This window comes from Nostoc foliaceum FACHB-393 (assembly GCF_014698505.1).
GTDB classification, from domain to species: domain Bacteria; phylum Cyanobacteriota; class Cyanobacteriia; order Cyanobacteriales; family Nostocaceae; genus Nostoc; species Nostoc foliaceum_A.
Genome location: NZ_JACJTD010000008.1, coordinates 1 through 57,671, shown reverse-complemented (window position 1 = coordinate 57,671; position 57,671 = coordinate 1). Strand labels below are relative to the sequence as shown.

Annotated in this window: 55 protein-coding genes, 1 tRNA gene and 2 pseudogenes (1 of these 58 running past the window's edge); 25 read left to right on the top strand and 33 right to left on the bottom strand. The window is 41.5% G+C overall.

Annotated features, from left to right (window positions below):
- The 6 genes from hpsO to glmM all read right to left on the bottom strand — a co-directional run.
- A protein-coding gene (gene hpsO, locus H6G92_RS09505) for a hormogonium polysaccharide biosynthesis glycosyltransferase HpsO (protein WP_190893126.1) crosses the window boundary here: on the bottom strand, positions 1-537 show its 5' end (the start). 639 nt of this gene lie to the left of the window's left edge; only the first 537 of its 1,176 coding nucleotides appear in the window; the start codon lies at positions 535-537; the stop codon falls past the left edge of the window.
- Positions 538-582: 45 nt separating this feature from the next.
- Positions 583-1,563 carry a hormogonium polysaccharide biosynthesis glycosyltransferase HpsN gene (gene hpsN / locus H6G92_RS09500; RefSeq protein WP_190893125.1) on the bottom strand — a complete coding sequence of 327 codons (981 nt, stop codon included), beginning with the start codon at positions 1,561-1,563 and terminating at the stop codon, positions 583-585.
- A gap of 185 nt (positions 1,564-1,748) precedes the next feature.
- Positions 1,749-2,897: a glycosyltransferase family 4 protein gene (locus H6G92_RS09495; RefSeq protein ID WP_190893124.1), complete on the bottom strand. Its 1,149-nt coding sequence runs from the start codon at positions 2,895-2,897 to the stop codon at positions 1,749-1,751.
- An 11-nt stretch (positions 2,898-2,908) separates the two neighbouring features.
- On the bottom strand, positions 2,909-4,564 hold the full coding sequence (gene hpsL / locus H6G92_RS09490) for a hormogonium polysaccharide biosynthesis protein HpsL (RefSeq protein ID WP_190893123.1): 1,656 nt from the start codon (positions 4,562-4,564) through the stop codon (positions 2,909-2,911).
- A gap of 36 nt (positions 4,565-4,600) precedes the next feature.
- Entirely contained in the window at positions 4,601-5,368 is a 768-nt protein-coding gene (locus H6G92_RS09485) for a glycosyltransferase family A protein (protein ID WP_190893122.1), read from the bottom strand.
- Between the two features lie 234 nt (positions 5,369-5,602).
- Positions 5,603-7,075, bottom strand: coding sequence for a phosphoglucosamine mutase (gene glmM / locus H6G92_RS09480; RefSeq protein ID WP_190893121.1), 1,473 nt, complete (start codon positions 7,073-7,075; stop codon positions 5,603-5,605).
- A gap of 567 nt (positions 7,076-7,642) precedes the next feature.
- Here glmM and H6G92_RS09475 point away from each other — a divergent pair.
- From H6G92_RS09475 to H6G92_RS09460, 4 genes are all read left to right on the top strand, one after another.
- A complete protein-coding gene (locus H6G92_RS09475) occupies positions 7,643-8,359 on the top strand; it encodes a biliverdin-producing heme oxygenase (protein WP_190893119.1) in 717 nt (238 codons plus the stop codon).
- Between the two features lie 344 nt (positions 8,360-8,703).
- Positions 8,704-8,913 (top strand): hypothetical protein, encoded by a 210-nt coding sequence (locus H6G92_RS09470; RefSeq protein ID WP_190893117.1) that lies wholly within the window; start codon positions 8,704-8,706, stop codon positions 8,911-8,913.
- A gap of 118 nt (positions 8,914-9,031) precedes the next feature.
- Complete coding sequence (gene cobW, locus H6G92_RS09465; protein WP_190893115.1) at positions 9,032-10,072, top strand: cobalamin biosynthesis protein CobW; 1,041 nt, start codon at positions 9,032-9,034, stop codon at positions 10,070-10,072.
- A gap of 126 nt (positions 10,073-10,198) precedes the next feature.
- The gene (locus H6G92_RS09460) at positions 10,199-10,681 is read left to right on the top strand and encodes an ABA4-like family protein (RefSeq protein WP_190893113.1); all 483 of its coding nucleotides are present in this window, start codon (positions 10,199-10,201) and stop codon (positions 10,679-10,681) included.
- A 109-nt stretch (positions 10,682-10,790) separates the two neighbouring features.
- Here the strand turns inward: H6G92_RS09460 and H6G92_RS09455 are convergent, their stop codons facing one another.
- The 3 genes from H6G92_RS09455 to H6G92_RS09445 form a co-directional block, all read right to left on the bottom strand.
- Positions 10,791-11,006 carry an acetyltransferase gene (locus tag H6G92_RS09455; protein ID WP_190893112.1) on the bottom strand — a complete coding sequence of 72 codons (216 nt, stop codon included), beginning with the start codon at positions 11,004-11,006 and terminating at the stop codon, positions 10,791-10,793.
- Positions 11,007-11,286: 280 nt separating this feature from the next.
- On the bottom strand, positions 11,287-11,595 hold the full coding sequence (locus tag H6G92_RS09450) for a DUF3181 family protein (protein WP_190893111.1): 309 nt from the start codon (positions 11,593-11,595) through the stop codon (positions 11,287-11,289).
- A gap of 119 nt (positions 11,596-11,714) precedes the next feature.
- Positions 11,715-11,972 carry a hypothetical protein gene (locus H6G92_RS09445; RefSeq protein ID WP_190893110.1) on the bottom strand — a complete coding sequence of 86 codons (258 nt, stop codon included), beginning with the start codon at positions 11,970-11,972 and terminating at the stop codon, positions 11,715-11,717.
- A 227-nt stretch (positions 11,973-12,199) separates the two neighbouring features.
- On the opposite strand from H6G92_RS09445, the gene H6G92_RS09440 reads away from it, so the two are divergent.
- On the top strand, positions 12,200-12,397 hold the full coding sequence (locus H6G92_RS09440) for a DUF2795 domain-containing protein (protein ID WP_190893109.1): 198 nt from the start codon (positions 12,200-12,202) through the stop codon (positions 12,395-12,397).
- Positions 12,398-12,402: 5 nt separating this feature from the next.
- Here the strand turns inward: H6G92_RS09440 and moaC are convergent, their stop codons facing one another.
- On the bottom strand, positions 12,403-12,912 hold the full coding sequence (gene moaC / locus H6G92_RS09435; RefSeq protein ID WP_190893108.1) for a cyclic pyranopterin monophosphate synthase MoaC: 510 nt from the start codon (positions 12,910-12,912) through the stop codon (positions 12,403-12,405).
- A gap of 33 nt (positions 12,913-12,945) precedes the next feature.
- Between moaC and H6G92_RS09430 the strand changes: the two genes are divergently transcribed.
- Positions 12,946-13,019 (top strand) — tRNA-Arg (locus H6G92_RS09430).
- Between the two features lie 38 nt (positions 13,020-13,057).
- Here H6G92_RS09430 and H6G92_RS09425 read toward each other — a convergent pair.
- The 3 genes from H6G92_RS09425 to H6G92_RS09415 form a co-directional block, all read right to left on the bottom strand.
- Positions 13,058-14,311 carry an MFS transporter gene (locus tag H6G92_RS09425; RefSeq protein WP_190893107.1) on the bottom strand — a complete coding sequence of 418 codons (1,254 nt, stop codon included), beginning with the start codon at positions 14,309-14,311 and terminating at the stop codon, positions 13,058-13,060.
- A 119-nt stretch (positions 14,312-14,430) separates the two neighbouring features.
- Complete coding sequence (locus tag H6G92_RS09420; RefSeq protein ID WP_190893106.1) at positions 14,431-15,444, bottom strand: glycosyltransferase family 2 protein; 1,014 nt, start codon at positions 15,442-15,444, stop codon at positions 14,431-14,433.
- A gap of 14 nt (positions 15,445-15,458) precedes the next feature.
- Positions 15,459-16,163 carry a C40 family peptidase gene (locus H6G92_RS09415; protein ID WP_190893105.1) on the bottom strand — a complete coding sequence of 235 codons (705 nt, stop codon included), beginning with the start codon at positions 16,161-16,163 and terminating at the stop codon, positions 15,459-15,461.
- A 10-nt stretch (positions 16,164-16,173) separates the two neighbouring features.
- Here H6G92_RS09415 and H6G92_RS09410 point away from each other — a divergent pair, with 10 nt between their 5' ends.
- Entirely contained in the window at positions 16,174-17,106 is a 933-nt protein-coding gene (locus tag H6G92_RS09410; protein WP_190893104.1) for a serine hydrolase, read from the top strand.
- A gap of 15 nt (positions 17,107-17,121) precedes the next feature.
- The gene (locus H6G92_RS09405; RefSeq protein ID WP_190893102.1) at positions 17,122-17,487 is read left to right on the top strand and encodes a hypothetical protein; all 366 of its coding nucleotides are present in this window, start codon (positions 17,122-17,124) and stop codon (positions 17,485-17,487) included.
- A 262-nt stretch (positions 17,488-17,749) separates the two neighbouring features.
- Here H6G92_RS09405 and H6G92_RS09400 read toward each other — a convergent pair whose 3' ends face one another.
- Entirely contained in the window at positions 17,750-18,139 is a 390-nt protein-coding gene (locus H6G92_RS09400; RefSeq protein WP_190893100.1) for a hypothetical protein, read from the bottom strand.
- A gap of 1,115 nt (positions 18,140-19,254) precedes the next feature.
- Between H6G92_RS09400 and H6G92_RS09395 the strand changes: the two genes are divergently transcribed.
- Positions 19,255-20,061: a superoxide dismutase gene (locus H6G92_RS09395; RefSeq protein ID WP_277926731.1), complete on the top strand. Its 807-nt coding sequence runs from the start codon at positions 19,255-19,257 to the stop codon at positions 20,059-20,061.
- 217 nt (positions 20,062-20,278) lie between these two features.
- Here the strand turns inward: H6G92_RS09395 and H6G92_RS09390 are convergent, their stop codons facing one another.
- On the bottom strand, positions 20,279-21,613 hold the full coding sequence (locus H6G92_RS09390; protein WP_242059076.1) for a hypothetical protein: 1,335 nt from the start codon (positions 21,611-21,613) through the stop codon (positions 20,279-20,281).
- A 202-nt stretch (positions 21,614-21,815) separates the two neighbouring features.
- Positions 21,816-22,457, bottom strand: a complete 642-nt coding sequence (locus H6G92_RS09385) for a hypothetical protein (protein WP_190893098.1) — start codon at positions 22,455-22,457, stop codon at positions 21,816-21,818.
- Positions 22,458-23,558: 1,101 nt separating this feature from the next.
- Between H6G92_RS09385 and H6G92_RS09380 the strand changes: the two genes are divergently transcribed.
- Complete coding sequence (locus H6G92_RS09380; protein WP_190893096.1) at positions 23,559-23,987, top strand: hypothetical protein; 429 nt, start codon at positions 23,559-23,561, stop codon at positions 23,985-23,987.
- Positions 23,988-24,459: 472 nt separating this feature from the next.
- Here H6G92_RS09380 and H6G92_RS09375 read toward each other — a convergent pair whose 3' ends face one another.
- Entirely contained in the window at positions 24,460-24,597 is a 138-nt protein-coding gene (locus H6G92_RS09375; RefSeq protein ID WP_190893094.1) for a hypothetical protein, read from the bottom strand.
- Between the two features lie 105 nt (positions 24,598-24,702).
- On the opposite strand from H6G92_RS09375, the gene H6G92_RS09370 reads away from it, so the two are divergent.
- The 6 genes from H6G92_RS09370 to H6G92_RS09345 all read left to right on the top strand — a co-directional run bounded on the left by H6G92_RS09370 (position 24,703) and on the right by H6G92_RS09345 (position 30,566).
- Positions 24,703-26,067 carry an APC family permease gene (locus tag H6G92_RS09370; protein ID WP_190893092.1) on the top strand — a complete coding sequence of 455 codons (1,365 nt, stop codon included), beginning with the start codon at positions 24,703-24,705 and terminating at the stop codon, positions 26,065-26,067.
- 108 nt (positions 26,068-26,175) lie between these two features.
- On the top strand, positions 26,176-26,835 hold the full coding sequence (locus tag H6G92_RS09365; protein WP_190893090.1) for a class I SAM-dependent methyltransferase: 660 nt from the start codon (positions 26,176-26,178) through the stop codon (positions 26,833-26,835).
- A 328-nt stretch (positions 26,836-27,163) separates the two neighbouring features.
- On the top strand, positions 27,164-27,973 hold the full coding sequence (locus H6G92_RS09360; protein ID WP_190893087.1) for an SDR family oxidoreductase: 810 nt from the start codon (positions 27,164-27,166) through the stop codon (positions 27,971-27,973).
- A 62-nt stretch (positions 27,974-28,035) separates the two neighbouring features.
- The gene (locus H6G92_RS09355; RefSeq protein WP_190893085.1) at positions 28,036-29,439 is read left to right on the top strand and encodes a glycoside hydrolase 100 family protein; all 1,404 of its coding nucleotides are present in this window, start codon (positions 28,036-28,038) and stop codon (positions 29,437-29,439) included.
- A 245-nt stretch (positions 29,440-29,684) separates the two neighbouring features.
- The gene (locus H6G92_RS09350; RefSeq protein ID WP_190893083.1) at positions 29,685-29,987 is read left to right on the top strand and encodes a hypothetical protein; all 303 of its coding nucleotides are present in this window, start codon (positions 29,685-29,687) and stop codon (positions 29,985-29,987) included.
- Positions 29,988-30,092: 105 nt separating this feature from the next.
- Complete coding sequence (locus H6G92_RS09345; protein ID WP_190893082.1) at positions 30,093-30,566, top strand: hypothetical protein; 474 nt, start codon at positions 30,093-30,095, stop codon at positions 30,564-30,566.
- Positions 30,567-30,623: 57 nt separating this feature from the next.
- Here the strand turns inward: H6G92_RS09345 and H6G92_RS09340 are convergent, their stop codons facing one another.
- From H6G92_RS09340 to H6G92_RS09310, 8 genes and pseudogenes are all read right to left on the bottom strand, one after another.
- Positions 30,624-30,806, bottom strand: coding sequence for a hypothetical protein (locus H6G92_RS09340; RefSeq protein ID WP_190893081.1), 183 nt, complete (start codon positions 30,804-30,806; stop codon positions 30,624-30,626).
- A gap of 132 nt (positions 30,807-30,938) precedes the next feature.
- The gene (locus tag H6G92_RS09335; protein WP_190893298.1) at positions 30,939-33,947 is read right to left on the bottom strand and encodes a UPF0182 family protein; all 3,009 of its coding nucleotides are present in this window, start codon (positions 33,945-33,947) and stop codon (positions 30,939-30,941) included.
- Between the two features lie 136 nt (positions 33,948-34,083).
- Positions 34,084-34,281, bottom strand: a complete 198-nt coding sequence (locus tag H6G92_RS09330; RefSeq protein ID WP_190893080.1) for a type II toxin-antitoxin system HicA family toxin — start codon at positions 34,279-34,281, stop codon at positions 34,084-34,086.
- Entirely contained in the window at positions 34,282-34,527 is a 246-nt protein-coding gene (locus H6G92_RS09325; protein WP_190893296.1) for a DUF1902 domain-containing protein, read from the bottom strand.
- Between the two features lie 131 nt (positions 34,528-34,658).
- Positions 34,659-35,117: a transposase gene (locus H6G92_RS09320; RefSeq protein WP_242059075.1), complete on the bottom strand. Its 459-nt coding sequence runs from the start codon at positions 35,115-35,117 to the stop codon at positions 34,659-34,661.
- Between the two features lie 762 nt (positions 35,118-35,879).
- Entirely contained in the window at positions 35,880-36,023 is a 144-nt protein-coding gene (locus H6G92_RS09315; protein ID WP_313889951.1) for a hypothetical protein, read from the bottom strand.
- Positions 36,024-36,080: pseudogene (locus tag H6G92_RS40805) on the bottom strand (hypothetical protein); the annotation flags it as partial.
- A gap of 14 nt (positions 36,081-36,094) precedes the next feature.
- The gene (locus H6G92_RS09310) at positions 36,095-38,956 is read right to left on the bottom strand and encodes an nSTAND1 domain-containing NTPase (RefSeq protein ID WP_190893079.1); all 2,862 of its coding nucleotides are present in this window, start codon (positions 38,954-38,956) and stop codon (positions 36,095-36,097) included.
- Between the two features lie 69 nt (positions 38,957-39,025).
- Between H6G92_RS09310 and H6G92_RS09305 the strand changes: the two genes are divergently transcribed.
- Complete coding sequence (locus H6G92_RS09305; RefSeq protein ID WP_190893078.1) at positions 39,026-39,361, top strand: CU044_2847 family protein; 336 nt, start codon at positions 39,026-39,028, stop codon at positions 39,359-39,361.
- Positions 39,362-39,469: 108 nt separating this feature from the next.
- Here the strand turns inward: H6G92_RS09305 and H6G92_RS09300 are convergent, their stop codons facing one another.
- The 3 genes from H6G92_RS09300 to H6G92_RS09290 all read right to left on the bottom strand — a co-directional run bounded on the left by H6G92_RS09300 (position 39,470) and on the right by H6G92_RS09290 (position 41,076).
- On the bottom strand, positions 39,470-40,066 hold the full coding sequence (locus H6G92_RS09300; protein WP_190893077.1) for a transposase: 597 nt from the start codon (positions 40,064-40,066) through the stop codon (positions 39,470-39,472).
- 363 nt (positions 40,067-40,429) lie between these two features.
- Complete coding sequence (locus H6G92_RS09295; RefSeq protein WP_190893074.1) at positions 40,430-40,594, bottom strand: hypothetical protein; 165 nt, start codon at positions 40,592-40,594, stop codon at positions 40,430-40,432.
- Positions 40,595-40,602: 8 nt separating this feature from the next.
- Entirely contained in the window at positions 40,603-41,076 is a 474-nt protein-coding gene (locus tag H6G92_RS09290; RefSeq protein WP_190893072.1) for a hypothetical protein, read from the bottom strand.
- A 173-nt stretch (positions 41,077-41,249) separates the two neighbouring features.
- Here H6G92_RS09290 and H6G92_RS09285 point away from each other — a divergent pair, with 173 nt between their 5' ends.
- From H6G92_RS09285 to H6G92_RS09270, 4 genes are all read left to right on the top strand, one after another.
- Entirely contained in the window at positions 41,250-43,655 is a 2,406-nt protein-coding gene (locus H6G92_RS09285) for a GH116 family glycosyl hydrolase (RefSeq protein WP_190893069.1), read from the top strand.
- A 455-nt stretch (positions 43,656-44,110) separates the two neighbouring features.
- Entirely contained in the window at positions 44,111-44,803 is a 693-nt protein-coding gene (locus H6G92_RS40800; protein ID WP_190893066.1) for a hypothetical protein, read from the top strand.
- 1,151 nt (positions 44,804-45,954) lie between these two features.
- Positions 45,955-46,425, top strand: a complete 471-nt coding sequence (locus H6G92_RS09275) for a HetP family heterocyst commitment protein (protein WP_190893291.1) — start codon at positions 45,955-45,957, stop codon at positions 46,423-46,425.
- Between the two features lie 326 nt (positions 46,426-46,751).
- On the top strand, positions 46,752-46,937 hold the full coding sequence (locus H6G92_RS09270) for a hypothetical protein (protein WP_190893064.1): 186 nt from the start codon (positions 46,752-46,754) through the stop codon (positions 46,935-46,937).
- Positions 46,938-47,204: 267 nt separating this feature from the next.
- Here H6G92_RS09270 and rpe read toward each other — a convergent pair whose 3' ends face one another.
- Entirely contained in the window at positions 47,205-47,912 is a 708-nt protein-coding gene (rpe, locus tag H6G92_RS09265) for a ribulose-phosphate 3-epimerase (RefSeq protein ID WP_012408248.1), read from the bottom strand.
- Positions 47,913-48,086: 174 nt separating this feature from the next.
- Between rpe and H6G92_RS09260 the strand changes: the two genes are divergently transcribed.
- Together H6G92_RS09260 and H6G92_RS09255 are read left to right on the top strand one after the other, a co-directional pair.
- Positions 48,087-49,682, top strand: coding sequence for a S8 family serine peptidase (locus H6G92_RS09260; protein WP_190893062.1), 1,596 nt, complete (start codon positions 48,087-48,089; stop codon positions 49,680-49,682).
- Between the two features lie 415 nt (positions 49,683-50,097).
- Positions 50,098-51,426: a serpin family protein gene (locus tag H6G92_RS09255; protein ID WP_190893059.1), complete on the top strand. Its 1,329-nt coding sequence runs from the start codon at positions 50,098-50,100 to the stop codon at positions 51,424-51,426.
- Between the two features lie 24 nt (positions 51,427-51,450).
- On the opposite strand, the gene H6G92_RS09250 is transcribed toward H6G92_RS09255, so the two are convergent.
- Complete coding sequence (locus tag H6G92_RS09250; protein WP_190893057.1) at positions 51,451-52,626, bottom strand: AI-2E family transporter; 1,176 nt, start codon at positions 52,624-52,626, stop codon at positions 51,451-51,453.
- A gap of 259 nt (positions 52,627-52,885) precedes the next feature.
- Here H6G92_RS09250 and H6G92_RS09245 point away from each other — a divergent pair, with 259 nt between their 5' ends.
- Positions 52,886-53,227 carry a hypothetical protein gene (locus H6G92_RS09245; protein WP_190893289.1) on the top strand — a complete coding sequence of 114 codons (342 nt, stop codon included), beginning with the start codon at positions 52,886-52,888 and terminating at the stop codon, positions 53,225-53,227.
- A gap of 286 nt (positions 53,228-53,513) precedes the next feature.
- Positions 53,514-54,938, top strand: a complete 1,425-nt coding sequence (locus tag H6G92_RS09240; protein WP_190893055.1) for an LCP family protein — start codon at positions 53,514-53,516, stop codon at positions 54,936-54,938.
- A gap of 106 nt (positions 54,939-55,044) precedes the next feature.
- Here H6G92_RS09240 and H6G92_RS09235 read toward each other — a convergent pair whose 3' ends face one another.
- The 3 genes and pseudogenes from H6G92_RS09235 to H6G92_RS39285 form a co-directional block, all read right to left on the bottom strand.
- On the bottom strand, positions 55,045-56,118 hold the full coding sequence (locus tag H6G92_RS09235; protein ID WP_190893053.1) for an anthranilate phosphoribosyltransferase family protein: 1,074 nt from the start codon (positions 56,116-56,118) through the stop codon (positions 55,045-55,047).
- Positions 56,119-56,203: 85 nt separating this feature from the next.
- On the bottom strand, positions 56,204-57,151 hold the full coding sequence (locus H6G92_RS09230) for a LysR family transcriptional regulator (protein WP_190893051.1): 948 nt from the start codon (positions 57,149-57,151) through the stop codon (positions 56,204-56,206).
- Between the two features lie 388 nt (positions 57,152-57,539).
- Positions 57,540-57,671: pseudogene (locus H6G92_RS39285) on the bottom strand (anthranilate phosphoribosyltransferase); the annotation flags it as partial.

The following is a 57,671-nucleotide window of genomic DNA, read 5'->3' as shown; positions in this document are numbered from 1 at the left end:
ATCTACACCCAGCTGCGGCATGACTTTAATTGCTCCTTTGTATCCCCGTTGTCGCAAAATTTCTGCCCCATCTTGATTTCCAGAAATGATGCCGTGGCTGTGATTGAGGTTATATTTTTCTAATAAAGAAATTGGTAATTTCAGTTCATAGGGTAAATTCCACCAAGTAAAAAATACATTTTTTGCCTTGAGTCCTAATAGCTGATTTAAGGCAATCATCTGAGTATAAGCTAGCCCCCTAGACCCTTGTTCTACTTGAATTATTTGGGGACGAAATTGTTTTAATAAAGATATCAAATCAGCACTAAAGGTAAGAAGTCCCTGATGATTTTGACTAAAATTAGAAACTGGAACTATTCTAAATGTGCCTTCATCACGGTATTCAGTTTCAATAATTCTATTTTGCACGCCACCTGGTTTCCAGCGCTTTGGTACTACAACTGTCACTTCAACTCCCGGTTCTAGTTGAGATAAAGCGCGTAATTTTTCACAGTTGAGGTCTACGATATAAGTGTGACTAGCAACTAAAATTCTCATTTTTCATTTATTCTTTGTTATTCACTAATGACCAATGACAAATGCCTAAACTTGTTCATCCAATCGGCTGTAAATTTGGCCATCGTTCCATAGTGATTGGATGACAGTACCCAAGGCTTTGAAAAAACCCAAAGTGTAGAAAATAGCGCGAGTGGCGATTTTGATGGGGGAACCGCTTTTGTTACAAGGTGCGTGTCCGAGAACGTGACAGTCAAATAAACGGGCGTATAGGCGTAAAGCTTGAGTAGCAGTGAGGTTTTTCAGCCCTAGTAGGAAATGGTTGTGGTAAAAGGTGAGTTGATATTTTAGCGATCGCATACTAATATCATGACAACCCCCTGTTTCTTCGCCTAAATGCACCAAATGGGCCTCTGGGTCGTACCAAATCTTATATCCGGTCTGTCGCACCCGCAAACAAAAATCTGACTCTTCGCGCACTGCACTACCGCGAAACCTCTCATCAAACCTCAGCCCGTACTTAGTAAAAATTTCGCGACGAAATGACATGTTACAACCCCTCGCTGTTAGCACTTGCTGGGGTTTGATGGTATGCACTAAATCAATATGATACCAAGCAATTCCTGGATCCATAGCTTGGGGAGGCAGATATTCAATCTCTAAATCTCCTCCAGAATCACCCAATTTCATTCTGTCAAATACCCGTCCGGCGACAGCCCCTACTTCTGGGTTTTGCAAATAATTTTTCGCATGGGCTGTTAACAATTCTGGGGTTAGCTGAACATCATCATCAATAAATAATATTATTTCACCAGATGACCGCCGCACAGCATAATTTCGCGCCCCTGGCAAACTTGCCCAATCTAAGCGCAACCACTTGATTTTACCTGCTACCGCCATTTCTTCTAGGTAGGCTTGAATTTCTGGTTGGTGTTTTGGGGTTTGGTCTACTACTAAAACTTCAAAATTTGGATATTCCTGTTTTAGGACATCTACAATGCTATCCCGTAGCGCTTCTTCTCGACCATAAGTCGGAATAACTACAGTAATTAATGGCCAATTATTCATGATTTTTATTAAGCAATTTTTCTACTTTGATAATAACCTTATAAAACTTAATTTTACGGAAATTCAGTAAGCTTCTATTACTTGAATTTACTCCCTTACCTACTAGGGAAGCTTGCTTGTTGGTTAGGACTTTGTTGGGTTTCCTGCATGACCTAAAAAGTCAGAATTCACATTCAATCAATTTTTTACACTGCTGCATAGAGATTATCAAAGAACTCATTTTGCTTTTCGGAGTTATGCACAATTTGCGCTTGAGCTAATGCTCCTGCGCTTAAAAATTCGTAATGTTCTCGTTTATCACTTCTATCAAGAAATTGAATTATTTGCTGTAATGCTTTATCTGCCAAATAGTCATAGGTAGTATTTACAATTTCCCAATATTCATCAGTTTTAGTTTTCTCTCCATGTAGCCAATTACTCCAATGCCTATTTTCATTAATTGGTAACTCTAAAATATATCCATTTTCGCCATGACGAATAAACTCTGGTAAAGCGCATACATTTGTTGTAATCGCAGGAGTTGCAACTGAAAAACCTTCTATGATACTAAAGCCATAAGTATCATGTAAAGTTGCCATTAATTGAAAATGATTTTGTGATAATAACTCAATAACTTTGTCATTAGGAAGATTTTTATGAAATACAACGTTATTTAGATTCAGTAACTTTAAATCCTCTACATATTTACTGCGATCGGGAAAATCAGTTGGTACTCCTGAACCATGCCCCAGTTCTGAAATTATATGTACAGTAATAGGTAAACCTAATTTTTCAGCTTTTTTAGCGAGTCTTAAAGCAACAACTCCGCCTTTGCGGGCAATGTGATTTCCTATAAATATAAGCTGGAGATTTTGCTGTTCATAATAAAGTTTTGATTGGTTAACTTTGAGTGGAAAATTGGGATGGATAACATCTAATTTTTTGCTTATTTTCCCTTCTATCTTCCAACCTTCTATCCGCTTAATTAATCTCAACTTTGCATAATCAGAGATAGCGATAATTTTTTGGCAATTTTCTAACGCTAATCGATTATTTAATAATTCATAAATTGCAGCTTCACCTTGATTTTTAGGGTTTCTATATAAAACCCGATGATCCTCAAATGTGAGAAACCAAGGTTTATTTGTATATAAAATCTTGTTGAAAGCATGAATAGCTTGGTATCTTTCCCATACAGGCTGCCACGCCATAAAGCTGCCTAAAGGATACCAAATTTTTTCTATAGGATATCTGCCTGCGGGAAAAGGCTTAGGGCGGATGAGTGTATGCCGAGAATTTCGAGGTAGGTTTGGAATGCTGAGGTGTTTTTGACCTCCTATGATAACTTTTGCCATTTTTATTTCATTTAAATTGTTTTTAGACGTTTTTTCTTGTTTTTTTGCTGCGGGTTAGCATCTTCTTTATCTTGTTTCTCCAGTTCTGGCAATTTAAAAAGAACTCCCGCAAAAAACCAGTAATAGACAGCAACTGGATCAACATCCAGAGGATAGTAGTAGGTGTTGTAGCTAATAAACAATATAAACACCCACAAAGCTGCTCCGTAACTGCGGAAATTACGGTTCTTTATGGAGCGGTAGGTTTTAAAGCCAATAATTGTTAAACTAGTGACCAAACCCAGAAAAGCTAGTACTCCAAGAATTCCAACTTCATAAAGTACTTTGGGATAGTAGGTTTCCACTAGTTTAGTTTTACCCATTACGCGGGCAGAGTTAGTTGCTCGACCTAAGCCACTTCCCAAGGGCCCGTCTACGTTTTTCCAATTCTCTTCAAATTGCTGGACGATAAAATCTTGAGGTGGTGAAGCCTCCCACCGACTGGTAAAACTTGCGGTTCTCTCTTGCACGACAGCAGGGTTAGTCACCATTGCAATTCCCAGAACTAGGGCAAGTCCTATCCCTATGGGAATAAACCGTTTGAGGTTACCAATTTGACCAGTAAGCAATAGTAAAATGCCAAAGCAGGTTGGTACTAAAGCTAAGGCGATTCTCTGTCCAGAAATTACAGCATTGATAAAGACTGTCACTAAAGAACCTAAACCAACCAGCCGCCATATTGGGGAGGGATCGGTGAAGCCAGTGGCAAAGGTAAAAAAGGTACTGGCAATTAAGAACCATGCCCACTGCCAAGGGGCTACAAATGTCCCTGGTAGGCGAATAACCCCTTCATCGGGACTATATACTAGCGCTCCACCAAAATAACATCTAGCTTCGAGTGTTGCTCTAAATAAGGCATCTCCTTCAAGACCTCTGGTGCCTTCACATGCCCCAGTTAGTAATAACATGTATTGGATGAATCCCAGCACACAACAAATCAGTGTGAGGACAATTTGGAGGCGTGATAAAATTAGAAAATCCCGCTTATCACGAATTAAATAGTAAGCACAACCAAGCAGTGGGACATAGCCTAAAAATACTTTCAGTCCCAGAATTCCCATACCTAAGGGTATTTCTTTCTCTACTTTTTCTAATAATCCGACGCTAGGCGGGTTAAACTGCTGGCCACCATTGACAAACAACAGTGTTAGTACACTGCAACCCAAGACAATATAAAGTGGGATTTTAATGCCTTGAGGAATAATTAGAGGTAACCCCTGTTTACGGCAAGTCTGCCAAAGTCCAATTAGCGCTGGAACATAAAAGGCATCTTTAGCTAATTGGAGTATGGGACTATTACCCAAGTAGTAGGTGATAGTACCTCCAATAGGTACGTAAATGATGAAGGCATATAGTGCTTGTCGGGGGTATTTGTAAGAAAGGGACATGATTATTATCCCCAAGACACCAGGGACTGCTGCTTTAATTCCAGCTACAAAAAAAAGCACAATGCCAAAGAAGACACCGCCAAAGGTGGCGGTGGTGAGTATGCTGATGAGTTCTTTACGTGCTTGGGCTGCTTTGCGTTTTTGGGCTAACTGTTCTTTGAGGCTAAGGGTAGAAGTTTCCTTTTTAGCCTGCTTTTTCGATTTTTTAGATGGTCGAGATTTTGATTTTATTTTCGGCATAATTGTGATGTAGCCTATCAGCTTCAGGGAAATATATTACAGTTGACAAATTTCTCTGGATTGCTGTAAGTCGTACAATCCGAATTCATCTATAACTGATTGATTTAATAATTTGCGATTAAAAATGCTAAATTTTAATCTTTTTGAATTATCAAAAAGATTTTCTCCTGTATCCAAAATATAAACCGCACCTGCAAATGGTAATGATTTAATGCTTTTTAGTTTGTTCTTTAAAATATCTCTGACTTTGGCATGATCTATATAATATCTATAGTATCCATAGCCACGATCATATTCTGCGATTTCGGGCAAATCATTCAAATCATATCGAATAATATTACAACTGCCGCACATCTTATAAAAATTGCTTCTTTTAATATATATATATTTACTGCCTTCCTGATATTTATAACCTTTATTGATAACCCAGCCATCAGAATCAGGATGTTGTTGAATAAACTTGGCTAAATTTTTACTCACACAATCGTCGGCATCAACTGTCATAGTGTGAGTGGGATAAAATTGACGAGCATAAACCAATCCTTTTAATATTTTACGCCCTTTATCTGTGTCTCCTTTAGCTACAGGGTTAGTCTCATTTGGAGGAGAAAAATCGACTGTAATGTATGTTATATGAGAATTAGTAAATTCTATTTTTGGTTTTTCGTGACAAACAACAATAACGTGAAAGTTAGGTGAGGTTTGATTGCAAACTGATTTAATGCATCTTTCAAATAATTGTGTAACACGTTCCCAAGAATTGGAAACTTTTGCACTTTTGAGTGGGATAACAAAAACAAGCATTATATTATCTTAGAATAAATAGCTAAGAGAATCTTGAAGTAAATAATAACACGTTAAGCTGATACCAGTACTAATCATACTGACGTGGTGAGTTTTGTTAACAAGGAATTAGTCGAAAACGATTTAACAATACAAAGATAAATGTCACAGCTTCTACAGATAACTAAGGCTAGTTAATTTGTAGAAGCTGTGACGTAAAATTGGCACTTGTAAAAAGCTGAGATAATAGCTAATTTAATCCATCAAATGCTGTTGGACTTTTGAAACTAATTCATTTGTCCAGTAGTTGGTAAGTTCGGCGTTGGCGGCTTCTACCATTACTCTGATTACTGGTTCTGTACCAGAGGCGCGAACTAAAATTCTGCCAGAATCACCCATTGCAGCTTCAGCAAGAGCGATCGCTTGTTGCACAGGTTGGCAATCTTGCCATCCCAAACGGCGATCGCGATCTACAACTCGCACGTTCCGCAAGAGTTGCGGGTAGGTCTGGAAGCTTTGATCTACTAATTCACCCAGGGAAACACCCGCCTCTTTCACCAAAGCTGCTATATGTAATGCTGTTAACAAGCCATCTCCAGTCACAGCATAATGACGGCAAAGAATATGACCGGATTGTTCGCCGCCTAGCATTCCCCCAGTCCGCTGCATTTCGGCTTGGACATATTGGTCACCGACTGCGGTGCGAATTAAGTTACCACCAATTTGCTGCCAAGCTTTTTCAAAGCCTAAGTTGGCCATGACTGTAGATACAATCAGGTTGTCTGGCAGTTGTTGGTTTTGTTGTAAATGCCGTCCCCACAGGTAGAGAATGTAATCGCCGTTAACTTGTCTGCCAGTATTGTCTACTGCTAAGACGCGATCGGCATCGCCATCGAAGGCAAAGCCGATGTCGGCGTTGTGTTCTTGTACTGTGGCTGCAAGAATATCTAGGTGGGTGGAACCGCAGTTGACATTAATGCGATCGCCATCTGCTTCGTTATGCAAACAGATTACCTCTGCCCCCATTTCTGTAAATACTGATGGTGCTAACCCAACTGCTGCACCCCACGCCAAGTCTAAAACAATCTTCATTCCTTGAAGATTTAGGGTACCGTTCAAGGGTTTTTTCAACGCCTCGCCATAATGCCCCACTAACTCAAAACGTGAGTAATGCCGTCCGCAATTACTGACTCTAGCAATAGGTGATATCTTGCCACGCAGTCCGGCTTCAATTTCTGCCTGCAATATTTGCGGTAACTTCCCACCATTCGCACCAAAAACCTTAATTCCATTGTCTTCTGGGGGATTGTGGCTGGCAGAAATCATCACTCCGCCGATGGCATCACTGATGCTGGTGAGATAGGCAACGCAAGGAGTGGGACATAATCCCAAATACCAAACCTCTAATCCTGCTGCTGTTAAACCTGCACTCAAAGCCATTGCCAGCATATCACTGGAGTTTCTGGAGTCCTGTCCAAGAATGACTGGCCCTATTTGAGTAGCATGGTTACGTAAAATAATCCCCGTCCAAAAACCAACTTGCAATGCTAGGGGCGCACTCAGTAATTCTCCGACTCGTCCGCGAATCCCATCTGTGCCAAATAAGGCATTTGCTGGTAGTGGGATTAAATTCAGCCCAAAACTGCTTTCAATCCCTTTACCCAATGCATCAACTTCAGAAGCAGAACCCCCAGGAATTCCCGGTGTCCGAGTTATAGATGAAACCATATGTTTAAACACTCCACACAATCACACCGAAAAATAACACTTAAGACTTTATTCAGCAATTTCGACATGCTTTTTCTCTTGAGAAATTCATTTTAGATCAAGCCATGCTTACGTAATAATACTGAACTCATGCCTCTTTGATTGTAAATATTTCATGAAGTCAATATTGGTTTTTACGTTATCAGTAAAGTGTCCACATTTTAGCTAATTATTCCTTCTATGCCCTCAACCTTAGTCTTGATTATCTGTATTAGTTCACACTTTGCAATGTTACTCACTCAGAATAAGTCGTAATAAATATTACCTTTGTTTTATAAAAAATGTTTTCAGTAAAGCTGAGAAGGAAGGCGAAATTTAGCTAATAACAACGAAAAATTAAAATACCGGAATGTAAAGTTATATTCCATGAGCCTAGTTACTGTGTAAAAAACTACAAAATCCTCGCGACTTAAAAAATTTTAATATAAATTCTCATCAAATAGTTTTAAGGTAACGTTTTAATGGCTTTTTTAGCCGTTAGTGAATTAAAACTCCGGCAGTTAACTTTTTAAAGTTGAGAAATTTAGCATGAGCAGCAATTTAGCAACCAAATTACGTGTAGGCACTAAGAAAGCCCACACAATGGCAGAAAATGTAGGTTTTGTCAAGTGCTTTTTAAGAGGAGTAGTCGAGAAAAACTCTTACCGGAAACTAGTTGCTAACTTCTACTTCGTCTACTCAGCGATGGAAGAGGAAATGGAAAAGCATAGCCAGCATCCAATTCTTTCTAAAATTAACTTTCCCCAGCTAAATCGCAAGTATACCTTAGAGCAAGACCTAAGTTATTACTTTGGTGCTAACTGGAGAGAGCAAATCAAACTATCTCCCGCAGGCGAAGCTTACGTAAAGCGCATCCGAGAAATATCTGCCACAGAACCGGAACTGTTAATCGCTCATTCATATACTCGTTACTTGGGTGACTTATCTGGGGGACAAATTCTCAAAAATATTGCTGTAACGGCGATGAATTTGTCTGATGGGCAAGGAACAGCCTTTTATGAGTTTCCAGAAATTCCTGATGAGAAGGCATTCAAAGCGAAATATCGGCAAAATTTGGATGAATTACCCCTTGATGATGCTACAACCGATCGCATCGTTGAGGAAGCTAACGCCGCCTTTGGCACGAACATGAAGATGTTCCAGGAATTGGAAGGTAATTTGATCAAGGCGATTGGTGTAATGCTTTACAATAGCCTCACACGGCGTCGTACACGCGGTAGTACTGAACTAGTCACAGCTGAGTAACTGTGTTGAGATTGCGGAGTATGGTGTATAGAATCATAAGTCCAGATAGCTTGATGAACGATAATTCATAAGTGTTTCTGGGGAAAGAGGGATCGCTAAAAACGCTTAAAATATTTAGGGGCAATAGCCCTGTGACTGCTTTTCCTACGTGAAAGCAAGCATGGGGAGATTGCCCCTCAATTATTTTTGAGATATAGGAATCTGATTTGATATAACTTACGAGTCAAAACGGAGCTATTACAACTTGTTTAATGCGGCAGCAATAGGAAGGAAAAAAACCACTTCTCATAACCTAAATTCTCGCAGTTACCATCACCTAATAGTTAAATGAAGATAAGGGATCTATGAACGATCAAGAATTGGTCAAAGCTGTAAATCAATTGACGAATGCAATCAGAGGTGGGACTTTAGTTATAGTAGGCGCAATTTTAAGCCATGCAGCACTAATAACTCATCGCCCGGAAAATGGAATCCTTGGTTTGATACCTACTTATATAGGAGTAGCAGGTGGGGTTTTTTGTCTATGGATGGGTGCAAAAATAATGTATCCATAACAAGGAACGAGAGACTTTCAGCTTAAAATAACTAAGTCAATCTTCACACCAAGCTTAATCTCAGTATTTAAGTTTGTAACTTGTAAAACTTCTCATACTGAGTAAATCAGGCAAAAATATGGCTACGAAAATTCCTGTCACAGTAATTACAGGCTTCTTAGGTAGTGGAAAAACCAGCCTAATTCGCCACTTGCTACAAAACAACCAAGGACGCCGCATTGCCGTTTTAGTCAATGAATTTGGCGAACTCGGTATTGATGGCGAATTGTTAAAATCCTGTCAAATTTGCCCAGAAGATGGTGAGGGCGACACTAATATATTTGAATTAACCAACGGCTGCTTATGCTGCACCGTGCAGGAAGAGTTTTACCCAACAATGCAAGAGTTAATCAAGCGGCGAGATAGCATCGACTGCATTTTGATTGAAACCTCTGGTTTAGCCTTACCAAAACCACTGATAAAGGCTTTTCGCTGGCAAGAAATTCGCAACGCCGCCACTGTGGATGCTGTAATTACCGTGGTAGATTGTGCGGCGGTAGCAGCAGGGACATTTGCTAGTGATCCAGAAGCGATCGCAGCCCAGCGACAAGCAGATGATAATCTAGAACACGAAACACCTTTGCAAGAACTGTTTGAAGACCAACTTGCTTGTGCAGACTTAGTGGTGTTGAATAAAATTGACTTGGTAGATGCCGAGACAAAAGCCAGAGTTGAGGAATTGATTAAGCAAGAATTGCCCAGAGTAGTGAAGATTGTCGAGAGCGATCTTTCTCAACTAGACGCATCTATATTATTAGGATTTAAAGCCGCAGTCGAAGACAATTTAGATTCTCGTCCCAGTCATCACGATACTGAAGAAGACCACAATCACGATGAAGAGATTACCTCAACTCATGTAATTTTGGATCGTACCTTTGACCCAGAAAAGCTGCAACAGCAATTAGAAAAATTAGCACAACAACAAGAAATTTACCGGATTAAAGGCTTTGTGGCAGTGCCAAATAAATCCATGCGCCTAGTGATGCAGGGCGTGGGAACCCGATTTGATAAATTTTACGATCGCCCCTGGAAACCAGAAGAGACCAGGCAAACCCGCTTAGTTTTCATCGGTCGTGATTTGAAGTCTTCAGAAATCGAATCACAACTTGTAGCTTTATAAGTATACCCAGATCCCCGACTTTTTTAAGAAGTTGGGGATCTATATTTTGAAGTTACGAGTTATGAATAACTAGTTAATTCAAAGCAGAAAACAACAATAACTGAAAATCTTTCAATTGACAAAATTATGACGATATCTCAACTATTTAACGTCGCAAATCTTTTCGTTTTACCTTTTTGGGCATTGATGATTTTATTGCCAAATTGGAAAGTTACACGGCAGATAATGTCATCATATTTGCCTTTTGTGGTGTTAGCTGGAGCGTATTTGTATTTATTTGTCAATAGCATTACGCCAGAAAATGCCCAAGCTTTATCGAATCCACAATTAGCTGATATTGCGCGATTTTTTGCAGATGAAACGGCTGCTGCAACGGGTTGGATTCATTTTTTAGTGATGGATTTATTTGTCGGCCGCTGGATTTATTGGGAAGGGCAAAAAACAGGTATTTGGACAATTCATTCCCTGTCTTTGTGTTTGTTTGCTGGGCCTTTAGGATTACTATCTCACATCTTGACTGACTGGATTGCTAAGGCATTTTTCCCGAAGTCTCAGCAGAATGAAACGGCGACGGTAGGAGAAAACGCTGCATCATCATCTGGAACATAATAGTAGGGGCGCATGGCTGTGCCCCCCTACCACTTATTCCTCTTGCTAGGTAAATTGATAATGGATAATCAGTTTATTTCCATTACCAATTACCTGATTCTAAAATCAATTAAGCGTTGTCGTGTCTATAGTCAGCATCTAACCAACAGCGTGGTAGAACTTCACCTGAAGGAAAAACGAGATTTTCTTTTTTAAAAGTATCCGATTGCTGTTCTTCTTGACCTTCTTGGTCTTTTGCATGAACAACATCAGTATTCGGGTCAAGTAATTCCTGAATTTCAACAATTTTTACCAATTCGCCACTATCTTTGACTTGTAAAAGCATGTAAATTGCTCCAATAAGTTTGCATGAAAGTTCTGAGAGAGTCTTAATATCAACTCACTCATATCTCAACCGATTTATAAGGCTGAGATTCCTTAATTGTTAAAGGAAATTTTTACCGCTGATGCACACATAAATTTAAAAAGATTCATCTGTGTGTATCTGTGGTTTTTATTTTTATAAAATTGAAACAGCGAACAAACCCTCAATTCAGCATCTCAAATCGAATTAGGCAATGCTGACCGAGAAAATTGTTTAATTCAAATAATCTTGCTTTTAGCGATTAGATTTCGCGTTGATATTTCTCCAAAATATCTACTAAGGTGACTTGGCATTGCAGGGGTAGTAAATCGATTAAAGGAACTTCGCGTCTACCGCCGCCAATTTTTACTGGAATCGATCCCAATACTTCTAAAACTCGGTCTTCATTTACAGCATTGGAAGTAATTAAGGGATACAGTTGCTCGGCAACAACTGTATGGAGTTTGGCATTAGATAAATAAAGATGCCATTTCGCAACGTCTATGTAGACGCTTTCGCCAATTTCAGCTGCTAGGGCTTCTAGTAGTTCTGTGGTGTTAGTCTTAGCCATAAAAATAACCCTATATTAAGAAAGAGCGTAAAATCTCAGGCTTTTTTACATTATCGCTCACTTAACAAGCTGATTCTACTACCACAGGTTACAATCGCCCCAGCATCAGCAGTCCGTCTTCAGGTGGATTTTGGTGGAGTTTCGGTGTAGTTGGCGATCGCACTAATATAAATTAGATGCACCAACACTATTCCTGTCCAACTTGCAGTTACCCACGGCAGCCACTCCCAGGTAGTGCCTTTCAAAATGTGGAAAAACCACAAGCCAGAATTAATAGTAGCAGCGATCGCCACATGCACAGCAAAATTCATCCGGTCATCGATCTTGCGGTAATCAGGGTCTTTGCGATCGGGTTTGCGAGGCCAACGAGGAGGCATAAATATTTGTTACAGATTTAAATACACCCTATTCATTCTAAGGTTTTTGGGGCGGTGGTTGCTATTAGACTACTAGAACTTCTCCAATGTCCCATTCCCCAAAGATAATTCATCAACCTGGTGGATGACCTTTTGATCTTTCTCAGTTAAAAATGATTCATCTTTTTGATAGAGGGAGCAAATACATCCACTTGTGAAGATGGAAAGAACCTTTAGAGGGGATGAAAATGGCTAAGGCAAACCCAGTTGAAATACAAAAACACTTGAAAGGTGTTGACTATCCCGCGAATAAGCAAGATTTGATTAAGCACGCTAAAAAGCAAGGAGCAGATAAGGGGATTATATCTCTGTTAGAGAAACTGCCAGAAGATGAAGAGTTTGAAAGCCCAACCGATCTCAACAAAGCTATAGGTGGGATACAGTAGCTAGCTTATTGCTCTGGCGGGGAATAATCTCCTGATTTCCCGCCACTCTTACTGATTAAACGAATTGATTCAATTTGAATCGACTTTTCTAAAGCCTTTGCCATATCGTATAAAGTCAGGGCCGCCACAGAAACGGCAGTTAAGGCTTCCATCTCTACACCAGTTTCAGCTTTGGTTTTGACTATGGCTTGAATTTGATAACCAGGTAGTTGCGGAGCGGGTATAATCTCGACTGCAATTTTTTGCAAAGGCAAGGGATGACACAGAGGAATTAAACTGGCTGTTTGCTTGGCTGCCATAATCCCAGCCAATCTTGCAGTTGCCAACACATCGCCCTTTGGCACGTTTCCAGCTTGAATGGCAGCGAAGGTAGCTGGCAACATCCGCACATTGGCAGCGGCTACTGCTTGGCGGATGGTGGGTGCTTTATCAGACACATCTACCATCTGCGCCTGTCCTTGATGATCTAAATGGGTTAAGTTGGCAAAATTAGATGGAAAATTCTCTTGCGTCATTTAATTAGAAGTGTTAATATAGATTGTCGGTGAGGGCGTGTAGCTCAGTGGACTAGAGCACGTGGCTACGGACCACGGTGTCGGGGGTTCGAATCCCTCCTCGCCCGTTTTACAAGGCTAAGAGTTAAAAGTTAGGAGTGAGAAATTAAATTTCCTCACTCCTAACTTTTAAGTTGTTCAAGGCATAAGCATCAGGAGCGCGACCTAATGCAAAGCGCAGGGAGTTGGATAGGTCTTTGCTCGACTGGGTGAGGAAGACGACAAGTGCAAAAGAAGTGATCGCAGCACCATAGCCAAACATATCGCGGTAGCCTACAAGTTCTGCGATGGTACCCAGAAGAGGAGCAGCGATCGCAATTCCCAGGTCAAGCCCAGCTACACATATAGCAAAAATTTGACCCCGTTCTTGTGGCTGTGAGCGGTCTGCCATCATTGTGATCATCATCGAGATGAGTGTACCACCACCAGCACCTTCAACGATCGCAGCCAGTAAGAAAAACATCGCACTGTCAGCCTGCCACAGCAGTATTAACGCTAAAACATAGCAAAAAATACCAAAGGTAATAAATAAGCCACGACCAAAGCGATCGCTTGCCTTCCCAGCAAACACTCTAATACAAAAACTAGAAATTGCCGCAGCTGTAAAAAACAGCCCGCCATTGAAGTCTACATCAGTGGATTTGAGGAATAATGAAACAAAAGTATGTACAGCACCGAGAGACAAACCAACCAACAACATAACTATCGTTGGAATTCTCACCTGTGGACTAGCTAAAATTTGCCAGAAGTTGCGATCCTTTTCCTCAGTTTGCTCACGCGCCTGCACTGGCGGATTAGTGACTTGTACAATCCCCAAGAGGGCGAAAAAACCCAATTCAGCAGATAACAGAAATAATATCCCGTAACCACTAGTAGCTTCTATATACCCTCCCAAGGCAGGGCCAATTGCTAAACCAAGGGGAGTTGTCAGACTCATGTAACCAATAATTTCACCACGAGTTTCGGTAGGAGCTAAATCTGCGATTAAGGCACTGTAGCCAGTGGTAAAAGCGGCAATGCTAATGCCGTGAAAAATTCGCACTAAGATCAATAGCCCAATTGATTGGGTTGCCAAGTAACCAAAGGGTGCGATCGCAGCTACTATCGTACCAATCAACAAGGTAATTTTTCGACCACGTTCATCGGCTAACCGTCCCAGCGTCGGGCGAGATAGCAATAACCCAATGGCGAAACTGCCCATCACAATCCCAATTTCTTGCTTACTTGCGCCTACATCATCGATATAAAGCGGTAGCGTTGGTAAAAGCGAAGACATGCTTGACCAGAATAATAAACCTGCTGTAAATAAAATCAGCAGGTTGCGCCGCAGTTCGGTATCAAAGGTATTAAATGCTTTCAAGGTAGATGCAACTTAATGAGTTTTTTGTCATTTGTATAGAGTCAACCAAGTATTTACTCTTAACTATTTACTAATGACCAATGACTAATGACTAATGACTAATCATTACTATTGTTACGTTACTTAACCTTTTTTGCTACTACTTCTCGCACGCGATAGATAGGCCGCCCTTGGGATTCATGGTATGTACGCATGAGTAATTCTGCCAAAAGGCCAAAGCAAAACAACTGTACTCCAGTTACTAGCAGGAGAACTGCCAAAATTAGCAAAGGGCGATTGCCAATCATTTCACCTAAAGCCAATTTGACGAAAGTCAAGTAAATTCCGATCCCCGTCCCCGAAACCATTGAAATCAAGCCCAACAGCCCAAAAACGTGCATTGGACGGGTGAGGAATTTTTTCATAAACAGAATTGTTAACAAATCCATCAACACCCGGAATGTCCGCCAAATCCCATATTTACTACGACCAAAGCGACGGGCGTGATGACGCACGGGTATTTCGGTAATTCTAGCTCCTTCGATGTACGCCAAAGCTGGTAAAAATCGGTGTAGTTCGCCGTAGAGGTTCATATCTGCCAACAATTCTGCACGATAGGCTTTCAGAGAACAGCCATAGTCATGAATATTCACGCTAGTAGTACGGCGAATTAGCCAATTGGCAATTTTGGAAGGGAGTAACCGATTTACGGCACCATCTTGGCGTTTTTGCCGCCAACCGCTCACCAAATCGTAACCCTCATCCAGCTTTGCTAATAACAGGGGGATATCAGCTGGGTCATTCTGGAGATCAGCATCTAAAGTAACAATCGCTTTCCCGACTGCATAGTAAAATCCAGCAGCCATCGCCGCAGTTTGTCCGTAGTTGCGACGCAAAATCACCGCCTTTAAATCAGTGCGGATTTGCGCTTCTTTCTTAAGTAAATCCCCGGAACCATCTGTAGAACCATCATCTACACAGATGATTTCATAATTTACCTGACTAGAAGAAAAAGTAGATGCGATCGCTTCTAGTAAAAGCGGCAAACTTTCCACCTCGTCATGTATCGGCACTACCACTGAAACATCTGGGACAATAGCTGAAATCGCCCCATTCTCTTCACTCAACCCTTGATAAATCTTCCCACTCCTCATATACCTGTGCGCCCTCAGCGTCTCTGTGGTTCGTAACTCTTGATAACTCTACCAGCACCCCGCAGCTGCTGATAGTAGGACTGACTAACAGCATCTCCCTGTTCCGAGAGAATATCAATCCCAATCCCATCCCGTCCCTGATCTTTCCCAGAACTATGAATGTAATAACCATCCGCCAAATAAAGCGCGACATGAGTTGCTTTTTGGCTAGTTCCAAAAAATACTAGATCTCCGGCTGTTAATTCTGCAATAGTAACTGGTTGAGTGAATCCTTCTTGTTGATAGGCATCTCTAGGTAACCAAATACCCACAGAAGCAAATGCCGCCTGCATCAACCCCGAACAGTCATAATTTGGCCCAACCGTACCACCCCAAAGGTAATAATTGGATTGTTGCATCGCTTTTTGGGTAAAGGCGATGACCTCTGCTAGCAATTTTTGAATCTCAGATTCAGAAAATGTTGCAGCCTGATAATGTACAGTAGCAGATTGTAATGAATCAAAATCTGAAAAGGATACCCATCCCGGATAGTCATCTTCACATAAATACACCTCAACCGCTGAATTTTGATGATTTGATGTTACCCACAAATGCCGCCCAGATGCGGCTTGAGTTGCCAAGCGTGTACATTCAGGAGAATCATATACATTCAGGTCAGCTAAACACTCATACTCCCCTGATTTTGGATTTTGGATTTTGGATTTTAGATTAAAGGACATTATTTAGAGAATGATTTTTTTTAATAAAGACGAACAACTCGAAAATCTTGGTAATGGCATTTTAGATGCAACTTGGGCAGCATTTCCGACTTTAGCCCGAAATCAAATTGCCCTGACTTGGGTGGTTTACGATCCACCAGTGCTAGTAAATACTGGTGGGGCGTTGACTCCCAAGGCTTTTTGGGATCACCCAGTCCGTGGTTTTACTTATCGCGGTGTTGAGCGGATTTATCCCGCCAGTGTAGTCAAGCTATTTTACTTGGTGGCGGTAAATGAATGGCTAGAAAAAGGCATGAGTCAAACCTCCAAGGAGTTGGAGCGAGCCTTGCGAGATATGATTGTTGATTCTAGTAATGATGCTACCAGCTTGGTTGTGGATATTTTGAGCGGTACCACCTCAGGGCCAGAATTACCAACCGGGCCCTTTGAAACCTGGAAATATCAGCGTAATATTGTTAACCGCTATTACCAATCTTTGGGTTGGGAAGAAATGGAGACGATTAACGTCTGCCAAAAAACTTGGGGTGATGGTCCCTATGGACGGGAACGGGCGTTTGTGGGAGAGTTACTGGAAAATCGTAATATGGTAACAACAAATGCGATCGCTAGGTTACTGCATAGTATTGTCGGTGGAGTGGCGGTTTCCAGTGTGCGATCGCAAGCAATGATGGCTTTGCTCAAACGGACTCTCAACGATTTGCCCACTGACACTGAGGAAAATCAGGTGACAGGTTTTTTAGGTGGTGGACTGACTGAAAATGCTCAAATTTGGTCAAAGGCAGGTTGGACAAGTCAAGTTCGCCATGATGCCGCGTATATTGAGTTACCAGAACAGCGTCCTTACCTCTTAGTGGTATTTACTGAAGGCAAAGCCCAAGCTAAGAGTCAGGCTATTTTGCCCTTTGTTTCTGGGCTAATTGCCGATGCGATCGCTAGTCTATGATCTACTCTTATCGCATTGCAAGAATACCTATTTCTTCCTTTGGGGTTTGCTAAACAAGTAACTTTTACGGAGTTCAACCACTCATTAATGAGGGTTCGAGCCAACTTAACCTTAAAAAAGGCGGTTAGAAACCGCGTCTACACAGGCAAAACCCACTGCGCTGTGCTTCTCTGCGAGACGCTTCTCTACGAGAGGCTTGTCTACGACACGCTGCGCGAACGCCAACGCGCACCACGCGGTTTACAAAAGCTTTATTTTCTCTCAGCTTACGGAGGTGTAGCTCCTGTTTGTGTAGCCGCGAATTCTATGAGACTGTTGGCAAATTCTAAAGAGGATGAAACCAAACATCTTAGAGGTTGTTTGAAAAGTGGTTGGCTGTGATTTTAGGTACTCAGAGATCCCCCCTAGCCCCCCTTAAAAAGGGGGGAGCCGGAATCAAAGTCCCCCTTTTTAAGGGGGATTTAGGGGGATCTAAAAGTATTTAATACATTACTAGGGACTTTTCAAACATCCTCTTAGAATAATGGCAGAAAAATTATGATCTAGCAGAGGTAAAAAGAGCGGCAAAATCAGAAATGCGACCACTAAGCCCACATACGGGAGAGTACAAAACTTTAGGGCATCAGATTGATAATTATTATTCCTAGTCAAAGGGACTTTGTGAGGGAAAATTTTTCTTGCCAGGTGAGTATTCAGAGCAATTAACTGCTTCTTCCGTAAGAACAATAGAAGGATTTACGGCACATTTTAGATAATGGTTATTGGAATAAAAACGACAGTTTTTACAGGGAAGTTTGTGTATACCTTTAATGGAAAACACCATTTTATCATCTAAAAGCGCTCGGATTTTTCGCAAAATTACGAAAAAAGCTATCCAACTAATTATAAAACCAACAGGAGATAAAGATATTGCTATATCAGTAATAGTTAATTCATGCGTTTGTGATTGATTCTTTTGTGCCTCACTCACAATTACTTGATGTAAATTACTATTGGCTACTACAGTTTTTGGTAACATTTGATCGTGATACATATTATTTACCTTTTGCTATATGTCTTTAGTGTTTTTATTTGTGATAGCGGGGTAACTAACTAGATATTTGAAAAAAGTTCCGACCTATTAGCGTTTCATACAATTTAGGGTGATAGCACTCTTGACTTTGGAACATATAGACATTTTTTTAGAAAGTAATTTAGCAAAATTTTAGAAATAAGATTTGATTTTACATTGATTATTTCAAATCTAAAAATCGTCTATATTCTAGATGTAGATATCAACAATTATTGGAGAACAATGAACTTATAGATTAGGTTTATCCATAAATAATTCCTAATTCAAGAGTCAAGATTGGGCATGAATCAAAATTTGAATAGGGGTAGCAAGTCTGCAAACACCTGAATACAAAAGCATTTTTACACCTCCACTAAATCTTTGATTTAGTGTTCTTCAATACACCTCTACGAGATACTCTTGCTACTTGCTTTCCGCTAGCTAGGAGTGTAGATTCGTTTTCTCGTATCGCTATCATTGGTCACCACTGGTATCGAGTGGTAGCGAGTCTACTTACCATTGCAAAGAAGCAAGCTAGCAAGAGCCTCTCGTGGAGAGTGTATTGATTATGACTTCTTCAATGTTCTGTATTTTAATTAACTCAAAATCACTACACATTTGTCAGTAATTCAATTTTTAATGTTTACAAGGTTTTAATTATAGGTTTAGCAAAATAAAACTTCAGCTATATCTGTCAAGAGTTTTGCTTGTCATTTTAAGTTATATACCCTAGGGAATAAATTACAGAATGTCCTTAAAACTAGATACTTTTATGTTAGAATATATGGAAAAATATTCTCTAAAACTTTTAGACATTAAAGCTATATTACTTTTAAGCTATATTTATTACAAAACTTTTGAATGAATTATTTTTGCATTGGGAGCTTATCTAGTAGAGGGTTTTCACTGAATATAGGGCTTTTGAAGTGCGTGTAAATGACCCCAAGCATTGGCAGTGATTAATTCTCTTATATTGAGTATTTTTGCTCGAATTACTTGACAGCTAAGGTAAAATATATTTGGCTTGATTGGGCTGCAAAACAACAGTACATGAACAGATTACAAGCCAAATATTATTGATTTAGAGGATACAATTTATGATAAGGGTTTGGCGAGAAAGGATAGTCTTTTTCTTGACAACAATTTTGCTAACAATTCTGGTAATTTCTTATGAACCAGTACTAATAGCTGAGGCACAATCTTCTACACCAACACCAACACCAACGGCTGCTAGGTCATTTCCTCCTGTAGCTTATCCTAATAGGTCACTAAGTGCTTCTCCCGCACAGCTACCACCATTGCCTTATGCTTATGGAGCGCTAGGAAAAGCTATTGATGCTGAAACGATGAAATTGCATCATGATGCACACCACGCTAGCTACGTCAATAACTTGAATGATGCATTGAAGCAGTATCCAGATTTACAAAAAAGAAGTGTTGAAGCTTTACTAGTGGATTTGAACAGCGTACCTGAAAATATTCGGGCAAAGGTACGTAATAACGGTGGTGGTCACCTCAACCACACAATTTTTTGGCAACTTATGAGTCCCGAAGGTGGTGGACAACCATCCGGAGCGATCGCTCAAGAAATTAACCAAACTTTTGGCAGTTTTGATGCCTTTAAAAAACAGTTTAACGCAGCAGGTGCCGCTCGTTTCGGTAGTGGCTGGGTTTGGCTAGTACGCAATCCTCAAAATCAACTCCAGATTGTGACCACAGCAAATCAGGATAACCCGATTACCGACGGATTATATCCGATTATGGGTAATGATCTATGGGAACATGCTTATTACCTAAAATATCGCAACCGTCGGGCTGAGTATTTAAATAATTGGTGGAATGTAGTGAATTGGCCGCAGATTAACAGGCGAAACCTTTCCTTGGGAACGCTACGCGAACGGTAAGCTTCTCTACGAGACGCTCCGCGAACGCTAACGCAACTTTCGTCACAACAGTCTCGTTAACAATACTAAGACTTACACAAGCGTCATATTTCTTTCTGAGTAAAGGTTGTCCAGAGCGGAGCGTCTCCGGCTCCGTTCTTGGTTCCCATCACAGAAAATATATGTGCCAGTTCCGTAAGCCCTGAAATAAATGAAAGCTGCTGTAAGAATGTAAGAATTACGTTAGCGTAGCGTTAGCGAGTATTCGAGCGTCATTACGAATTTTTAGAGACCGATGTTTGTAACGAACTATACATAGTATAACAATTAGCAATACAAGCGCTTTGATAATTGATGGCTCCACTACCTTCTTTACTTCCGTAGGAGTTTTAGGAGTAAGATTACACGGAATCTCAATAATCTGTGTGTGATCAGAACCATTACCACTAGGAGTCAGATCGCATTCGCCTTTGCTGGTGAGAGACAAAGGTGTAGGTGGTGTAGGTGTATCTGTCGGAGGAACAGATGCTTGAGATGAAGAACTATCGCCATCCAGTAGTAGAAGCAGAACTAAACCAAGAACCCCAACTCCGACTATTGGCCAGATTGGAAAATCAGGACTGTCTTGTACCAAAACATCTCCTACAGAGCCAGGAAAAGTATCGAGACTTATTGCTTCTGCGTCCAACGCTACCGGATTACCACTCAGCAACATATCTCCTGGGACATCTTCTCCCAAAAGCTGACTAAATTCTTGTGGAATTGCGTTATTGGGGCGTCCGAGTTCCCCACCATCTTCGGAGTATGGAAAGGATAGTACTTCAAAAATCCTCTGTTGGAGTTGGTTCCGATCTCCAGAACTCAACGCATCCAAGCCTGTTGAGATTTTATCTAAATAAAAATTTGTCATTTCTGGCGACAGACCTAGAGACTTAATCTGCTCTTTAATGTTGGAAATTTTTGAGGCCTCCTCAAAGAGCAGTCGTCCATATGACAATTTCAAGTCTAGTAATCCATTACGCAGGCTGACCGATTTATTGGCTTCTGAGTATGGTGACCAGTAGAACTGCTTGGTTACAAGTCCGAGTCCTTCTACTGGGTTACGACCAAAACGTTGTCCAAGAAGGTATTGAGATTCATCCATGATTGCAGCCGATCCGTTTCTCCAAAACGAGGCGAAAGGCACCGCAGAGAGATTGGGATTGTTACCGTAAAAGCTAGCGAAATTCTGGAAGTTTTTCTCCCCACCAGCTGCTCGTATCAGGAGGTTTTGATAGCTAGCTCCACCGTTTAAATCTAGTAATCGCTGGATTACCGATCCAGTTTTATTGCAGGTCAGACCAAATCCAACATCACATGCAGGAATAACTCGCATCTGGCTCAGATTCTGGTTATTGATTTGGTACTGGAGATACTCATACTCCAGTCCTTGTTGAATACCATAGCGTCCAATATTGAGCTGTGCAAAAGCAGACTGACACGTAGTGAGTACTACTGCAACAGATGAGAATAAGATGGTCGCAAAGCGAACCCCTTTCGGCATCGCAATTCTTTGAACGATTGATTTAGGCAAGATGCACCTCCACTAAATGACAGCAATTTCATTAGTTCACGTCCCTAGTTTCAGTCCGTAGGGTCGATATTAATAGCTCTATAAATTCAACGAGTCGCAACGATAGGGCAGACTCATCGAGTCTGTAAACAGCGTTCCTCTCCTTGGTCAATATGGATTGGGGATTGGGAGAAAATTCATTCCCAACTCCCCAGTCACAAGTTCAACTCTTAGGTAAATAAATGTTGATCGTGATTCCGGTACCTTTGAGATTTCCTGATGAGAGTGTGTGATATAAGACCAATGCCCGGTTTGGTTGGTCGAAAAGAAACCCACGACGTGTGGGTTTGATCTTCCCTTCCTTTACTAAGGAAACAAAGGCTTCTAAATACCTACGTATACCTTGACGGTTTTCTTGACTAGTATTCATATGACGCTTAATCAGCATCATAAAGAAGTCCAAACTACGATTTTCCTGTCCCTGAATCAGATTGCCCTCATCTAGGAAAGAACTTGCTATGAGCCTGCCATCAACTTGTTTAACCTTAAAGAGGGTAAAGTAACGCCCTTCTTTTTTAGGATCGTTCGCATAACACACCCAAGAGCCTTCTTGATTCTGTGTAAAACCCTGTTCAGCAAGGTAAGAAAGCAAAGTATTACTTGCCTTGGTTTGTGGTGGAGGTAATAAATCCTCAATCGGATCTAAAGAGCAAATCCTCTGTGTTGTTTTCCCTTCAGAAACAGCAGGAGTTTCCTGGGTATAGACACGTAAGGGCTTGTCGTCAGACATTGCCATACTAGACATCGCAGCGAACGCAGATATTTGAAGAACGATTGCTCCAAACAAACGAACAATGATATTCATGTTTTTCCTGTTACTCTTGCTTACGTTGTTAATAATCCAGTCGTTACTAAATCAGGATTGATTTAGCAGTCTTAAATCGTTTGTTCAATTTAAGTGTTTGCCTCATTTGGTCGAAGGTAGCTTAAGTTTTCACCCATCAAATAGGACTTTGATATATGGGTAACTAAGTACAAAAACTATCAATATCTAAATAAAACACACAATTTCAATTTTTTATTGGCAACATAAATTTAGCTTTTTGATATTTTTACATATACAAAAAGCAATTGACATCGCGTCAATAATTGTCTATTTACTCTTGTCTAATTTTTTGCCATTTTATGAGGTTTTTATGCCTTCTTAGCTGGCTGTAATGGTTCCTAAAAAAGGGCTTTTTTAGCTCTTTAGTATCTTATATAAGCAGACTTTCAAAAGCTCTGTGCTTTGCACCTTGGTGCTTTTGTTGATTTTCTGGGTGGGTTGAATAATTTTTTGTTTTTTGGAGGTAGCACACCTAACTAGCTGTTTCAGCATGGTTACAATTTAATGTATAAAATAATATCTCCTGACAGTAAAATAATATTACCATGAGCTTGAGACATGCAACAGTATTGTGGACAGTTGTCAAAGTTGTACACAGTGAATTGTAACCACCTCTTTATTAAATTTCATGGCAAATAGCTGAGAGTCAAAATCAATTTGCTTATACATCCTAGTATTTTCAAATCTAGTACTCTTGTTCTGAAAATAGCAAATACTTATTTTAAATGTAACTGTTTTTTGAATTGATATACGTACAACTAATATATTGTGATTGCAGGATAAGTGTGATTGTCTGATCTTTAAGCTACAAGCGATCGCATCAAACCAAGTTAGATTAGATTACTAGGTATAAAATTTACAAGTTAACAAGCTGTTGTTGCTATAGACCTTATAGGCATCTAAGGCTCAGATTCCCGAATCTATATATTGTCACGACCAAAGAGGATGTCCTTAAATCTGTTCTGTAGATAGAGGAATATCCTGAGCAAAGTTAGTATATTTAGAAATTAGGGTGTTAACAAGTTTGACTATAATTAAGATATCAACTATCAACTCGGTATTTTTATAAGCTTTGGCAGTATGAATGTGGAATTTTTTGACAGGATTCCTTTGATGCCTTTAGTATTACTATGGTTGGCTTACACTCTCCTGGGATGGTATCTTGCTGCTCATCATATTATTTGGTTGGTAGGAGCTTTTGTAGCTGCTATGGTTATAGCTGTAGTGCGGAAAAGTATTTCTTGGTTAGAGCGTTTAGTTGAATTTGGCTCTCAAACCTTAGTTGTTATATTATTTTTAAGTATATCAATTGCTTTAGTAGCAACTTGGTCGTTATTATTAAGGCTTTTTCTCATACCCCTAGCAACTACGCTTTTAGCTGATTTGGAAATGCGTTTTGCTGGTTTCAATAAGCTAGATTCATTTTGGATTTTAACAGTCCTAGCCGTATTGGGTTTGATCATGGGCGAATTAATAGATATTCTACTTTTTCCCAGTAGCAGATATTAAAGCATTAAGGCTAACAAAATATTTTTATCAATAAATAATTCAGGAGTTATAAGCCAGAATTCAGAATGTTTTTGAACGAAAAAGCTCATGAATCAAGGGGTTTAAGTCCTCAATTAACATGTATATTTAGTGGTCAATAAGAAAGTGGTGATAAGTGAATCTCCCCACCAAAAGGTTGCTCAATTCTGAATTATTTATTAGGGGCGCACAGATGTGCACCCCTACTGAGTCTGAAGTTTTAAGCGATCACTGTCTCTAGCTGCTTGATAAAACAAAGCACGATTACCTGCTATTAGTCAATCATTCTTTAGATAACTATAAATCCCACTCACGGAAGACGTTTTATTGAGTAATATTTTCTACCCTATTACCAGAATTCATACAAACTAACAATGTAAATACTTCTGATAAAAATCGGAGTAAAAGGCGGACATTGGGGAATTAACAGCGAACTGGGACATGGTTCCTTGTTTCAGATTAAATTGCCATTGTTCTGACAAGCATAGATGTTGTCTAGCAAGAGAAATTGAAGCGATCGCTCTAGGGAGATTGATCTGAACGTGGCGAGATGGATATTACCGTTTGAAGACATATCACTGATGATTGTCATTTTTGAGTCACATTTGTTTTGAACTATAGAGATATTAGGTAAAACAGTGCAAAAAAAGATGAAACAAAGCGGCGAGTCCCCACTCAACACTAATAAGGGAGTAATGTGAGTAGACGTAAAGACTACAGTTTGCTTCAGCAGACAACAACAGATCAAGTAGCAGTACCCAAGCCATCGCTGACATTACCAGATGCAGTAGCTTTGATTGTCGGTATTGTCATCGGGGCGGGGATTTTTCAAACCCCGGCTTTAGTGGCAAATCAAGCAGGTAGTGATTTTGCCGTACTGCTTTTTTGGCTAATTGGTGGTGTGGTATCTCTGGTAGGAGCGCTTTGCTATGCAGAGTTGGCAACTGTCTATCCCGATGTTGGTGGTGCTTACTATTATTTGAAACGTGCATTCGGGCGGAGAGTCGCCTTTTTATTTGCCTGGGCGCGGATGACAGTAATTCAAACTGGCTCTATTGCCCTGTTGGCATTTGTTTTTGGCGATTATGTTTCTCAGATATGGCGGCTAGGAACGTTTTCGTCTTCTATTTATGCAGCCATAGCGATCGCACTTTTAACTGCTTTGAACATCATCGGTTTACAACAGGGTAAGTGGACGCAAAATTTGCTGAGTGCTGCGAAAGTTCTGGGTTTGTTGCTGGTAGTAATTCTTGGGCTTACCGCCATTCCTAATTCTGCTACTGCCGCCCCTGTAGAATCTGCATCATCAGGAACGTGGGGGCTAGCGATGGTGTTTGTGCTGCTTTCCTACGGCGGTTGGAATGAAGCCGCTTACATCTCGGCAGAAATTCAAGATGGACGACGTAATATAGTGCGATCGCTAATGTGGAGTATTGGCATCATCACTGCCATTTACTTACTGATCAATCTGGCTTACCTGCGGGGACTGGGATTAACAAACATGGCCCAGTCAGAAGCAGTAGCCGCAGATTTAATGCGCTCTCTTTGGGGCGAATCGGGAGCCTTGTTCATTAGTGTATTGATTGCGATCGCTACTTTAGGAGCAACCAACGCCACAATCTTTACCGGAGCACGTACTAATTTTGCTCTGGGACAGGATTTTTCGCTATTTGGTTTTATGGGACGCTGGCAACAACGTCCAAGCAGTCCTACTTATGCCTTATTGTTGCAAGCTGCGATCGCCTTAGCACTGGTTTTTTTAGGCACGCTCACCCGCAAAGGCTTTGAAACAATGGTGGATTACACCGCCCCAATATTTTGGTTTTTCTTCTTGCTTTCGGGCATATCACTGCTGGTATTGCGAATCCGTGAACCCCACATAGTGCGTCCATTCCGTGTGCCATTTTACCCTTTCACACCATTACTCTTTTGTGCCGTCTGCGGTTACCTGCTTTATTCCAGCTTGGTTTATACAGGTGTGGGAGCAGTCGCAGGTGTTTTAGCTGTAGCAGCAGGTATCCCCGTGTTGTTCTGGAATAACTATCGCCAACGTAGGACTTAATCCAATTTTGGATTTTGGATTGTGCAACCCAAAGCAATTCAAAATTTTACGACTGTCAGTTGTTTTACTAACTACTGACCACAAGCTACTCAATCAAGGAGAAAATTCATGAACTTCAAAAAAATTCTGTTTCTAATGGTTACAGGGGTTAGTATTACCAGCTTGGGAATTGCTGGGTGTACACCGCAAGGGACAGACTTAGAAGCCGGGACACAACCTTCTACTTTGACTGGTCAGACCGAAACCGAAACACCAGCTGCTACAACTCCCACAACTCAACCACAAGAGCGCCCCGGCGATGTTCCCTATGTACCTACACCACAGCCAGTGGTAGATGCAATGTTGCAAGTGGCAAAAGTGGGTAAGAATGATGTGCTTTACGACCTTGGTAGTGGTGATGGGAGAATTGTCAATACTGCGGCACAAAAGTTTGGTACGCGCGGTGTCGGCATAGATATTAATCCCGAACGTATCCAAGAAGCCAATGAAAATGCCCAAAAGGCAGGGGTAACTGATCGCGTGAAGTTTGTCCAGCAAGATTTGTTCACCACTGACTTTAGTGAAGCAACAGTAGTTACACTTTACTTACTGCCAGAGGTCAACGCCAAACTTCGTCCCAAGCTATTGAGTGAACTCAAACCTGGGACTCGCATTGTCTCCCACGCCTTCGATATGGGCGATTGGAAACCACAGCAAACGCTGAATGTAGAGGGCAAAACTATTTATTACTGGGTAGTTCCTGAAAATGTGCCAGCGAATTTGCGCTAGGGACTAATACTATTGCCCCTGAGATACCTCACCCTGGTTTTGCTTGTGTAAAACCTGTCCCTCTCCTTAGTAAGGAGAGGGATGTCCGATAGGACAGGGTGAGGTTTTAGAGGACTTTTGAGGAATCGGATAACTTGTGTGTAGAGCGTACTTTGCAAGGAGAGGGTTGGGGATGAAATGTACTTCATGCAAACGAGAACCATTATATTTTTGAATTCCCTCCATTGGGGGTTGACAGTGCCAACTTGGGATGTTGAAAAGAATAATCTAAAATCCAAAATTGTTTGACTGAGTGCAAATTCAAGCAAGGGCAGCTTAGGGAGGAAATATGATAGGCTTAAAAGGAAAGAATGCTTTAATTACAGGTGCAACTTCAGGTATTGGTCAAGCGATCGCTATCAGGCTCGCTCAAGAAGGGTGCAACATCGCCATCAATTACCGCAAACACCCGGAAGCTGGGGCAGAAACGGAACAAATGGCATTGCAAAAAGCCTGCGGAAATATCGAAAACTGTGGTGTGAAGTCCCTACTGGTTCAAGGAGATGTCTCCCAAGAATCAGACATTGTTGAGATGGTCAACACCATAGTAAAGGAATTTGGCAGTGTAGATATTCTAGTTAACAATGCTGGCATTCAAACAGAAAGTCCATCCCACGAAGTTACCACAGCAGACTTTGACCGGGTAATTGCAGTCAATCTCCGGGGTGCTTATCTCTGCGCCCGTGAAACTATTAAACACCTCCTGTCTCTTAATCGTCCAGGGGTGATTATTAATATTTCCAGCGTTCACGAAATTATTCCGCGACCAATGTATATCAGTTATTCCATTAGCAAAGGCGGTATGGAAAACCTGACCAAAAGCTTGGCATTGGAATATGCCAGCCGAGGTATTCGTGTCAACGCCATTGGCCCCGGAGCAACAGTCACGCCAATAAATCAAGCCTGGATAGATGACCCCGAAAAAAAGGCGATCGTGGAAAGTCACATCCCAATGGGGCGTGCTGGCACCTGTGAGGAGATGGCAGCCGCAGTAGCTTTTTTAGCTTCGGATGAAGCCGCCTACATCACCGGACAAACCCTATTTGTAGATGGTGGATTGACTCTCTATGCTGACTTCCGAGAAAGCTGGTCAGCTTGAGGTAAGGCTTGCGTACTTTCCACAATTGAGCCGATACATATTATTAGTGGAATTAAACGCCCATGACTAGCGCGATCGATAAGAATATTCTGCTGGAAGCAGAAGCCTGGGAATTGTTGGAAGAGTCGATAATTTATTACCAGGGAAGACCCATTGGTACTGTAGCCGCCAGAGATGCGGAGTCAGATGCACTCAATTACGATCAGTGCTTTCTGCGTGATTTTGTCCCTTCTGCCTTAGTGTTTCTCATGCACGGCAAAGCAGAGATTGTGCGTAACTTCTTAGTAGAAACACTGAAATTACAAAGTCACGAAAAGCAGATAGACTGCTTTGAACCGGGAGCGGGATTAATGCCTGCAAGTTTCAAAGTACACTCTAATGGGAATGAGGAATTTTTGGTCGCTGATTTTGGTGAACTGGCGATCGCTCGTGTTCCCCCAATTGATTCTTGTATGTGGTGGATTCTCTTGCTACGCGCCTATGAAAAAGCTACAGGCGATTTGACTCTAGCGCGTCAACCAGATTTTCAAGCAGGAATTAAGTTAATTTTGGATCTTTGCTTGGTACATCGCTTTTCCATGTATCCAACAATGTTAGTTCCCGATGGCGCGTTTATGATTGACCGTCGTATGGGAGTCTACGAACATCCTCTAGAAATTCAGGTGTTATTCTATGCATCTCTCAGGGCTGCTAGTGAATTGCTTTTACCAGATGGGGATGGCGATAGCTACCTTGGCAAAGTCAATAGGCGATTGGGATCTTTGAAATATCATATCCGCAACTATTACTGGCTAGACCTGAAGCGATTGGGGGAAATTTATCGTTACAAAGATAACGAATTTGGTAAAGAAATTGTTAATAAATTCAACATCAACTCAGAATCAATCCCCACTTGGTTGACCGAGTGGTTGCCCGAAACTGGAGGATATCTAGCGGGAAATTTGGGGCCGGGACGGATAGATTTTCGCTTTTTTGCTCTGGGAAATCTGATGTCAATCTTAGCTTCCTTAGCCAGTGAAAAAGAATCTCAAAGCATTATGAATTTATTTGCCCAACGTTGGCAAGACTTGATCGGCTATATGCCTGTTAAAATCTGCTTTCCAGCAATGGATGGTTTAGAGTGGAGAATTGTTACAGGATGTGACTCTAAGAACAGGGCTTGGTCTTATCACAACGGTGGTAACTGGCCCGTTTTACTGTGGTTATTTACCGCTGCGGCAATGAAAGCAGGTCGAACAGAACTTGCTCAAGCAGCTATAGCCATTGCCGAAAGGCGTTTATTTAAGGATCAATTTCCGGAATACTACGATGGCAACAATGGTCGTTTGATTGGCAAAGAAGCTAGAATTTATCAAACTTGGAGCATCGCCGGATTGCTAGCAGCCAAAAAGTTGCTGGAAAATCCAGATTACTTGGAATTAATCAGCTTTGCAGAGGGTCTTGAAGTCCCAGGCTGTAGCCTGTAGGTACTGAATGCCCCCAAAGCTATGATTTAGCTGTTGTACTTAACTTATACAGGATGCTAGTACCGCAACTCTTAAAGACGCTACGCACATAGCCAAATCACCAAAGGAGTACGCAAAGATAAACTTGAAATCCTCAAATACCGGATAACTGATACACTATATTGTAAGAGGTATCTGAAGTGTCATACTCAGTAGTATCACAAGATAGTCTTTGCATCATTAACACGTTTTAACGTGTATAAACCATGAAAACTACTTCAGATTTAATTTCAGAATTTGAACAACTATTCAGACAAAAATTGCAACTAAATAATTGTAAGCTCAGAAAGAAAAGACAAGAGAATAATTATGAAATTATTACTCCAGCTAAAGACATTTTTTTGATGTATTGGTCTGAATTCCCAGATGTTAACTTAATATATCAAGCTGTAGGGGTACGCACTCAGCAGACTAGTGTTTATGAACGAGCTATCCGCTCCCACATCAGTTCTAGTCTGAGTAGTATCCAGGAGAATCCTCACTCGGAAACACCATTATTGGTGAAATAACCAATAACTCAGATAACACAGAAAATATTTACTGAACTCTCGCCAGCTTTTGTAATAGAACTGACGAGAGTTTTTCACCGAAAATCTGTTGATCAAGAGATAAAAATGCAATCCGAAAAAAATCAAGATCAAGATCAGCTAGATTATAAAGCCTTGTTAGCGAATGCAAAGCAAGCCTTAAAACTTGAATACCAGAAATCAGCCGCTTTAGCGTCCCAACTACAAGCTATAAAAACTCAGTTAGCGCAAGTTCAGGCTGAAAACAAAACTCTAAAAGAGAGTGCTTACGAAGATGTAATTAAGCACTTTGAGGCGCGGACTCAAGCAGCGGAAGCACTAGCACTCAAAACAGAAGTACACCAAAGATTCCTTGAAGCCAATGGTTGCAAGGATGATGAGAGCTTCGATACTCTATGGGATAGTATTAAAAATAAGATTCAGATCCAAGATGGTGAAGTGAGAATCGTTGCTCCAAATGGCACTCCTAAGTTCACCTTAACGGGCAGCATGATGACTTTGAGGGATTTTATTCAATCCCTCAAACAAGACCCAATCTCTAGAAAGTTTTTCTACAACTAAAGAGCCAAATTCATGAAAGCCTATCGCTAGAAGCGGACTAAAGATTGTAGCAGAAAGTTATTCATCTTCGTCTCCTGGCGGTCGTTCGCTCTCGCTTTGTTGGGCGTTCCACTCCAAAACAATGCGTTCCAACATCTCAGGTTGCGTACAGTTATTAACATCGGCGTACATTTGAATCAACTGCCTCACTTTAGGACTAATGTGGCGAATCTCTAGTTGGTTACTTTGCACCATGTTCATTAACTTTTAGTGTCTATTACATATGTTGAACTATTAAACTATGTCTGTTGCAATAAATTTTGTTAATGGCGATGTCTTACGACAAGCCGCTGCGCGTCTACGCTACCTGTAGCCCTATGTAACTATTTAGACTTAACCAGGTGGGGCTGCTTCTTCAAAAGGACGAATAATCGCAGGGGCTGGCGTGACTTCTGGTTTAAAAATTCCCTGCAATGCTTGTTCTAAGGTTTGTGCCATGACAATCCGGTTTTCGTAAGCCACGACTACCCGCACCAACGTTGGTAAGCTATTCTGTGTGGCTTCTAGATAGATTGGCTCGACATACAGCAGCGATTCTTCAATGGGAATTACTAGTAGATTGCCCTGAATTGCTCTCGAACCCTGGCGATTCCACAGGGAAATTTGCTGAGAAATCACTGGGTCTTGGTTAATCCGCGCCTCAATTTGCTCTGGGCCGTAGACCAGTCTTTCTTTAGGAAAAGTATATAGTAATAGCCTACCGTAATTATCGCCATCCGATCGCGCCGCTAACCAAGCGATTAAATTAGTCCGTTGTCGGGGAGTATAAGGTAGAAGCAGAATAAATTCTTCAAACGGTACAGTGGGTAGACTAGTAATCAAATAATAAGGCTCTACCGGACGGGTTTCACTGCCATAGATTTCGTTAGGAATCTGCCACTGGTCTTCCCGATTGTAAAATACCTGTGGGTCGGTCATGTGGTAGGTCATCAACCGCTGAGATTGAATTTTGAAAAAGTCCACCGGATAGCGGATATGACTGCGGAGAGTAACTGGCATAGCACTGAGCGGTTTGAAAGTGTTGGGAAATATCCTTGACCAAGTGGCAATGATCGGATCGCTTGGATCGGCAATATAAAAATTCACACTGCCGTTGTAAGCATCTATTACTACCTTGATCGAGTTACGTATATAATTAATACTTTCGCTACCAGTGTCTGAGTAAGGATAGCGATCGCTTGTTGTGTAAGCATCAACAATCCAGTAAAGATAACTGGGATTACTTGGGAAATCTTGATTAGCCGCAGCGGCTACTAAATAAGGGTCGCTGTCAAATTTGAGGAAAGGTGCGATCGCTCGAATTCTTTGCTTGACATTTCGCCGCAGTAGCACTTTTGTCTCTGGCAAAAAGTCCCGCGTCAGCACCATCTGCCAATCTTTCAAATACATGGCGAATAACCACCGTCGCCATGCTGAACCGATTTCAACGCCACCCAGACCATCGTAAGAATTGTAAACATTATCACTACCACTTGGGTAGTCTAACTCGCGAACTCTTGTGCCAGTCATCACATAAGTATTGGCTATTTCACCGTAATAAATTCGGGGTTGCCCAATGGGAATACTTTCACGAATGGCTTCACTGGAAGTTGTCAGAGCGCTACTATCACCGCTAATATCTTTGACAAAATATTCTGGTAGCCCACCCGGCCCAACTGTATTAACTGGGCTAACAGTAAACCCGAAACCGTGGGTATAAATTAAATGGCGGTTAACCCATGTTTGAGCTTCCTGTGGTACGCCAGTGTAGTCTAATTCTCGTGCAGCAATCAGTACCTGCCGCCTTTCTGTTGATTCAATTGCTTCCTGCTGAGGTTCTGGTGGTTTTCGAGGGGCAGATGGTGGGCGGGAAGTTACATCTGTTTTCAGAGTATACCGATCAATATCGGCATCGGGAAACCGATAATATGGCCGAATTTGTTGCAGCTGACGGTTAGTTTCTAACAGTGGTCGCTGATCCCAAAGGCGAATATTCCGAATTGTCAAGTCATTAGTTCGAATATCAGCTTCAGTCAGTGTTCCTTGAGGGTTGAAGCCTCTGGAATCGATCGCCTCTAGATCGAATGCTTGGCGAGTCAAAGCGATAGTCCGCTGAATGTAGGGTTGCTCCCGTTGCAACTCATTAGGTAAGACAATTAAATATTGCACCAGAGTAGGTACAACAACATCAGCTAATACAACTAGTACTAGATAAACCCCTAATCCGTAAAATACCAAGCGACGATACTGGGATTTGGGTTTCCAGAAAAACGTTCGCCAAAGTAGGTAAATTGCGATCGCTACTGCCACAATGCACAAAACGGTATAAGCTGGCAACTGGGCTATCACATCCGTGTAGCTGGCACCATAACTAACACCACGGTTAGAATACACGAGTTCATAGCGACTCAGCCAGTAACTCAGAGCCACTACCAGCATCAACAAGCCACCCATACCGGATAAATGACGCTGCTGCTGGGGTGAAAAACCAGGGAAAATCCCCTGACTCAAACTGTCCGCCGACAAGAGATAAGTGAGAGTAACGGCGACAAAGCCATACAAACATAATCCCATCAGCCAGAGTTCTAGCAGCTCCCAAAAGGGTAAGGAAAAGACGTAAAAGCTGATATCTCGACCAAATAAAGGCTCAGTGCTGTTGAAAAGGGTGGGGTGAAAATATTGCAGCACCTTTGCCCAGTTTTGGAATACGATCAACCCAAAAATAGGACTGAAGAGAATTGCGATCGCAGTTAATAAAAATTGGGGATAGATTAAGATTGCGATCGTTATTCCCCCAATTAAGCCGAGATACCAGACTTGAGAGACAATCTGCCTCAACAATTGCCAGATTGTCTCTAGTCGAAATAGGGCAATAATGGGTTGATTAGCTTTATTAACTGGAGGATGCCAGTAAGAAAGAGCAATTTGACCATAGTGAGCCAGCATTAACCCGATCAACAAGCTCAGTACGAAAGCTAGGGGTAATAACCAGCGCAATCTGAATGGTTTAAAGCGTTGCGGCGTAAGTGTTCGGGTTTCGTTGTGTCTTGAATAATGAGGACTGAGAAAATTCTTTAATTCGCTGCTCAGTTCTGCTTCCTCACGCCTCACTTCTTCAATCTTCAAAGACTGGGGATATTTTAACCGTTGTGCGAGAGCCAGGTTTAGCAGTAAATAGGCAGCAGTTATCCCAGCCACCACTACCCACAAAACGCCACGAGTCACTAGCCTCAACAGAAATACTTGGAGGTAGCCGACTTCCTGAAACCAAAAAATCTCTGCTCCCACGCGGGAACCCAGATCCAGGAGTAGCCACAGCCCGAAGAATACAATTAATAGTCTAAAGCCCCATTTCCAATACATTTGATTCACCACCATTCATCCTTAGAACTCGGTTGTTGCAGTTCAAGGCACGAAGTTCCGAGTTCCCAGCCTCAAGCTTGCTGATTAGAAGTCTATTTTCCTGTTTTACCGTCCTTACTTGCTACTTGCTACCTCCCTAAAAGGCTTTGGGAAGTCCAGCTTGTTTCAAAACTCCATTAGCGGTATGGCGTGATTTGATGGTTCCGTCTACAACAAACCGACGATCTGTAATTGGACTGTACCAGATTTCATGATCTCCTTTGCCTTGCCGTTCAAAGTAGCACCCAACTTCTGAAAGCATCTTTTTCAACTCAGGAGTAAACGACGCACTCATCTATGAAGCCACCTGAATCAACTCTTGTCGATGGCTGGTTAACTCAAAGGTGATGGAACCCACATAGTCAAGAGGGACAATTTTGTTGAGAATGATCAGTTCTGGAATTATTTCTCGCAGCTTTTGCGTCAGAACCTCAATCGTAGAAGCTTCTGTTACCAATCCAGGTACATCATCACTAGTTGCTACCCAAACTTCTGCGTCTGAATCCCAAAATGCTTCAACCTTAAATGTGATTTGCGCCATCATTGAATGCTTACAACGTAGTTCCAGTTTAGAACATCTGAGTCATCGTAGGGGCACGGCATTGCCGTGCCCTTAGCAGGTGTTGCATCCCAACGCGAATTTATATTTATGACATAACACAGGGTTTTAAATCAAAAAGGGATATCAAACAGGAAATCTCGATCGTCAAAATTATGTTGCGGTTTTTCTGGATCATCTGCCCAACGCTGGGGATTATTTAAAATATATTCTCGGATGTTATCTACAGATTTTTCCTCTCTTCCAATGTGTTCATAAAAATTGCGTTGCCAGATTGATTGTCCTTTGGTCTGCCAAATTATATTAATGCGTTTGGTGACAACACCTTTATAACTACGAATAACTGTAGAAATAGAACCATGTACAGGTTTACCGAATTTTTCTGTGTTGTGGGCGAGATGTTGATTGAGGGCACAACAATGTTGTGCCCCTACAGGTTTATCGGTGATGATTAAGATGCCCTGTAGATGGTTAGGCATGACTACAAAGGTATCTAATTCAATATGGGGAACATGATCGGGTATTGTTTGCCAGTAGTTGAAGGCAATATGACCTAAATAATTTAATTGCATTTCGCTCTTAACCACATTACCAAATAAACATTGACGCGCTTTGGTGCAAATGGTGATGAAATATGCGCTAGGTTAGGTGTAATTGTACCCTTTCAAGCGAATAGAATGGCGATGATGTATTTGTGAATCATAAGCCATGAATTTTTATATTTAGCTATTAGCAATATGTGTTTATTTTAATCGATGATTTTTATTTACACCCATATACACAATGTAGGGGCACGGCATTGCCGTGCCCTCCAACCCATTTGGCATCTCAACGATAAACAATATTGTTTTGCACGATGTATATTAAATTTGAATGATACTAATTCCTTTACGAGAAATTACAAATAAATTCTTGGCTGGGGTGAACAGTTCTATCAGGGCACAACATTGTTGTGCCCTTACGCAAGATATTTGGGGTAGCTTTAGTTTGCAGGTTTGTGAAGATGGAATAATAAGGACAATATTCGCCCTTGAATCACCATCATTCACCTTTGAATCTCGGATATTGCTGTTCTAAGCATGAAGTTCCGAGTTCAGAGGTCGAAGTTTTGAGTTCAGAGGTCAAAGTTTTGAGTTCAAAGGTCAAAATTTCGAGTTCAAAAGTCGAAGTTTCGAGTTCAGAGGTCGAAGTTTCGAGTTCAAAGGTCGAAGTTTCGAGGTCAGAGGTTCAAGTTCCGAGTTCTGAAGGTGAAAACTGGAGTTCTGAGCCTAAATGGTGGAGATAATAAGTACAGACCATTGTAAGGGCACGGCATTGCCGTGCCCCTACCCATGTTATTTACTCCAAACATGTTTGCGGCAGACTTCGCAAGCGGCTTTTGCCTCCTCTGTTTGCGGATTGGTGAAGATGGGATGGTAACGCAACCTGTCGCAACAGACTTGCAACCATCCACGCCAACCACCTCGCCATAAACGCACTGTGCCGTCTTCACCACCACTGACAATGGTCTGCCCATCCTGGCTAAAGGCAACGGCATAGACATCACCCTTTACTCACCTACATTAACTGCTTTAATCGGCAGATTAACAATAAATGTCGTCCCCTGTCCTTCTCCTGGACTTTCAGCAAAAACTGTACCACCGTGCAATTCTACCAAGACACGCACGATTGCTAACCCTAATCCCAGTCCACCAAACCTCCTTTGAGTGGAACTGTCTTCTTGACGAAATTGATCAAAGATATAGGGGAGAAAATCAGGATTGATACCTATACCTGTGTCCCTCACGGTAATCACAGCATAGGAATCAATTTTTTGTAAGCTGATTTGAATGCACCCACCCTTGGAAGTAAATTTAATAGCATTAAAGAGTAAATTCCAAATTACCTGCTGCAAACGTCTTGGATCGCCCAACACTGCACCCAAATTGGAGTCAAGCATAGTTTGAATTTGAATTTCTTTTGCCTGAGCAGCTAGGTGTATAGTATCTATTACTGCCTCAATAATAGATACCAAATTGCAAGTAAGGACATTGAGACGCATCTGTCCTTGTATGAGTGTTGATATATCCAAGAGGTCTTCTATTAGTTGCGATTGAAGGCTAGCATTGCGTTCAATGGTTTCCAAGGCTTTTGTTGTTTGAGTTTCGCTCAACTTGCGAGATTGTAGCAATTTTGACCAGCCCATGATGGCATTCATTGGAACTCTTAACTCATGGGAGAGAACAGCTAAGAACTCATCTTTTATGCGATTGGTGGCTGCTTCTGCCTGAGAACGTAGCATCTGATTATGGGTTAGCTCTGTGTCGATGCTTAGTTGGCAAAAAACTGCCACAGTGGGAGATAGATTTAGTTCTAGTTCTTGCCATTGTTTCCGCACTTGATCCAGTAATCGCCCCATCATTAAATTTTCATCTTGCGGATTTTTTATCCATTCCTGAAAAGCATCTTCGACTAAGTTAATCAGTCGTCGCAATGGTCGGTTTTCCTTCCGCCATTCAGCAAACTGCTCCCAACCTTCTATTAAAGCTTCATGGGCTAAATCAATCCAGGCTTCTCCATTTTCATCTTTCCCTGTAACCAACAAGCGTCCCTTAACTAATCCCGCTTCCCCATCTATCAACTCACTGAGGTCTTGCTGTTGCTTGGCATCATCACCTGCAATATTTAATAGTGTGGCTTTTGGTTGGCGTTGGCGAGTGTCTTTTTCTCCCTCTCCCGTTCGCACTAACCGCAGAAAAATTCGCTCAATCCATTCTTTTTCCTGCTGAGTGCGTTCTGCGCTTGGTGGTTCTTCCTCAAAATCTTGGTAAAGATAAACATTTTCTGCATGGAGATTCAACGCCCCTGTTAATTCTCCCAACTTTTCGTATTCTTCTAGGGTGAGTTGATGTTTATTGCGATCGCGTTTGTCCCAGAGTTTAGTTAAAGCAAACTCCAACAGAGGCAAAAACCCTGGCTCTTGTTTCACATCTTCTAAAATCTTCAGTACTAGCCCTTCTTCAACACTATGACCTTGAAGTTTGGCTGGTTCAGTGATGGTGTCTTTTAAATCAACTCCGGCTAAAGGCGGCATAAAAACTGCCTGGGTTTGAATTAGCTGAGTCAAGGAGGGATATTGCAAACAGGGTTCGAGAAAATCCGCTCTCATGGTAATGACAACTGCTAACCGCGAATCGGCAATCTCTACTACCTGAGTTAGCAACTCAATAAATCTCTGCTTTTCTTGCTGACTAGCACCGCCAGTAAATACTTCCTCAAACTGATCCACCACCAGCAAGAATTTTGCTGAACCAGGGAGATTTTCGAGAATTGCAGATAGACTATTCGGCTCAGTGCAAATCAAATTCTCAAGCTGTTTCTGTTTTTTAGTCCCCTTAAAAAATTGTTTAAAAGCTCCGCTCAATTCTGTTAAAGGTGTAATCCCTGGCATAATTGGTTCTAAAACCTGCCACTCACTATCATCTAATTGTGGAATCAAACCCGCCCGCACTACTGAAGATTTACCACTCCCCGACGCGCCAATGATGGGGACAAATTTAGCCAGGTCGAGTTTCTGTTGAATATGGTTAACTACTTTTTGACGACCAAAAAAGAATTTTGCGTGTTGCTTGTCAAAAGCTTCTAAGCCCCGATAGGGACATTCGTCAAGTACTTTTGTAATAACTCCTAAATTCTTGGGCGGATACCAAACCAAAGGAATTGACCTACCACCGCCCATGTAAATTGGTTCTTGTCCGCTTTGCTTGAGTTCCCGTGAAACGAAGCTGATCAAGTCATTGACATTAATTTCCCCAGTGGCTTCATCAGCTTTATCTTCAGCAAGTCCTTTGAGAATTGCTTTGGTGAAAATTCCACCTTCGGTATCTTCACGCGCTCTTTCCGAGGCACGAGAGGCTGTAATTAAGCTGTAGTCTTGTTTGCTGTTGAAAACGGAGAAACCAGACTTGATAAAACTCCTCTCTAATAAAGACCCCGCATAGCAGCAGTCCAGCAATACCACTAAGCTGCTGAGTTGAGATTTAGCGATTAAAGTGTTGAGGTCATCAAAGGCGATCGCATTTTGTCCATCTTTGTTACAATCTGATGTTGCCAAATACCCTTTCGCTTCACCTGTCAGGCTGGGTGCTTCAAATCCATGTCCGGCAAAATAAATCAGTGCCTCGTGACCTTTGGCTTTTTCTAACAAAAATATTCTCAGTGCTTGTCCGAGTTCTTTACCAGTTAACTTTTTATCTGGTGTAATTTGCCAGCGATTCTCACTCTCGATTAACTTGCTAGGTAAAGGCTGAACATCAAATCGACCTTGTTCGCGCAGCAGTTGGGCGATTTGTTCCGCATCATTGACAGCCTTTGGTAGGTTGGTGAAATTGTCATACTTAGCAATTCCCAACACCAGTGCATATCTAGCCATATAATCTAACCTGGCATCCGTTTTTACGTAATATTGCTAAGAATAACTTAAATAGTAACTGAGGCTATTGTGTCAGAAGTACAACGTTTAATCATCAAAGAAGACGATCTGGAGTACGAAATCTACGTAGAATCAAATACCGTCGCTGAGGTTCCAGAAGAAGAGGAACCGGGATACCGTGATGGTTTACCTACGGTTAATATCAGAGAATTTCAAAACAAAATTCGTGATTATGCCAAGTTAGCGGTTGGGGCATTTAAGAATTTACCTGACGCTGAAGAGGTAACGGTTAAGTTTGGCATCAAGCTGGGTGGTAAAACTGGCATTCCGTTTTTAACTGAAGGCTCGGCTGAGAGTAATTTTGAAATTGAGGTTAAGTATAATTTGGCGAACAAAAAGCTATAATTCGATGCATTCTACATATTGATTATGAGGGCAAGGCAATGCCTTGCCCCTACAATGTGTTGCGTCTCAGTGCGAATTGATATTTATAATCAAACACATGATTTTTGATTAAAAAGGGATATCGAAAATGTAGTCTAGAGCGTCAGAATTAGATGTTGTATTTTCTGGATCATCTGCCCAACGCTGGGGATTATTGACAATATATTCTCGGATGTTATCTATAGATTTTTGTTCTCTGCCAATGTGTTCATAAAAATTGCGTTGCCAGATTGATTGTCCTTTAGTCTGCCAAATTATATTAATGCGTTTGCTGACAACGCTTTTATAACTACCAATAACTGTAGAAATAGAACCGCGTACAGGTTTACCGAATTTTTCTGTGTTGTGGTCGAGATGTTGATTGAGGGCAAGGCAGTGCCTTGCCCCTACAGGGTTGTCGGTTATGATTAAGATGCCGTGTATATGGTTAGGCATAACCACAAAGGTATCTAATTCAATGTGAGAAAAATGAGCGGGTATTGTTTGCCAGCAATTTAAGGCAATATTACCTAAATAATTTAATTGCATTTCGCCATTAACCACATTACCAAATAAACATTGCCGTCCTCTAGTGCAGATGGTGATGAAATATGCACCATGTTGGATGTAATCGTATCCTTTCAAGCGGATAGAATGCCGATGATGTTTTTGTGGATCATAAGGCATAGTTTTCTATATTTATTTATAATAATTTTTTATTTATTTTAATCGTTGATTTTTTCCTTCACCCATAAAAATAACGTAGGGGCAAGGCAATGCCTTGCCCTCCAACAAATTTTGCATCTCAACGATAAATAATATTTTTCCATCCAGCTAATTCCTCTATAACGAAATTACAAATAAATTCTTGGCGGTGGTGAACATTTCTATGAGGGCACGGCATTGCCGTGCCCCTACGCCAGATATTTGTTGTGGCTTTATTTTTTAGGTTTATGAAGAGAGGATATTAAGGAAAAAATTCGCCTTTTATTCACCATCATTTACCTTTGGATCTCAGACGTTGCTGTTCAAAGGACGAGCGATCGCCTTTTATTCACCATCATTCACCTTTGGATCTCGGATATTGCTGTTGTAAGCATGAAGTTCTGAGTTCTGATCTCGGCGTTCCGAGTTCCGAACTCGGAACGCCGAGCAATTTACTGCAACATCCGAGTTCTGAACCTCAACATTGCACCTTAGAAGTGCAATCGCCAAGCTATTTTCTACAACGCTGCTGCTTGAGGCTTGGATTTCCGAGATTTACGGGCGAACCGTTGCCCCATTTCTTCAACTACTGCATCTAAACCAGCACCTTGTCCACTAGCTTTGGCATAGTTATACACCTGCAACGCGGCTGCATAAGCTTCACTGCCTACTGCTATAGATGTATCATCCAGCAACTCATGTAATTGTGACAAAGACAGCAATACTGGATACAAAGCTTCAAATAATTTTACGTCTTTCCGCATTTCATCGAGGTCAAACGATCGCGGTAAAAACTCTGGGTTCTGTGTCGCCACCTCCAATGCTTTGCTGACAAAGGCGCGGCTTTTATCTCCCATCTTGGGTAAAGCTTTCCGCTCCTCGTTACTTAAATCAATCAAAAATGGTAGTTTTTCTTTAATGGTGGCGATCGCTTCCAACACAGCATCTCTCTCTGATTGCGCTAGTGTTGCACTAATTGGGGCTGTGGACATAGAAATTAGTCTCCAGTATGTGGCTTAACTTTAGAGTGCCCACATATACAACAAAATTACCAAGTAGGGGCATGGCAATGCCATGTCCTTACATCGTTGTGCCTCGCCCCTTGAGAAAAATCGCACATCGCGTTAGTCTTCATGGACGTAACTGCACGCTGTAACATTAGGCGATGACAAATCAACTCTCTGTGAAAATTCCTTCTTGTACTTGGAGCCGTCCTATCGGCTTAGGCTGGGACAAACCTTATACCGTCCGCTACGCAAGTAATATCGATGACGGCCCTTGGCATGGTATGCCTTTAGGTGGCTTTGGTGCAGGTTGCATCGGTCGTTCTTCACGGGGAGATTTTAACCTGTGGCACATCGATGGCGGTGAGCATACCTTCAAAAACGTTCCCGCTTGTCAATTCAGTGTGTTTGAATCCAATAGCACATCTTCCCAAGCCTACGCTTTATCTACCCAAGCGCCAGATGATGACACTCTCAAAGCTTGGCAATGGTATCCGACAACTCCCGGTAAACAAGGGACAGGTAATTATCACGCGCTATACCCACGTAGCTGGTTTGTGTATGAAAATGTATTTCAAACACAGTTGACTTGTGAGCAATTTTCGCCAATATGGGCAGGTAATTACCAAGAAACTAGCTACCCTGTGGCGATATTCCTCTGGAATGCCCACAACCCCACAGATGCACCGATTACTCTCAGCATTATGCTGACTTGGCAAAATATGGTGGGCTGGTTTACAAACGCTCTCAAATCTCCCCAAGTGCGGGTACGCGATGATGGTAGTCCGGTTTACGAATATCAACCGCGCTGGGGCGAAAGTCAAGGGAACCATAACCAGATAGTTGAAAATACACAACAGTTTGGCTGTGTTTTAGGTCGGGTTGGTAGTGATGCTTTGCAAGAAGGTGACGGAACTTGGTGTATTGCTACAGTTAAGCATCCCCAGGTGGAAGTATTTCACCACACTCGCTGGAATCCTGAAGGTACGGGTGATGAGGTGTGGCAAAGCTTTGCGAAAGATGGTTCTTTGCCCAATTATATAGATGCAAATCCAGTAGCAGAAGGTGAACAATTAGGGGCTGCGATGGCACTCCGTTTCACTCTCCAACCAGGCGAAACTCTCGAAATCCCCTTTGTTCTTGCTTGGGATTTGCCAATCACAGAATTTGCCGCCGGGGTTAATTATTACCGCAGATATACAGACTTTTTTGGTAAAAGTGGAAACAACGCTTGGACGATCGCATCGACTGCGTTACAAGAATACCAAAGCTGGCGATCGCAAATTCAAGCTTGGCAAAAACCGATTCTCGACCGGGAAGATTTACCCAACTGGTTTAAGATGGCTCTATTTAATGAGCTTTACGACCTTACCAGTGGCGGTACTCTCTGGAGTGCAGCATCAGAACTTGACCCCATCGGTCAGTTTGCGGTGCTGGAGTGCCTAGATTACCGTTGGTATGAAAGTTTAGATGTGCGATTATACGGCTCTTTTGCCCTGCTGATGCTGTTTCCAGAATTAGAAAAGTCGGTGATGCGGGCATTTGCAAGGGCGATTCCTCAAGGTGATGATACACCCAGGATAATTGGCTATTACATGACAATTAAGGCAGAAAGCCCGATCGCAGTTCGCAAAGTCGCAGGTGCAACACCCCACGATTTAGGCGCACCAAATGAACACGTTTGGGAGAAAACCAACTACACCAGCTATCAAGACTGCAATTTGTGGAAGGATTTGGGTAGCGATTTTGTCTTGCAAGTATACCGTGATTTTCTGCTCACGGGTGCTGACGATGTAGAATTCTTAGCAGATTGCTGGAATGCGATCGTTCAAACCCTCGACTACCTGAAAACCTTTGACATTGATGGCGATGGAATTCCGGAAAATTCTGGTGCGCCTGACCAAACCTTTGATGATTGGCGGTTACAGGGTGTCAGTGCCTATTGTGGGGGGTTGTGGTTGGCGGCGCTAGAGGCTGCGATCGCAATTAGTGATATTTTATCAACTCACAACCTTGGCGACCTTGGCGGCTTGGCGGTTCAAAAATCCATCTATGAAACTTGGTTACAACAATCTCTTCCTATCTACCAAGAAAAACTCTGGAATGGGGAATATTACCGACTTGATAGTGAAAGTGGTTCCGATGTAGTGATGGCAGATCAACTGTGTGGACAGTTTTATGCTCGTCTGTTGGACTTACCTGATATTGTACCGAGCGATCGCGCCCTCTCTACCCTAAAAACCGTTTATGATGCCTGCTTTTTAAAATTCTGCAATGGTGAGTTTGGTGCTGCTAATGGTGTTCGTCCTGACGGTTCACCAGAAAACCCCAAAGCTACTCATCCCCTAGAAGTTTGGACAGGTATAAACTTTGGGCTGGCAGCTTTTCTCGTGCAAATGGGAATGAAGGATGAAGCATTAAGGTTGACACAAGCTGTAGTGGAGCAAATTTACAACAATGGGCTGCAATTTCGCACACCTGAAGCTATCACCGCAGCTGGTACTTTCCGTGCTAGCACTTACTTACGGGCAATGGCGATTTGGGGAATTTACTTAGTTATTGATTAATTGGCTATCAAAACGGTTCTCGTTTTGATCCAACACACGTAGGGATGCATAGCTGTGCGTCCCTACGAACGGTCGTATTCCATTGAGCACATTACATATATACTGTGCGCAATGCCAAATTTAGCCTGTCTTCATCTAAGAAAGCAGAGTCTAGATTTGTGATTTTATTTTCCGAGTATTTCCGGAAGCGAAGGAAATTTTCAGTAATGGTAAGAGTTGAAGGATTGAGAATTCAAGACCACTCTTTCAAAAAATGCAACTATTACTAGCTTTAGCCATAAATCTGAGAAATGAAATTGAAGCATTGGGTGATTAAAAACACAAGTAATTGCGTTTTACATAGGCTATTGTAATCATGTAAAACCAAATCAGCGAAAGAATTATCAATTTTTTTGCTCTATAAATACCCACGTTGCACAAGTTAGTAAGTTTACCCAGAAAACCGAAGTTAAACCATGAACTCCTCTTCGTCATCAAGAGTTCGGGGAGATGTGAAATTAAGTAACCAACAGTCTCCCACTCCAAAAGTGGCTATACTCAAATTTTTGAGGTTAGTTGCAGAGGATACAAACCTAGAATCGCAACTTACCCAAGTTTGTGTTCTCCATGAGTTTCAACTAAGAGAGGAGGCAACTATCTACGGTTTAGATGGGAAAACTGAAGACAATACAAATTTTCTCTATTCAGTTTGCCAGGGTCGGGTGCAGCTAATTCTGTCAAACGTAACTATTAAACCAGAGGCTTTAACTCACTTGCTCTTGGAAGTGCTAGCAGTGAGGGCGAGTCTTAGCAAGCTGGACTCATATTATAACCCGTGGATAGCTAATTGGCAAGAAATTCATTATCCAGTTGTCTGGCGAGTTAAAGGCGATCGCACATTAAGTAATCCAGCCATAGGTGAAGCTAGCTGGACAGGATATGTCCTACTATTAGACCTTACCGAAAACTTGAATGCCCTCAAGGATGAGAAACTCTCCTTATGTCACTATTGGCGAACATTGTGGCATTACCGAAAATCACTCAGAGAAATTATTCTTGCTTCATTTTCTCGCGCACTGATTAAGAACACAGCAATTCTAATTTTAGATAAAGCAACTAGTACCCTAGATAGCGATTTGGGCCACCAATTTCAACAGAACGTAGTCTAGATTAATCAAGCTTGTATCACCTTCATCATGTCGACTATATCCTTGTTCTAGACCGAGGTCTCCTCTTAAAGCAAGGCACTAATTAATAGCTTCTAGTAATTAGTTGTTTTTCTTAGTATTTAGCAGAGCTACCGATACATTTTTAATCTCACTTATATGAATATATTAAATATTAATATAGATATAAAAAGTTGCCGAATTAGTTTAGCAACATACTCTGTTAATTACCTTTATTTTTATTAATCAATTTATCTAAAAATGTATAAGTTTAGCTGCCTACATTTTTTTGTTAAGAACATCTTATTATAGATGTTTTGCTTAACTAAGTTGATGATAGTTAAAAATCTCTGTATTACTACTCATCACTAATTATCTTTCAGAACTAGGCTATCTGTGATTCCTAGATGATGCTCATGAATATTTCATGAGCAGTTTACAGCTATTTTATTTAGATTAGCTAAGACCGTAGGCTTTGTAAATCAAGATTTACAAAGTCAATAACTAATATTATATAGTTGAAAATATTTAAAATATATTTTCAATACTTATGGCTGCTCATTTCTTTACAGCCTCTATAAAATTACTATTTTTAGAAGTTGTTTTGCCTCATGGTTAATGGTAATATTTTCTAGCGACTCGACAATAATAAAAGGTTTAAATTGATATTGTGTGGGGGGTAAGACCCCTCATAAACTAGCAAAAGGGGACAAAATTAAAAGTTGCACAATATGCATATAAGTATTGAAATATATTCAGTAACTTTAACTTATCAATCTACTAATTTAGTAGATGACATTAATGGCAAAAAATAGTATAAAGACGAATAGCGTTGTTAACGACCCAAAATAAATAAATTTTCTCTACTAACCCAAAAAATATGCAAATTTCCCGGAAAATGCCTAATTCAGCAGTAGTAAGAAATACAAACGCTTGAACAGATAAAATTTGTTGAATTAGGAGTTGAAAAAGTTTAAAAGGACAAATTATATCTACCAAGAGCCACGCGAGACTTTTGTCCTACCAGTCATATGAAAAGACAAAAGGTAAAAACTTACCTTTCACTAACTAAGCAGTTTGTAAGCCTCAATTGAAACACCAACAATCGCAAAAACTAAACTAGTTTACTTCATCTCAGATAATTAAAAACTATGATGAATCAAGACATTGCTGGCATTAGTAGTAACTTAGACAAAACAGTGAAAGCTCAACAATTTGATAAAGTAGTTGAAGCAATCCTTGCTGGAAAATATTCCTGGGCATGTGTTTTAATGCTGCGATTTGCTGGCTATAATCCTCTCCATTACATTCCATATCGCACCTATAATCGTTTGCTAAAAGAAAACTCTAAAGCCAGTAGGTCAAATCACCAGCAAAGTGAAAATATAAAAATGCTGAAGCATGGTAATGATTCAATCTCTGATAGTAATGTATCATCCAGTTGTTTAAGCAAAATCAAAGACCTAGCTTATCTGGAAGTAGTCGGAAAGCAAAAATCAGAAATTCGTGGTGGTAGTTTAGATCAGAGATTGGTACAACAAATTAACGATCATCAATCAATGAAATCGCAAATAAAGCCAGAAAGTACTCAAGATATTTCCTTGAAACGCTGTGGATTCAATTAAAGGCTATTTGGAATCAATAGATTCTGCCCTAGAGTGCCTGAAAGGAGAGCCTGCTATGCTAATTAAAAATTTCTAGCATGGCAGGTTTTCTATAGCGGTGATTCATTTGATATTTTTTAAAAAAATCTGCCAAAATGGCAAATATATATTGATGAGATTGGTAAACTAATAAAAACTACAACTTCAACAAAAATAGAGGTGATTGGCGGCAAGCAAGTTAATTTTAAAAAATAAAATCAATGATTAGTTCTGACTATGAAGTAAATCAAACTGATTACAAAAGTAGTCAGCATGTCATGGAGTAAATAACTCCTAGTCCAAGATCGATGATCAAACCGTTGCTACTGGTGGTTCTATTTTCGAGGAAGTCTGAGCAAAGAGAATTTGGAGCGGTAGCTTCTCCCAATCCAAACTTTACAGAGCTTTCACCGACTGCAGACGGTACGAGTAATGCTTATAAAACTTCTTATCCTGTGATTGGTGTTGCTTTAGTTAATAAAGCAAACGCTTAACACCAATACCAGAAACGGAAATAGAAAAGTTTCGGTAAAATCGTTGTCGTGGCTGGTAGAACTAGTAGTTCATACGCTTTTCTTTCGACTATTGTAATCCTAGTCCTCCCAACCTGGATTATCTCTGGTTTCTAAATTTTCAATTTATATAGCAACTACTGGAAGTTCAAAACTTGAATAACTTCCAGTTTTTTACGTCTAAATAAAAATAAAGTGGGCAATTTGCCCACCCTAATTTTTGTGGAGTACATTTAATCCAAAACTGAATTAAACCTTGGCTAATTCTGGGGTAGGACGCTTGCTGTTGCGAATCGATGTAATAGCCTCAGCATAATCCTTAGCGTTAAATACAGCTGATCCGGCGACAATTGCATTAGCTCCCGCTTCCAAAACTTGCCAAGTATTATTTGCCTTGAGTCCTCCATCCACTTCAATCCAAGGGTCAAGACCGCGTTCATCACACATTTGACGCAACTTGCGGATTTTGGGTAATACACCAGGGATAAAGCTTTGACCACCAAAACCAGGGTTGACGCTCATAATCAGTACTAAATCGCATAAATCTAGAACGTATTCAATTAGCTCTAGAGGGCTACCAGGATTAAGTACAACTCCAGCTTTTTTACCAAGCTCTTTAATTTGCCCCAAGGTGCGATGCAGGTGTGGGGAAGCATTATGCTCACAGTGTACAGAGATAATATCGGCACCCGCCTTAGCAAATCCCTCTACATATTTTTCTGGCTCCACAATCATCAAGTGGACATCCAGTGGCTTGGTCGTAACCGGACGAATCGCCTCCACAATCAGAGGGCCTATCGTAATATTAGGTACAAAACGACCGTCCATGACATCAACATGAATCCAATCTGCTCCGGCCGCGTCTACGGCGCGAATTTCGTCACCCAGACGACTAAAATCGGCTGATAGGATAGATGGAGAAATTACAATGGGCTTTTGAGATAGGTTTTGGGTCATGGCTAGTGGGTTTTTAAGCGTCCTCGTCTGTACGCATTGTAACAAAACATTGAGCAAGACTCATAACTTTGATCCCGGCTTTTTTGGGGAATGGAGAGCAGAGGGAGAATAATAACTCCTAACTCCTAATTCTTTACCAATGACCAATGACCAATGACCAATGACAAATGACAAATGACAAAAAAACTAACTTGGATAATTTGGGGATTAAGTGCATCTTGTCTGAGTGCGCCGGTAATTGCTTCGGCTTTAGAATCTGCTTTAGGAACTAACGGCATTGATGCTCTGAAGCTACACCAACCTCCTTATAATTTAATCGGTCGTAAGATTGCTATTGGTCAAGTGGAAATTGGCCGACCGGGAATGTTTGGGTGGGATAAGGCGGTGTCTAAAAATCGCGCCATATCTTTAGCAGCGGTTTTCTTACGCAATGGGCCAGCTAAGTCTAATAGCGGTGTTGATCCCCATGCCTACAATGTTGCTGGTGTCATGGTGAGTCAAGACAAAGCTTTGCCGGGAGTTGCTCCGGGAGCGCGACTGTATTCCTCTGCGGTGGGTTCCACTAAAAACATGGGTCAGCCAGAAGAGTGCTTATCGGCCCAGCACATAGCGCTACAAAATAGTGGCGATGTCCGTGCCATTAACTTTAGCTTTGGTGAACCTCTGAGCCGCGATCCTCGACCAGAGGCTATTTTAGATGGCAATGCTTTACTAACTTTATGTGTTGACTGGTCTAGTCGCGTTCATGATGTTTTGTATGCGATCGCAGGCAACCAAGGTAAGGGCGGTATTCCCATTCCTACAGATAATTTTAACGGAATGAACGTGGCTTTTTCATCTCGCAGAGGGGGAGTTTTTAACAAAGTAGACGTGGCTAATCTGGCAGGTGCTAACCAAGGAGCGAGTCGAAGGCTAGCTGGCAAGGAGTTTAATCTTGATGGGCGTCGCGCTATCAGTTTAGTTGCTCCTGGGAATAATATTCCCTTGCTCAATCCAGATGGCAAATTGAATAAGGTTACAGGTACGAGTTTTGCAGCGCCTCAAGTTACAGCTACTGTTGCTCTCTTGCAGGAACTTGCTGACCGACAGATGCGGACAAAACAACGCAACTGGAGCATTGATGCTCGGCGTCATCAAGTAATGAAAGCTGTATTGCTAAATTCAGCAGACAAAATCCTAGATAGCGGCGATGGCTTACGGTTGGGAATGGGCCGAACACTAATTGATAAACAAAATCAAAACTGGCTAGATTCTGATGCTTATAAAGATCCAAAGATTCCCTTAGATGCCCAAATGGGAGCGGGTCATTTAAATGTATTTCGCGCTTATCAGCAATTTAGTGCTGGTCAATGGCAGGCATCAGCTGCGGTGCCGGCTATTGGTTGGGATTATCGCACAGTGGATGTTGGAGCGTATGTTGACTATATATTAGCCAAACCGTTAAAGCAGGGAAGTTTTGTTGCTGTTACCCTTAATTGGGATCGATTAGTAGAACTCAACGATAAAAATAAAAATCAGCAATATGACATGGGCGAAAATTTTCGCGATCGCGGCTTAAATAATCTCGACCTATACTTAGTAAAAGCCGATGCTCAAAATTCAGATGCTGGTACTGTTTGTTCCTCAGTCAGCCAAATTGATAGTGTAGAACATATTTTCTGCCCCGTTGCTGCTACTGGCAATTACAAAATCCGCGTCCAATTTCGTCAAAAGTTAAATGAATCGACTCAACCTTATAGTTTAGCTTGGTGGAGTGTACCTATCAATTAAAATAAGGGCGCACAACTGTTACAGCGTTTTTCATCTATTTGAACCTTTATAGGGACCCACAGCCGTGTGTCCCTACAAAAGTTTGGTATTTCGTGAACTGAGAAACGTGATTTTATCTTTAAAAACCAAGAGCGGTGGTTATTTTGTGATTAAGTAGTCTACAATACTTTTATATATAAATTAAGAAAATTCCTAAGAATCCAGATTGTTCATCATTCGTCTGCATAGCCACCTCAATTAGGAATTAGCAACTCTAATAAGTTGTGTTTAATTCCTTTGAGCTAGTAACTTGCTGTTACAAAAACTGTAACAGTCCCATTTTTCTATTGCACCAAATGCAATAGTTAATCATTGACACAGTATCTGCGTCAAGCATGAGCACAGATCGGGAATCTTTGGCAAGTGAGGTAGCAGAATGAATCGGCAAAAATTGAGTGATGCGAAAGAAAATTTCTTGCAAAGACGTTACGGTGTGAGTCTGGGCAGACGTTATGCTCTGGCAGCTGCAAGTGTTGTTCTATTTAGCGTATTAGGGTGTTCTCAAGTCGAGAGTAACAAAAATGCCCTCGCCCAATCTAGTTTACCTCAGCCAGAAACTCCATTGCAAAAAAAAACAGTCAAGACTGATACAAGAATAGTTGACTCTAGCAATAAATTTGGATTTAAACTATTTTCAGAAGTTCTGAAAGGTGATAATGAGAAGAATGTTTTTATCTCACCTTCGAGTGTAGCGATCGCTCTTGCTATGACCTACAACGGCGCTAGCGGCTCGACTCAACAAGCAATGGCAAAAACCCTGGAATTGCAGGGGATGAATCTACCAGAAATCAACTCTTCTTATGCGGCGGTATTAAAGCAAATTTTAGACAATCAGGATGCGAAAGTGCAACTGAGCATTGCTAACTCACTTTGGGCAAATCAAGATGTTAGCTTTGCGCCAGACTTCCTCAAGAGAACCCAGGATTTCTATCAAGCTAAGGTCAGCAATTTAAACTTTAAAGATGCCGCCGCATCTAGTATTATCAATAACTGGGTAGAAGAAAATACTAAGGGCAAAATTACTAAAATAGTTGAAACAATTGAACCTAACCAAGTATTGTTTCTGATTAATGCCATATATTTTAAAGGTAATTGGAGTAATGAATTTGACAAAAGTCAAACCGCTCAATACCCTTTTTACATCACATCTGGTAGACGAAAACAACACCCAATGATGTCCCAGGAAGGTGACTATAGGTACTATGAAAACGAACAGTTTCAGGCAGTTAGTTTACCTTACGGTAAAGATGGTAAGTTGAGTTTTTATATATTCCTGCCCAAACAAAACTCTAACCTCAAAGCCTTCTATCAAAACTTAAATGTTGAGAACTGGCAAAAATGGATGACTCAGTTCAACAAACAAAAAGGCTTTATTCGCCTACCCCGCTTCAAAATAGATTACGACGTTACACTCAATGATGCCTTGAAAACTTTAGGCATGGAAGAGGCTTTCAGCGACAAAGCCAATTTTTCCGGCATGGGTAAAAATTTTGCCATTAGCCAAGTTAAGCATAAAACTTTTGTGGAAGTGAACGAAGAAGGCACCGAAGCGGCTGCGGCTACTTCAGTGGGAATAGTAGCAACATCTTTGAGAGAAGAACCAGAACCGTTCCGAATGATTGTTGAGCGTCCCTTCTTCTGTGCCATTAGGGATAATCAGACGGGAAGTCTTTTGTTTATGGGTTCCATCATTGAGCCACAATGAGGAGGCAGAAAACCTCCTGCCTCCTTAAGGTAATGTCGCTTCAGAAATGCTCAGAGTGTTTTTAGCGTCAGCTTTCAGAGACTCGTTTGCTGCACTAGGTGCAGTTATTTCTCCAGTGGCGCTGTCGTCTGTCTCGTTGCTTAGGCTCCCAGGACGTAAGGCGCTTAAAGCAGTCTTAATTACAACAGCTGTTGGTACTGCCACTATTACACCCAACAATCCACCAATTCTTGCCCCTGTCAAAACCGAAATTAAAATCCAAACTGGATTTAAACCCGTAAAGCTGCCTAAAATTCGGGGGGCGATTAAGTTTTCGAGAATTTGCTGTACAATTACTGCCGCTATCAAGACTCTCACACCCATTGAGAAATCTTGCAAGGCTACCAATAATGTAGTCAGGGCGATACCTACAGAACCGCCAAAGGGGACGAGAGCCATCAGGCCAATAGTTAGGCCAAATAGTAGACCAAATGGCACTTTCAGCCACAAAAAGGTAGGAATGAGGGCTGATGCCATGCACGTTGATAAAATTAGCTGGGTGATGAAGAAATTTTGGAAGCTCAGGCGGACTGTTTTAGAGAAAGGATCACGGAATTTAGAGGGTAACCATTCTACTAAACTTTGCCAAAGTTCACCTCCATGCTGTAAAAGGTAGAAAGTCAAAACCATTGTCAAGAGAATATCTAGCAGACTAGTGACTGTAACTACCGCCAGATTTAAAACTTGTCCAGCGATCGCTTGCAATTGTCCCTTAACGCGATCGTTGATTTGCACTACCAGAGCATCGAGGTTAATCGGTAAGCCAAAAGTCTCAGCTTTTTCGTTTAATATCATTAACTGAGAGCGTCCAGAGTCGATTAACTCTGGCAAGCGAGCTACCAGTTGTTGAGCTTGGGTAAGGGCCAGCGGAAAAAGTGTAACACCCAACGCCAATAAAATCGATAAAGCCAAGAGAAATACTAAAATAGCGACTTGCTCTCGCCTAGCACCATGATGCTCCATCCAGCTCACGGGGTAGTTGAGCAGAAATGCTAGCACTGAGGCTCCGACTAAAATGACTATGAGAGAATGGAAATAATCAAAAAATACCGAAAGTGCCCAACCATTAAGAACTAGCAGCGGAACGAATAACGCGATCGCCACGATTCGCGCTATTGGTGTGAATGTTTGCCACCAGTCGAGTAGCTTGCGTGTCTGCATTTTGAGCTAATTGCGGGATAGAACTAAATGAAATCTTTCTTTACAGCTTATTATCTCTAACTATATGAGTCTTATTCATCCTTCTAGTTTAGGAGTTAGACTAACCCAAATGGGAAATTTTGAACCGAAAGGGAATGGGGAGTGGAAAGTGGGAAGTGGGAAGTGGGGACTAGGGACTGGCAAAGATGAGGGAGATGGGGAGACAAGGGGACAAGGGGACAAGGAGACAAGGAGAATAACTCAACAGTCAACACTCCCAATGCCCAAAACACAGTTGCTTTTATATTTAGTTCCGATCATCGGCTTTTTTCCGTCCTTGTGGACTCTCTATCGAGGGCAAGGGAGTCGGGAACAACTTGCTGTTAGTCGTCTGTCTATTACTTTGGCACTTACTTGGCTGTTGACATATCTATTATTAGCTACCGGAGCAGCAACTTCAGATTTTTTTCCGCTACGTCTATTTATCCTGAATAGCTTTCTCACGTCGGGTTACTTTTTAGTAAGTGTCTGGTTAATTGTACGCCTAATGCAGGGCAAATCTGGGCGTTTACCAGGGTTTACTACCTTAGCAGAACGAGTGTTTGGAAAGTACTTATCTTAATTTTTTAGGGTGAGAATTTTTCAGTACTTTTACCTATTTCCTAAAAATTTACGGTTGATTTATCTATATATCTAGTCAAATCCAGTTTATTATTGCCATACTTCAGTAAAACATCTCCAGGTTGGCCCAAAAGAAGGAAAAATGCTGCTATAAGTGTTGTGGTTGACACTACATTAAAAAAGTTAGCACTGATAATTAAGAGTTAGCTATTATGGGTTGATTTGTTTGGATGTTTTTAGTCTGCAAATTGACCGAATTTGATTAGTGAGTAAGTGTGAGGAAGTCTGTGACCATTCAAAGAAGTTCGGCGGAAGAAAACCAGTCGGGAAAAGCCTCAAAATCCAAGAAAAAAATTTCCCTTCCCCATAACTCGAAATCTGGACGTTGGCTGTGGTTTTGGGTAGGTATGAGTGGGATTGCAATGGTGTCAGCAACAGCAGGGGCACTTTTAGCGGTGTCTTTAACCAGTACGCCTTTGCAACAAGCCCAGCTAAGTCCACAAGATGAGGCGGTCTTTGATAGCGATAGCATTTCTGGTGGTGTGCTGCGATTTTCAGAATTAACTCGCCCGGTGAATCTCTTGGTTATGGGGATGAGTGTACTTCCCCCAGATGTGCAAAACCCTCCCGAAGAAACCAAAAACCTCAAATACCTGCCCCAAGTAAACTCCTTTGATGGTCTTGCCGATGTGATGCTCTTGGTCAAATTTGATCCAGAGACGAAAAAAATAGTTATGCTTTCCATTCCCAGAGATACCCGCACAGAAATAGAGGGGTATGGGGTGAAAAAAATTAATTCCGCCAATGTTGAAGGTGGGCCAGCTTTAACTGCCAGAACCGTCAGTAATCTCTTAGGTGGGGCGGGAATTGATCGCTATGTCCGAATTAACGTTTTGGGAGTTGCCAAGCTGATCGATGCTTTGGGTGGCGTAAATGTCTACGTCCCCAAAGATATGAAGTACCAAGACGATTCTCAGCATTTGTACATTAATCTGAAGGCGGGTAAGCAGCATCTCAACGGCGATCAGACACTGCAATTGTTGCGGTTTCGCCATGACGAACTCGGTGATATTGGTCGGATTCAGCGGCAGCAAATGGTCATGCGTGCCTTGATGGATCAAACACTCAACCCAGCTACTGTTGCTCAATTACCTAAAGTTCTTGATGTAGTAAAAGACCACATCGATACCAATTTGACGGTTGAGGAGTTAGTGGCGCTAATGGGTTTTGGGGTGCGAACAAATCGCTCTAATATGCAAATGTTAATGCTCCCAGGTCGCTTTAGCGAAAAGAATGAGTATGATGCTAGCTATTGGTTGCCAAGCAAAAATGGTATTGCCAGACTCATGGCTCAACACTTTGGTTTGGAATCAGACCAGGAACAGCAGATGGCTAATCCACGCTCTTTGCGTGTAGCAATTCAAGATAGTACAGGTGGCGATCGCTCTAACCTACAACCGTTGATTAGAGCCTTGGAAAAATCTGGATATCGCAACATATATGTGGCTAAGGCATGGGGTGAACCTCTAGAGGTGACTCATATTGTCGCCCAACAAGGAGATGGTGAGAGTGCCGAATCAATTCGTAACACTTTAGGATTTGGCGAAGTGCGTGTGGAAAGTACTGGCAACCTTGGCTCGGATATCAGTATTCAAGTGGGACAGGATTGGTTGCAACAAAAGTCTATTTTGGAGGAGTTGCTGACCAAATAATTCGTAATTCGTAATGACGCTCCTGCGTAACGTAATTCGTAATTAATTACGAATTATTTTGACACTCTCAAGTAAGTGATGAAATCGATATTTCTAACTGAACTATTTACACTGGCACAAATGCTGCTGACAGTGAATTTACTAACTGGCTAAGTTCTTGGAGTTTAGCTGCTACTACACCATTGGTTAATAATTCTTCTGCTTTAGCTAAACCCTCTGACATATCTGGACAAATACCACTCCGCCATAGGTAAAATCCGCCATTCCACAAGGCTGTTTGCATTAGTTCGCCTGGTTTACCTGCCAAAACTTCCTTCATATCTGCCACCAATTCTTCAGTAGTTCCAAGGGGTACGTTCTTGGTAGTAAAACCGTAATCACGCGGTACGAGGTGCAATCGTTCTACCTCTTGGGATGCTACGGATGAAGATAAGCTGATGATTGCAGTGCGATCGCGTGGTAAGTCGCAACTCCCTTCCAATCCTTTGACTAATGTAAATTTTGTTACTCCCCGTAGCCCCAGAGCTATCTGAAACATCCCTTCTGTCGGCGGATGAACAAACCCAGCGATTACGTGAGCATCCCCCGCATAAGGACACCAGATTAGCTCCATTGTCGCTAAGGGCGGACGTTTGCCAAGTTGGTCGCGGTACTCCCAAATACTGTTAGTTAATGGAAAATGCTGAGGTAGATAAATAAAGCCGATTCCCGTTTGCTCAAACACCTGCTGGGTTTTTGCTAGTGGTAAAGTAGTCCAATCGACTCCTAAACCCTGCCAAATATCTATCAGGGGTAAGCCGTACTTAGTTGGGAGGCGATCGCCACCGTGCATTACCACGGGTTGTCCAACTGCGGCGAGTAGTAAAGCTGTTACGGGACTAATTGGTGCTGTGCGTGTTCTGCCATCATAAGGGATGCCAAGAGCGATCGCTGGTCGCCCAGAGGCGATTGGTTGCAGTTTTGGCCCCAGTTCTTCATAAGCATCCAACATTCCCGCTAACTCTTCGCCCGTAGGACGCTTGATTCGATGAGCAATCAAAAACGCTCCGATTTGGGCTGGTGTAGCTTCACCCAGCAGCATCATTTTAGTGGCGGTGGCTGCTTGGGCGCGAGTTAAATTCTCCCCTGTGTGATTTCCGCTACCTACTTTTTGTAGTAATTCCCTAAATATATTGCTCATTTGTCCTTTGTCCTTTGTCCACTGTCATTTGTCCATTGTCCTTTCTGAAAATGACTAATGACCAATGAATAATAACTAATGACACTTAAGAGACCGATCGCTGCTGGTCAATTTGTAATGGGATATTTTCGCGCACAAGTTGCCAAAAGTGCTTGATGGGGGGAATTTGGAGCCGATCTTGAGTTGTAACCATAACTACCCGACGAGTCAAACTGGAACCATCTGCTAAACCACTAATATTATTGCTAGCTAAGGAACGAATCGCTAGGGTAGGGTCAAGACGAGCTTCCAGCAATGCTGATTGAGGTAGCAAAGCTATCAGTTCTCCTTGGCGCACCACTCCTCGGAAGGCATCTAGGGTATTTACCTCTAAAGCCGCTTGGAGTGTAGCTTCCATTCGCTCAAATCTATCTTGTATTAAGCGTTGCATCCCATAACCATCTTTAAAAACCACTTGGGGATAACGAATTAGCTCCGACCAAGGTACGTATTCATATTGGGCTAGTGGATGATTGGCTGCGGTTAGAACTTCTATCGGTTCATCATAAAGTACTTCTACCACCATTTCTCTACCAGTGGTTAAGAAGCGATTATTCATCACAATTGCTAAATCCACCAATCCATCTTTGAGGACTTTGAGGGCGCGATCGCTTCCCAATGATGTTACTCGCAATTGTACATCTGGATAATCATGACAAAATTTTTGCAACACTGGGGGTAAGTAAGATCCACATAAGGAGTGAATCGCGGCAATGCAAAGTTCTGGCTGCTTTCCGGCAATTAAATCAGCTAATTCTTCTGTGGCTGTCTGCCATTCTTGACAAATTTTGCGGACGCGGGGTAGCAAATGTTCACCTCCCAGCGTCAATTTTGCGTGACTAGTTCTGTGAAACAGTTCTACACCCAAATCTGCTTCCAATGCCTGGATTTGGCGACTAATCGTAGATTGGGTAACACCACATGTTCGCGCTGCTTGTTGAAAGCTGCCGGTTTGTGCGATCGCCAGAAAGGCTTGCAACTGCTCTAGGCGCATTTTTATGTAGCCTGAATTACATTTATAGCTTTCATTAAGTTAACGGTTTCTTATCCGCTATTTAGTATAGTTTGTTACAACTTTTTTACTATAATTAAAATTTGTGTAAATCAGATTTTACTGCTTTCATCGTTAATTATCCGTTTTGCACGAAATTTTTTGCTAAATTCCGCCAAAAAAGACTTGACAATTTTCTTCTGTAATAAATATATAAATTTTTAGATAAGATTTTTAATTGATCACATTATGCGATGGATTATGAGTTTTAAGGAGCATAAGCCTTTGTGAAACCTCAAGCAGATAGCCAGCAATTAATTTTATAACAAGTATGCTAAAGTGGTTCGCGACTGGTTGACGCGAACCATTCTTTTTTACCAGAAGTTGGCAATTAGCGCAAAAATTCAGCAAGTTGCTCAAGTTTTGTCCAAGCCGCACCGCTTTGCAGAACTTCCTTAGCAAGGGCAATACCCTTAACACAACCGGCTAAAACATCAGTTTCCCCATGAATGGCTTCACCAAC

Bases quoted from the DNA above. Each gene is read 5' to 3' on its own strand.
- hpsN (WP_190893125.1), bottom strand. From the start codon at position 1,563: ATGAATAATTGGCCATTAATTACTGTAGTTATTCCGACTTATGGTCGA.
- H6G92_RS09495 (WP_190893124.1), bottom strand. From the start codon at position 2,897: ATGGCAAAAGTTATCATAGGAGGTCAAAAACACCTCAGCATTCCAAAC.
- hpsL (WP_190893123.1), bottom strand. From the start codon at position 4,564: ATGCCGAAAATAAAATCAAAATCTCGACCATCTAAAAAATCGAAAAAG.
- H6G92_RS09485 (WP_190893122.1), bottom strand. From the start codon at position 5,368: ATGCTTGTTTTTGTTATCCCACTCAAAAGTGCAAAAGTTTCCAATTCT.
- glmM (WP_190893121.1), bottom strand. From the start codon at position 7,075: ATGGTTTCATCTATAACTCGGACACCGGGAATTCCTGGGGGTTCTGCT.
- H6G92_RS09475 (WP_190893119.1), top strand. From the start codon at position 7,643: ATGAGCAGCAATTTAGCAACCAAATTACGTGTAGGCACTAAGAAAGCC.
- H6G92_RS09470 (WP_190893117.1), top strand. From the start codon at position 8,704: ATGAACGATCAAGAATTGGTCAAAGCTGTAAATCAATTGACGAATGCA.
- cobW (WP_190893115.1), top strand. From the start codon at position 9,032: ATGGCTACGAAAATTCCTGTCACAGTAATTACAGGCTTCTTAGGTAGT.
- H6G92_RS09460 (WP_190893113.1), top strand. From the start codon at position 10,199: ATGACGATATCTCAACTATTTAACGTCGCAAATCTTTTCGTTTTACCT.
- H6G92_RS09455 (WP_190893112.1), bottom strand. From the start codon at position 11,006: ATGCTTTTACAAGTCAAAGATAGTGGCGAATTGGTAAAAATTGTTGAA.
- H6G92_RS09450 (WP_190893111.1), bottom strand. From the start codon at position 11,595: ATGGCTAAGACTAACACCACAGAACTACTAGAAGCCCTAGCAGCTGAA.
- H6G92_RS09445 (WP_190893110.1), bottom strand. From the start codon at position 11,972: ATGCCTCCTCGTTGGCCTCGCAAACCCGATCGCAAAGACCCTGATTAC.
- H6G92_RS09440 (WP_190893109.1), top strand. From the start codon at position 12,200: ATGGCTAAGGCAAACCCAGTTGAAATACAAAAACACTTGAAAGGTGTT.
- moaC (WP_190893108.1), bottom strand. From the start codon at position 12,912: ATGACGCAAGAGAATTTTCCATCTAATTTTGCCAACTTAACCCATTTA.
- H6G92_RS09420 (WP_190893106.1), bottom strand. From the start codon at position 15,444: ATGAGGAGTGGGAAGATTTATCAAGGGTTGAGTGAAGAGAATGGGGCG.
- H6G92_RS09415 (WP_190893105.1), bottom strand. From the start codon at position 16,163: ATGTCCTTTAATCTAAAATCCAAAATCCAAAATCCAAAATCAGGGGAG.
- H6G92_RS09410 (WP_190893104.1), top strand. From the start codon at position 16,174: ATGATTTTTTTTAATAAAGACGAACAACTCGAAAATCTTGGTAATGGC.
- H6G92_RS09400 (WP_190893100.1), bottom strand. From the start codon at position 18,139: ATGTATCACGATCAAATGTTACCAAAAACTGTAGTAGCCAATAGTAAT.
- H6G92_RS09395 (WP_277926731.1), top strand. From the start codon at position 19,255: ATGATAAGGGTTTGGCGAGAAAGGATAGTCTTTTTCTTGACAACAATT.
- H6G92_RS09385 (WP_190893098.1), bottom strand. From the start codon at position 22,457: ATGAATATCATTGTTCGTTTGTTTGGAGCAATCGTTCTTCAAATATCT.
- H6G92_RS09380 (WP_190893096.1), top strand. From the start codon at position 23,559: ATGAATGTGGAATTTTTTGACAGGATTCCTTTGATGCCTTTAGTATTA.
- H6G92_RS09375 (WP_190893094.1), bottom strand. From the start codon at position 24,597: ATGACAATCATCAGTGATATGTCTTCAAACGGTAATATCCATCTCGCC.
- H6G92_RS09365 (WP_190893090.1), top strand. From the start codon at position 26,176: ATGAACTTCAAAAAAATTCTGTTTCTAATGGTTACAGGGGTTAGTATT.
- H6G92_RS09360 (WP_190893087.1), top strand. From the start codon at position 27,164: ATGATAGGCTTAAAAGGAAAGAATGCTTTAATTACAGGTGCAACTTCA.
- H6G92_RS09355 (WP_190893085.1), top strand. From the start codon at position 28,036: ATGACTAGCGCGATCGATAAGAATATTCTGCTGGAAGCAGAAGCCTGG.
- H6G92_RS09350 (WP_190893083.1), top strand. From the start codon at position 29,685: ATGAAAACTACTTCAGATTTAATTTCAGAATTTGAACAACTATTCAGA.
- H6G92_RS09345 (WP_190893082.1), top strand. From the start codon at position 30,093: ATGCAATCCGAAAAAAATCAAGATCAAGATCAGCTAGATTATAAAGCC.
- H6G92_RS09340 (WP_190893081.1), bottom strand. From the start codon at position 30,806: ATGAACATGGTGCAAAGTAACCAACTAGAGATTCGCCACATTAGTCCT.
- H6G92_RS09335 (WP_190893298.1), bottom strand. From the start codon at position 33,947: ATGTATTGGAAATGGGGCTTTAGACTATTAATTGTATTCTTCGGGCTG.
- H6G92_RS09330 (WP_190893080.1), bottom strand. From the start codon at position 34,281: ATGAGTGCGTCGTTTACTCCTGAGTTGAAAAAGATGCTTTCAGAAGTT.
- H6G92_RS09325 (WP_190893296.1), bottom strand. From the start codon at position 34,527: ATGGCGCAAATCACATTTAAGGTTGAAGCATTTTGGGATTCAGACGCA.
- H6G92_RS09320 (WP_242059075.1), bottom strand. From the start codon at position 35,117: ATGCAATTAAATTATTTAGGTCATATTGCCTTCAACTACTGGCAAACA.
- H6G92_RS09310 (WP_190893079.1), bottom strand. From the start codon at position 38,956: ATGGCTAGATATGCACTGGTGTTGGGAATTGCTAAGTATGACAATTTC.
- H6G92_RS09300 (WP_190893077.1), bottom strand. From the start codon at position 40,066: ATGCCTTATGATCCACAAAAACATCATCGGCATTCTATCCGCTTGAAA.
- H6G92_RS09290 (WP_190893072.1), bottom strand. From the start codon at position 41,076: ATGTCCACAGCCCCAATTAGTGCAACACTAGCGCAATCAGAGAGAGAT.
- H6G92_RS09285 (WP_190893069.1), top strand. From the start codon at position 41,250: ATGACAAATCAACTCTCTGTGAAAATTCCTTCTTGTACTTGGAGCCGT.
- H6G92_RS40800 (WP_190893066.1), top strand. From the start codon at position 44,111: ATGAACTCCTCTTCGTCATCAAGAGTTCGGGGAGATGTGAAATTAAGT.
- H6G92_RS09275 (WP_190893291.1), top strand. From the start codon at position 45,955: ATGAATCAAGACATTGCTGGCATTAGTAGTAACTTAGACAAAACAGTG.
- H6G92_RS09270 (WP_190893064.1), top strand. From the start codon at position 46,752: ATGATCAAACCGTTGCTACTGGTGGTTCTATTTTCGAGGAAGTCTGAG.
- rpe (WP_012408248.1), bottom strand. From the start codon at position 47,912: ATGACCCAAAACCTATCTCAAAAGCCCATTGTAATTTCTCCATCTATC.
- H6G92_RS09260 (WP_190893062.1), top strand. From the start codon at position 48,087: ATGACAAAAAAACTAACTTGGATAATTTGGGGATTAAGTGCATCTTGT.
- H6G92_RS09255 (WP_190893059.1), top strand. From the start codon at position 50,098: ATGAATCGGCAAAAATTGAGTGATGCGAAAGAAAATTTCTTGCAAAGA.
- H6G92_RS09250 (WP_190893057.1), bottom strand. From the start codon at position 52,626: ATGCAGACACGCAAGCTACTCGACTGGTGGCAAACATTCACACCAATA.
- H6G92_RS09245 (WP_190893289.1), top strand. From the start codon at position 52,886: ATGCCCAAAACACAGTTGCTTTTATATTTAGTTCCGATCATCGGCTTT.
- H6G92_RS09235 (WP_190893053.1), bottom strand. From the start codon at position 56,118: ATGAGCAATATATTTAGGGAATTACTACAAAAAGTAGGTAGCGGAAAT.
- H6G92_RS09230 (WP_190893051.1), bottom strand. From the start codon at position 57,151: ATGCGCCTAGAGCAGTTGCAAGCCTTTCTGGCGATCGCACAAACCGGC.